General features: G+C 65.7%; 56 protein-coding genes, 1 tRNA gene and 1 riboswitch (2 of these 58 cut by a window edge). Of the genes, 25 read left to right on the plus strand and 32 right to left on the minus strand.

Annotation, left to right across the window (positions count from 1 at the left end):
• From AAE021_RS17725 to AAE021_RS17760, 8 genes are all read right to left on the minus strand, one after another.
• A protein-coding gene (locus tag AAE021_RS17725) for a carbohydrate ABC transporter permease (RefSeq protein ID WP_342023603.1) crosses the window boundary here: on the minus strand, positions 1-336 show its beginning. Its footprint begins 507 nt before the window's first position; only the first 336 of its 843 coding nucleotides appear in the window; it begins with the start codon at positions 334-336; its stop codon lies beyond the left edge, outside the window.
• A complete protein-coding gene (locus tag AAE021_RS17730) occupies positions 336-1,298 on the minus strand; it encodes a sugar ABC transporter permease (RefSeq protein ID WP_342023604.1) in 963 nt (320 codons plus the stop codon). Before AAE021_RS17730 ends, AAE021_RS17725 begins: the two co-directional genes overlap by 1 nt.
• Positions 1,295-2,614, minus strand: coding sequence for an extracellular solute-binding protein (locus tag AAE021_RS17735; protein ID WP_342023605.1), 1,320 nt, complete (start codon positions 2,612-2,614; stop codon positions 1,295-1,297). The genes AAE021_RS17730 and AAE021_RS17735 overlap by 4 nt, the downstream gene beginning before the upstream one ends.
• A 139-nt stretch (positions 2,615-2,753) precedes the next feature.
• Positions 2,754-3,680 carry an AEC family transporter gene (locus AAE021_RS17740; RefSeq protein ID WP_342023606.1) on the minus strand — a complete coding sequence of 309 codons (927 nt, stop codon included), beginning with the start codon at positions 3,678-3,680 and terminating at the stop codon, positions 2,754-2,756.
• A 183-nt stretch (positions 3,681-3,863) separates the two neighbouring features.
• Positions 3,864-3,934: transfer RNA gene (locus tag AAE021_RS17745), tRNA-Gly, on the minus strand.
• A 50-nt stretch (positions 3,935-3,984) separates the two neighbouring features.
• Positions 3,985-4,308 carry a protealysin inhibitor emfourin gene (locus AAE021_RS17750; protein WP_342023607.1) on the minus strand — a complete coding sequence of 108 codons (324 nt, stop codon included), beginning with the start codon at positions 4,306-4,308 and terminating at the stop codon, positions 3,985-3,987.
• Positions 4,305-5,348, minus strand: a complete 1,044-nt coding sequence (locus tag AAE021_RS17755) for a M4 family metallopeptidase (protein WP_342023608.1) — start codon at positions 5,346-5,348, stop codon at positions 4,305-4,307. The genes AAE021_RS17750 and AAE021_RS17755 overlap by 4 nt, the downstream gene beginning before the upstream one ends.
• A gap of 108 nt (positions 5,349-5,456) precedes the next feature.
• Positions 5,457-5,990: an SseB family protein gene (locus AAE021_RS17760; RefSeq protein ID WP_342023609.1), complete on the minus strand. Its 534-nt coding sequence runs from the start codon at positions 5,988-5,990 to the stop codon at positions 5,457-5,459.
• Between the two features lie 196 nt (positions 5,991-6,186).
• Here AAE021_RS17760 and kynA point away from each other — a divergent pair, with 196 nt between their 5' ends.
• Both kynA and dcd read left to right on the plus strand, forming a co-directional pair.
• Positions 6,187-7,041: a tryptophan 2,3-dioxygenase gene (gene kynA, locus AAE021_RS17765; RefSeq protein WP_342023610.1), complete on the plus strand. Its 855-nt coding sequence runs from the start codon at positions 6,187-6,189 to the stop codon at positions 7,039-7,041.
• 64 nt (positions 7,042-7,105) lie between these two features.
• Complete coding sequence (dcd, locus tag AAE021_RS17770) at positions 7,106-7,681, plus strand: dCTP deaminase (RefSeq protein WP_342023611.1); 576 nt, start codon at positions 7,106-7,108, stop codon at positions 7,679-7,681.
• A gap of 5 nt (positions 7,682-7,686) precedes the next feature.
• On the opposite strand, the gene AAE021_RS17775 is transcribed toward dcd, so the two are convergent.
• A complete protein-coding gene (locus tag AAE021_RS17775; protein ID WP_342023612.1) occupies positions 7,687-9,051 on the minus strand; it encodes an MFS transporter in 1,365 nt (454 codons plus the stop codon).
• Positions 9,052-9,262: 211 nt separating this feature from the next.
• On the opposite strand from AAE021_RS17775, the gene AAE021_RS17780 reads away from it, so the two are divergent.
• From AAE021_RS17780 to mnhG, 6 genes are read left to right on the plus strand one after another with little or no spacing between them, the layout of a single operon-like run.
• On the plus strand, positions 9,263-12,271 hold the full coding sequence (locus tag AAE021_RS17780) for a Na+/H+ antiporter subunit A (RefSeq protein WP_342023613.1): 3,009 nt from the start codon (positions 9,263-9,265) through the stop codon (positions 12,269-12,271).
• Complete coding sequence (locus tag AAE021_RS17785; RefSeq protein ID WP_342023614.1) at positions 12,268-12,756, plus strand: Na(+)/H(+) antiporter subunit C; 489 nt, start codon at positions 12,268-12,270, stop codon at positions 12,754-12,756. The genes AAE021_RS17780 and AAE021_RS17785 overlap by 4 nt, the downstream gene beginning before the upstream one ends.
• Entirely contained in the window at positions 12,753-14,363 is a 1,611-nt protein-coding gene (locus AAE021_RS17790; RefSeq protein WP_342023615.1) for a Na+/H+ antiporter subunit D, read from the plus strand. The genes AAE021_RS17785 and AAE021_RS17790 overlap by 4 nt, the downstream gene beginning before the upstream one ends.
• Positions 14,360-14,986, plus strand: a complete 627-nt coding sequence (locus tag AAE021_RS17795; RefSeq protein ID WP_342023616.1) for a Na+/H+ antiporter subunit E — start codon at positions 14,360-14,362, stop codon at positions 14,984-14,986. Before AAE021_RS17790 ends, AAE021_RS17795 begins: the two co-directional genes overlap by 4 nt.
• Entirely contained in the window at positions 14,986-15,243 is a 258-nt protein-coding gene (locus AAE021_RS17800; protein ID WP_425362492.1) for a monovalent cation/H+ antiporter complex subunit F, read from the plus strand. Before AAE021_RS17795 ends, AAE021_RS17800 begins: the two co-directional genes overlap by 1 nt.
• 3 nt (positions 15,244-15,246) lie before the next feature.
• A complete protein-coding gene (gene mnhG, locus AAE021_RS18155; RefSeq protein WP_425362421.1) occupies positions 15,247-15,825 on the plus strand; it encodes a monovalent cation/H(+) antiporter subunit G in 579 nt (192 codons plus the stop codon).
• Between the two features lie 43 nt (positions 15,826-15,868).
• Here mnhG and AAE021_RS17810 read toward each other — a convergent pair whose 3' ends face one another.
• The gene (locus AAE021_RS17810) at positions 15,869-16,132 is read right to left on the minus strand and encodes a DUF4235 domain-containing protein (RefSeq protein WP_342023618.1); all 264 of its coding nucleotides are present in this window, start codon (positions 16,130-16,132) and stop codon (positions 15,869-15,871) included.
• Positions 16,133-16,219: 87 nt separating this feature from the next.
• Positions 16,220-16,376: riboswitch (TPP riboswitch) on the plus strand.
• 59 nt (positions 16,377-16,435) lie between these two features.
• On the opposite strand from AAE021_RS17810, the gene AAE021_RS17815 reads away from it, so the two are divergent.
• The 3 genes from AAE021_RS17815 to AAE021_RS17825 are packed head-to-tail and all read left to right on the plus strand — an operon-like array spanning position 16,436 to position 19,420.
• On the plus strand, positions 16,436-17,062 hold the full coding sequence (locus AAE021_RS17815; protein ID WP_342023619.1) for an ECF transporter S component: 627 nt from the start codon (positions 16,436-16,438) through the stop codon (positions 17,060-17,062).
• A complete protein-coding gene (locus AAE021_RS17820) occupies positions 17,049-18,563 on the plus strand; it encodes an ABC transporter ATP-binding protein (protein ID WP_342023620.1) in 1,515 nt (504 codons plus the stop codon). The genes AAE021_RS17815 and AAE021_RS17820 overlap by 14 nt, the downstream gene beginning before the upstream one ends.
• A 50-nt stretch (positions 18,564-18,613) precedes the next feature.
• The gene (locus AAE021_RS17825) at positions 18,614-19,420 is read left to right on the plus strand and encodes an energy-coupling factor transporter transmembrane component T (protein WP_342025459.1); all 807 of its coding nucleotides are present in this window, start codon (positions 18,614-18,616) and stop codon (positions 19,418-19,420) included.
• A 138-nt stretch (positions 19,421-19,558) separates the two neighbouring features.
• Here the strand turns inward: AAE021_RS17825 and AAE021_RS17830 are convergent, their stop codons facing one another.
• On the minus strand, positions 19,559-20,392 hold the full coding sequence (locus AAE021_RS17830) for a GNAT family protein (RefSeq protein ID WP_342023621.1): 834 nt from the start codon (positions 20,390-20,392) through the stop codon (positions 19,559-19,561).
• On the opposite strand from AAE021_RS17830, the gene AAE021_RS17835 reads away from it, so the two are divergent.
• Entirely contained in the window at positions 20,385-20,708 is a 324-nt protein-coding gene (locus AAE021_RS17835) for a hypothetical protein (protein WP_342023622.1), read from the plus strand. The genes AAE021_RS17830 and AAE021_RS17835 overlap by 8 nt on opposite strands.
• Positions 20,709-21,205: 497 nt before the next feature.
• Here AAE021_RS17835 and AAE021_RS17840 read toward each other — a convergent pair whose 3' ends face one another.
• The gene (locus AAE021_RS17840; protein ID WP_342023623.1) at positions 21,206-22,114 is read right to left on the minus strand and encodes an aminodeoxychorismate lyase; all 909 of its coding nucleotides are present in this window, start codon (positions 22,112-22,114) and stop codon (positions 21,206-21,208) included.
• A 69-nt stretch (positions 22,115-22,183) separates the two neighbouring features.
• Between AAE021_RS17840 and cls the strand changes: the two genes are divergently transcribed.
• The gene (cls, locus tag AAE021_RS17845; protein WP_425362422.1) at positions 22,184-23,659 is read left to right on the plus strand and encodes a cardiolipin synthase; all 1,476 of its coding nucleotides are present in this window, start codon (positions 22,184-22,186) and stop codon (positions 23,657-23,659) included.
• A gap of 35 nt (positions 23,660-23,694) precedes the next feature.
• Here cls and AAE021_RS17850 read toward each other — a convergent pair whose 3' ends face one another.
• From AAE021_RS17850 to AAE021_RS17860, 3 genes are all read right to left on the minus strand, one after another.
• Complete coding sequence (locus AAE021_RS17850; RefSeq protein WP_342025461.1) at positions 23,695-25,791, minus strand: chorismate-binding protein; 2,097 nt, start codon at positions 25,789-25,791, stop codon at positions 23,695-23,697.
• A 69-nt stretch (positions 25,792-25,860) separates the two neighbouring features.
• A complete protein-coding gene (locus tag AAE021_RS17855) occupies positions 25,861-26,382 on the minus strand; it encodes a low molecular weight protein-tyrosine-phosphatase (protein ID WP_342023624.1) in 522 nt (173 codons plus the stop codon).
• Positions 26,383-26,437: 55 nt separating this feature from the next.
• On the minus strand, positions 26,438-27,241 hold the full coding sequence (locus AAE021_RS17860) for a methyltransferase domain-containing protein (RefSeq protein WP_342023625.1): 804 nt from the start codon (positions 27,239-27,241) through the stop codon (positions 26,438-26,440).
• Positions 27,242-27,385: 144 nt separating this feature from the next.
• Between AAE021_RS17860 and AAE021_RS17865 the strand changes: the two genes are divergently transcribed.
• The 5 genes from AAE021_RS17865 (at position 27,386) to AAE021_RS17885 (ending at position 32,276) form a co-directional block, all read left to right on the plus strand.
• Positions 27,386-27,931 carry a DUF3995 domain-containing protein gene (locus tag AAE021_RS17865; protein ID WP_342023626.1) on the plus strand — a complete coding sequence of 182 codons (546 nt, stop codon included), beginning with the start codon at positions 27,386-27,388 and terminating at the stop codon, positions 27,929-27,931.
• 129 nt (positions 27,932-28,060) lie between these two features.
• Complete coding sequence (dnaK, locus tag AAE021_RS17870; RefSeq protein ID WP_342023627.1) at positions 28,061-29,923, plus strand: molecular chaperone DnaK; 1,863 nt, start codon at positions 28,061-28,063, stop codon at positions 29,921-29,923.
• A gap of 2 nt (positions 29,924-29,925) precedes the next feature.
• The gene (locus AAE021_RS17875; RefSeq protein ID WP_342023628.1) at positions 29,926-30,558 is read left to right on the plus strand and encodes a nucleotide exchange factor GrpE; all 633 of its coding nucleotides are present in this window, start codon (positions 29,926-29,928) and stop codon (positions 30,556-30,558) included.
• Positions 30,559-30,677: 119 nt separating this feature from the next.
• Positions 30,678-31,679: a DnaJ C-terminal domain-containing protein gene (locus tag AAE021_RS17880; protein WP_342023629.1), complete on the plus strand. Its 1,002-nt coding sequence runs from the start codon at positions 30,678-30,680 to the stop codon at positions 31,677-31,679.
• Positions 31,680-31,763: 84 nt separating this feature from the next.
• A complete protein-coding gene (locus AAE021_RS17885; protein ID WP_342023630.1) occupies positions 31,764-32,276 on the plus strand; it encodes a heat shock protein transcriptional repressor HspR in 513 nt (170 codons plus the stop codon).
• Positions 32,277-32,298: 22 nt separating this feature from the next.
• Here AAE021_RS17885 and AAE021_RS17890 read toward each other — a convergent pair whose 3' ends face one another.
• The 6 genes from AAE021_RS17890 to AAE021_RS17915 form a co-directional block, all read right to left on the minus strand.
• Entirely contained in the window at positions 32,299-33,120 is an 822-nt protein-coding gene (locus tag AAE021_RS17890; protein WP_342023631.1) for an ABC transporter permease, read from the minus strand.
• Positions 33,117-34,127 carry an ABC transporter ATP-binding protein gene (locus AAE021_RS17895; RefSeq protein ID WP_342023632.1) on the minus strand — a complete coding sequence of 337 codons (1,011 nt, stop codon included), beginning with the start codon at positions 34,125-34,127 and terminating at the stop codon, positions 33,117-33,119. Before AAE021_RS17895 ends, AAE021_RS17890 begins: the two co-directional genes overlap by 4 nt.
• 42 nt (positions 34,128-34,169) lie before the next feature.
• On the minus strand, positions 34,170-34,523 hold the full coding sequence (locus tag AAE021_RS17900; RefSeq protein WP_342023633.1) for a transcriptional regulator: 354 nt from the start codon (positions 34,521-34,523) through the stop codon (positions 34,170-34,172).
• On the minus strand, positions 34,516-35,151 hold the full coding sequence (locus AAE021_RS17905; RefSeq protein ID WP_342023634.1) for a hypothetical protein: 636 nt from the start codon (positions 35,149-35,151) through the stop codon (positions 34,516-34,518). The genes AAE021_RS17900 and AAE021_RS17905 overlap by 8 nt, the downstream gene beginning before the upstream one ends.
• Before the next feature lie 122 nt (positions 35,152-35,273).
• Positions 35,274-35,897, minus strand: a complete 624-nt coding sequence (locus AAE021_RS17910) for a dihydrofolate reductase family protein (protein ID WP_342023635.1) — start codon at positions 35,895-35,897, stop codon at positions 35,274-35,276.
• A 73-nt stretch (positions 35,898-35,970) separates the two neighbouring features.
• A complete protein-coding gene (locus tag AAE021_RS17915) occupies positions 35,971-36,642 on the minus strand; it encodes a class I SAM-dependent methyltransferase (protein WP_342023636.1) in 672 nt (223 codons plus the stop codon).
• A gap of 105 nt (positions 36,643-36,747) precedes the next feature.
• Between AAE021_RS17915 and AAE021_RS17920 the strand changes: the two genes are divergently transcribed.
• On the plus strand, positions 36,748-37,470 hold the full coding sequence (locus tag AAE021_RS17920) for an MOSC domain-containing protein (protein ID WP_342023637.1): 723 nt from the start codon (positions 36,748-36,750) through the stop codon (positions 37,468-37,470).
• Here the strand turns inward: AAE021_RS17920 and AAE021_RS17925 are convergent.
• Together AAE021_RS17925 and trmB are read right to left on the minus strand one after the other, a co-directional pair.
• Entirely contained in the window at positions 37,467-38,459 is a 993-nt protein-coding gene (locus tag AAE021_RS17925) for an NYN domain-containing protein (RefSeq protein WP_342023638.1), read from the minus strand. The genes AAE021_RS17920 and AAE021_RS17925 overlap by 4 nt on opposite strands.
• 5 nt (positions 38,460-38,464) lie before the next feature.
• Positions 38,465-39,370 (minus strand): tRNA (guanosine(46)-N7)-methyltransferase TrmB, encoded by a 906-nt coding sequence (trmB, locus tag AAE021_RS17930; protein WP_342023639.1) that lies wholly within the window; start codon positions 39,368-39,370, stop codon positions 38,465-38,467.
• 300 nt (positions 39,371-39,670) lie between these two features.
• On the opposite strand from trmB, the gene AAE021_RS17935 reads away from it, so the two are divergent.
• The gene (locus AAE021_RS17935) at positions 39,671-41,296 is read left to right on the plus strand and encodes a DEAD/DEAH box helicase (RefSeq protein ID WP_342023640.1); all 1,626 of its coding nucleotides are present in this window, start codon (positions 39,671-39,673) and stop codon (positions 41,294-41,296) included.
• 74 nt (positions 41,297-41,370) lie between these two features.
• Here the strand turns inward: AAE021_RS17935 and AAE021_RS17940 are convergent, their stop codons facing one another.
• Together AAE021_RS17940 and AAE021_RS17945 are read right to left on the minus strand one after the other, a co-directional pair.
• Complete coding sequence (locus tag AAE021_RS17940; RefSeq protein WP_342023641.1) at positions 41,371-41,931, minus strand: HutD/Ves family protein; 561 nt, start codon at positions 41,929-41,931, stop codon at positions 41,371-41,373.
• Between the two features lie 7 nt (positions 41,932-41,938).
• Complete coding sequence (locus tag AAE021_RS17945; RefSeq protein ID WP_342023642.1) at positions 41,939-42,424, minus strand: pyridoxamine 5'-phosphate oxidase family protein; 486 nt, start codon at positions 42,422-42,424, stop codon at positions 41,939-41,941.
• 94 nt (positions 42,425-42,518) lie between these two features.
• Here AAE021_RS17945 and AAE021_RS17950 point away from each other — a divergent pair, with 94 nt between their 5' ends.
• A complete protein-coding gene (locus tag AAE021_RS17950) occupies positions 42,519-42,977 on the plus strand; it encodes a YccF domain-containing protein (protein ID WP_342023643.1) in 459 nt (152 codons plus the stop codon).
• A gap of 5 nt (positions 42,978-42,982) precedes the next feature.
• Complete coding sequence (locus AAE021_RS17955) at positions 42,983-43,432, plus strand: ACT domain-containing protein (RefSeq protein WP_342023644.1); 450 nt, start codon at positions 42,983-42,985, stop codon at positions 43,430-43,432.
• On the opposite strand, the gene AAE021_RS17960 is transcribed toward AAE021_RS17955, so the two are convergent.
• Entirely contained in the window at positions 43,398-45,371 is a 1,974-nt protein-coding gene (locus tag AAE021_RS17960) for a penicillin-binding transpeptidase domain-containing protein (RefSeq protein ID WP_342023645.1), read from the minus strand. The genes AAE021_RS17955 and AAE021_RS17960 overlap by 35 nt on opposite strands.
• A gap of 302 nt (positions 45,372-45,673) precedes the next feature.
• Here AAE021_RS17960 and AAE021_RS17965 point away from each other — a divergent pair, with 302 nt between their 5' ends.
• Both AAE021_RS17965 and clpB read left to right on the plus strand, forming a co-directional pair.
• Complete coding sequence (locus AAE021_RS17965; RefSeq protein ID WP_342023646.1) at positions 45,674-46,282, plus strand: SRPBCC domain-containing protein; 609 nt, start codon at positions 45,674-45,676, stop codon at positions 46,280-46,282.
• Between the two features lie 195 nt (positions 46,283-46,477).
• Positions 46,478-49,111, plus strand: a complete 2,634-nt coding sequence (gene clpB / locus AAE021_RS17970) for an ATP-dependent chaperone ClpB (protein WP_342023647.1) — start codon at positions 46,478-46,480, stop codon at positions 49,109-49,111.
• Positions 49,112-49,193: 82 nt separating this feature from the next.
• Here clpB and AAE021_RS17975 read toward each other — a convergent pair whose 3' ends face one another.
• Positions 49,194-50,705 carry a septum formation family protein gene (locus AAE021_RS17975; protein ID WP_342023648.1) on the minus strand — a complete coding sequence of 504 codons (1,512 nt, stop codon included), beginning with the start codon at positions 50,703-50,705 and terminating at the stop codon, positions 49,194-49,196.
• A gap of 276 nt (positions 50,706-50,981) precedes the next feature.
• Here AAE021_RS17975 and AAE021_RS17980 point away from each other — a divergent pair, with 276 nt between their 5' ends.
• Positions 50,982-51,218, plus strand: coding sequence for a DUF3073 domain-containing protein (locus AAE021_RS17980; RefSeq protein ID WP_104102792.1), 237 nt, complete (start codon positions 50,982-50,984; stop codon positions 51,216-51,218).
• Positions 51,219-51,387: 169 nt separating this feature from the next.
• On the opposite strand, the gene purM is transcribed toward AAE021_RS17980, so the two are convergent.
• The 5 genes from purM to AAE021_RS18005 all read right to left on the minus strand — a co-directional run.
• A complete protein-coding gene (gene purM / locus AAE021_RS17985; RefSeq protein ID WP_342023649.1) occupies positions 51,388-52,503 on the minus strand; it encodes a phosphoribosylformylglycinamidine cyclo-ligase in 1,116 nt (371 codons plus the stop codon).
• Entirely contained in the window at positions 52,500-54,068 is a 1,569-nt protein-coding gene (gene purF / locus AAE021_RS17990) for an amidophosphoribosyltransferase (RefSeq protein WP_342023650.1), read from the minus strand. Before purF ends, purM begins: the two co-directional genes overlap by 4 nt.
• An 80-nt stretch (positions 54,069-54,148) precedes the next feature.
• Positions 54,149-54,436: a hypothetical protein gene (locus tag AAE021_RS17995; protein WP_342023651.1), complete on the minus strand. Its 288-nt coding sequence runs from the start codon at positions 54,434-54,436 to the stop codon at positions 54,149-54,151.
• Positions 54,437-54,461: 25 nt separating this feature from the next.
• Entirely contained in the window at positions 54,462-54,848 is a 387-nt protein-coding gene (locus tag AAE021_RS18000; RefSeq protein ID WP_342025462.1) for a sterol carrier family protein, read from the minus strand.
• A gap of 14 nt (positions 54,849-54,862) precedes the next feature.
• On the minus strand, positions 54,863-55,511 hold the 3' portion of the coding sequence (locus AAE021_RS18005) for an asparaginase (protein ID WP_342023652.1). The gene runs 359 nt beyond the window's last position; 649 of the gene's 1,008 nt are visible here — the last part of the coding sequence; its start codon lies off the right edge, out of view — the gene reads right to left on this strand; it ends in the stop codon at positions 54,863-54,865.

The raw sequence follows: 55,511 nt of genomic DNA on the forward strand, positions 1-55,511 counted from the left end.
GGCCGTGGTCAGGATCAGCTTCTTGCCCGGGAAGTCCAGGCGGGCTATGGCGTAGGCGCAGAGTGTCGCCAGGATCACCGCGATGAACGTGGCGATGAGCGAGATGCCGATCGAGTTGCGGAGGGATGAAAGGAACAGGCCCTGCGCGTCGCCCACCAGGATCTGCTCATAGTTCGAGAACGACCAGGTGGTGGGAAGGAAGGTTCCCGAGGTCAGGTCGCTGGGGAGCTTGAACGACGTGGCGAGGATGGAGGCGACCGGAAACAGCGCGTAAAGAATGACCAGGATCGAGATGATCGTCCAGGTCAGTCTCCGCTTCGTGGCTGAGCCTTTCATTAGTTACCCCCTCGTGCACCGGTGAGGTCCACCTTGAACAGTTTGATGGCGATGAAGCAGATGATGATCACGCAGAGGAACAGCAGCACGGAAACGGCCGAGCCCATGCCGATTTCGAGCCTGGTAATCGAGGTGCGGTAGGCGAGCAGGGAGAGGACCTCCGTCCCGTACGCGCCGTTGGTCATGATGTAGACGTTGTCGAAAATGCGGAAGGCATCCAGTGCCCGGAAGAGCACTGCAACCATGATGGCCGCCTTCATGTTCGGGAGGATGACCCGGGACATCCGCTGCCACCAGGTGGCACCGTCCACTTCGGCGGCCTCGGTCAGCTCGCCCGGAACCTGCGCCAGTCCGGCAAGAAGCAGGAGGGAGATGAACGGGGTGGTTTTCCAGATTTCGGAGGCCATGATGACGAAGAGGGCAGTGGGGCCGTCGGCGAACCAGTTCAGGTCAGGGTTGATGCCCGGCACCCAGTCAAACCAGTGGTTGATATATCCCGAATCGATGTCGAAGGCATAGAACCAGGCGAAGGCCGAAACCACGGTGATGATGCCGTAGGGTACCAGGATGGCGGTGCGGAGCCAGCCCCGGACGGCTTTCAGTGCACTGTTCATCACCAGGGCGAGGATGAAGCCCAGCACGAGTTCCACGACGACGGTGATGACGGTGATCAGCAGTGTTACCCCGAGGTCCCGCCAAAACAGGGAATCCGTGAGGATCACAGCGTAGTTGCCCAAGCCAATGAATTCGCGGTCGGCTGGAGCCGTGAGCCGGTACTTGAAGAGTGATTCCCACAAGGCCAGCAGGATCGGGTAGGCGGTGACCGCCAGCATGATGATGAAGGCCGGGAAAGCCAGCCACAGGCCGAGCCGCCGCTCCGAGCGGGCCCGGTCGCTGAGCCGGGGCTTCGCTGGCGCCGGGGCGGGGGTGGTTCCCCGGGGTGCTTCTACGGAAGTACTCACAACAGCTTCTCCCCTTTCAGGACCGCAAGAATGAACTCGGCGCTTGTTGCCGGCGTGGTGGCCGGATCAACCGCGCTTGGCGGAGTCCAGGTCTGCTGGATTCCGGTCGACACCTCGTTGTAGTACGGGGTTTGCGGCCGGGGCTTGGATAACTCGAGGGACTCCCTGATGGTTTCGGCCATCGGGAAGGTGTCGCTCACTCCGGGTGCGTCGTATGCTGCCGCGCTGGCCGGCGGGTTGCCGTTGCTGGTGAAGTACTGGGCCTGGTTTTCGGGGCTGACGATGCACTCGATGGCCTGGTAGGCCAGGTCCGGATACTTGCTGTTGGAACCGACACCCAAGTCGATGCCGCCCAGCGGGGGAGCGGTGTCCTCACCCTCGTTGACCTGCGGGTACAGGGTCCAGCCGATGTCATCGATCAGTTCCGCCGGCAATGTGCCGGCGGTCACCGCTTCATTGGTGGCCGGCCAGACGAAGGGGTAGTTCACCATGAAGGAACCCTCATCCCCCTGGAACTGGATCATGGAGGTGTTTTCGGTCTGGGTGGGAAGGCCTGGACCGCCGAGCCCTTCCTTGCCGATGGTGGACACGATCTCCGCAGCCTGGGTTCCGGCCTCCGAGTCGATGCCAAGCTTGATGTCAGCCGCCGATGCGTCGGGGTTTTCCACGATCGTGCCGCCGGCCGATTCAATCAGGGCGTTCACCCACACGGTCATGGACTCGGCGCGGGCACCCTGGACGCCAATGAACTTGTCCTGGCTGGCAGCCGCTTCAATGATCTGGTCCCATGTCACGGGCTGGCTCATGTCCATCCCGGCCGCTTCAGCCACTGACTTCCGGTACCAGAGGATCTGCGTGTTGGCCCAGAAGGGAACGGCCACCAGCTTGTCCTTCCAGCGTGCTCCCGCGAGTGCGCCTTCGACCACATCCTGGGTGGTGCGTTCCGCAACATCCTCGGGCACGGGGGCCAAATAACCCGGTTCCGCGAACTCCGGCACGAACGGCGGGTCCAGGCTCATGATGTCCATGGTGTCGTCCCCGGCCGCCAACCGGCGGGCGAGCTGCTCGCGCTGGGCAGCCGCGTCATTGGGGAGGAGCGACGTCTGAATCGTGTAGGCACCGTCCGACTGCTCGCTGCAGGTCTCGGCGATGTTGGCCTGTCCGCCGGCGTCGGGGTTGATGTACCAGGTGAGTGTGGGAGGTCCTTCGGCAGAGCTGCAGCCGCTGAGCAGCGTGGCCCCGACGGCGAGGGCGAACCCCGCGGCAGCATAGCTCCTTACCCGGGATCGGCCGTACTTTCTTGCGTCCGTTGGCATCGGTGTTGTGCCTCCACCTCGTCGTAGGCGCGGAATAAGGAGTCCGCGGCGGCTGCCACCCTCAGCAGCCTTTCGAATGACATTAGGCCCTGACAGTGTTTTGCGCCACTGCCGAACAAGCCCGGGGGAAGTAGTTTCCTCAGGTCAGGAGCGCAGCGATGACCACCAGCACCGGAAGGGAGATCAAAGTGGTCAGCAGGACGGTGTCCTTGGCCACGAGCACCCCTTCCTCGTACCGGTTGGCGGCAACAAACACGTTTTGTGCGGTTGGCAGGGCCGCGGTAACGACGACGGCGAACAACAGATGCCCTTCCATCCCCAGGACAAACCGGGCAAGCAGGTACGCCAGGACCGGCTGCAGCAGCAGCTTGAAGGCCGAGGCGAGCACTACGTCGGCGCGTCTCCCGCCGTCGGCCTGCAGGAGCCGGGAGCCCACCAGCGAAATCCCGAAGGCCAGCAGCATGGCCGGCACGGCCGCGCCGCCGATCAGGGTGACCGGTTCGAGGATGATGACCGGAAGCTTCAGCCCGGTGGCGGCCAGGAACAGCCCGATCAGGGTGCCGATGATGATGGGATTGCGCAGGACCTGGCCCGCGAAAGTCCGCAGCGAGGTGCGCTGCCCGCTGGTGGCGGAATCCAGGAGCATCAGGTACATCGGAGTGAAGATGGCCATCTGGAAAATCAGGACCGGCGCAATGAAGGCCGCGTCTCCGAGGACGTACACCGCAATCGGCAGCCCAAGGTTGGCTCCGTTGACCAGGGAGGATGACATGGCCGAAATGAGCAGTTCGGGCAGCGGGCGGCGCAGCCACCATCGCGTGCACAGCACAAAGGCGCCTGCCGTCACGAAGGCGCTGGCACCGGCCACCAGCAGCGGCAGCGAAAACACGGTGTGCAGGTCAGCGTCGCTCATGGTGACCAGCAGCAGGGCGGGCGAGGCAACGAAGAAGGCAAGCCTGCTCAGGACCGTCTGGGCGTTTGCCCCCAGCACTCCCAACCTGCCGATCAGATAACCGACAAGGATGATGATCCAGACAACCGTAAATCCGGTCAGTACCCCCAGCACAGCGAACTACAAAAGGGAGCCGGCGGCGGAGATCCGGCGGATCTCGGACGGCGGCATGGCAGGCAGGGGAAGTGTGTGGCTCATCGCCGCCAGTCTACGGGCAGCTCGGGACCCGGCGAAAAGCAGCGCCGTAACATGCAAAAAGCCCCGGAATCCAGCGGATTCTCGGGGCTTTTCTACCTGAGCGGGCGACGGGAATCGAACCCGCGTATCAAGCTTGGGAAGCTAGCGCTCTACCATTGAGCTACGCCCGCAGAGCCGGGGTTCCCCGGCACAGAGAACCACTTTACATGTAACTCCGGCCTCACTCGAATTCGCCTTGCAGGCCTTTGCCGGCGCTGTCTCCGCCGCCGTCACTGCCGGCCTGGCCCGGGCCATTTTCGCCGGCCTGCCGGGCACGGTCCACCAAATCCCGCCACCTGCCCTGCACGCAGTGCTCAGGCAGCGTGACCGCCGCTTGGCCCACCTGGATTTCATACACAAACCGGTCAGGACCGCCCGGCTGCTGCGGCGGCGGATTCTGCAGCAGCGGCAGCCATTCCTGCTCCGCTTCCTCGGAACTCACCTGGGTGCTCCAGACCCTGGTGAGGCCGGCAAATCCGCCGGTGCGGACCACCACGATCCTCACGGCAGCACACCTGTCGCTTTCCAGGCAGCAGCAACCGCGGCGTATTCATCTCCCGTGGTGCCGTAGCGCTTTCCGGCAGCTGCCAGGGTTCCAGCGGCAAACCGGGTGAAGGTGCAGTCCACCGGGAGGTCCTGCTCGGTGATGGTGTCGTACCACATCTGCCCGGCGCGCTCCCAGGCGAAATTGCCCAGCGTTGTGGCCGCGAGGTAGAAGGCATGGTTGGGGATGCCGGAGTTGATGTGGACCCCGCCGTTGTCCGCCGCGGTGGAAACGTAGCCGTCCATCGTGGCGGGCTGCGGATCCTTGCCCAGCACGTCGTCGTCGTACGCCGTCCCGGGAGCCTTCAGGGAGCGGATGGCGGTGCCGGACACCTGGTCCGTGAACAGCCCGGCGCCCACCAGCCACGAGGCTTTCGCTGCTTCCTGGCGCAGCAGCTTCTGTTCGGTGAGGACACCGAAGACGTCCGACACCGACTCATTCAGGGCCCCGGCCTGGCCCTGGTACTCGAAGCGCGACGTGTACTGGATGACGCCGTGCGTCAGCTCGTGGGCGATGACCGTCAGCGACTTCGTGAACCGCTGGAACACCTCGCCGTCGCCGTCTCCGCAGACCATGCGCTCGCCGTTCCAGAAGGCGTTGTCATACTCGCGCCCATAGTGGACGGTGGCCGCGAGTACACCGCCGGCGCCGTCCACGGAGGCCCTGCCATAGATGTCCCGGAAGAGGGCGTGGGTTGCTCCCAGCCCCTCGTAGGCTTCATCCACCGCGTCGTCCCGGGTTGGTTCATCGCCCTCCGCCCGGGCCAGGGTGCCGGGCAGGGTTTCAGTTCCGCCGGCGTCGGACACCTCGCGCCGCAGGGAAGGGGCCACGGCGTTGCCCTGGGGCGGGGCGGGGAACTCCCTGGCCTGGGAACGTGCCTGCTCCAGTGGAGGCAGCTCAACCAAGGCCCGCCGGGCTGCCTCCGCCGCCTTGCTGAAGCTGGTTCCCTGCTGTTCGGCGATGCGGGCCAGCAGGTAAGGGGGAACTATCGAACAGATCATGCGTGACCTCCGAAAGCCGGGCTCAGGCAGGAGCGGAAAGCGCACCTGTGGCCTCAGCCTAAAGCCCCCTCCCGACAGTGCAAGGGGAGGAGGCCAAAGCGCCCCGGACTAGGGTGCCTGCGGGTCCGTGGCTTCGCCGGAAGCATCCGCTGACTGGGCGGCTGCCGCCTGGTTGGCTGCCGCCTGGTCATAGGCGGCCACGATGGCTGCCACACCCTCGGGGCCCAGCTCCAGGCCCATGTCGCTGCCCGGGTTGATGGCCAGCCCGTACCCCTGCGCAATGCTGCGCAGCGTGGCTTCGCCACCGGCCTTAACCATGACGGGCGCCTGCTCCCTGATCTGGGCGGGCACGCGGGCGGCGGTGGTAAAGGTGGCGGCGACGGCGGAGTCCCCCTCCGGTGCCTTCAGAACGAGGGCCTGGAAGGAGGAGGGATCCTGCTCGTCCTGGAGGCGTCCGACGCTCAGCAGCTCCGATTCGCAGATCCGTGCCACCAGTTCCTGGCTGCTGATCCGTCCCTCTTTGCCGGCCACAATTGCTTCCTCGAGGGCTGCTGCCCCCTCCGGGTCCCGGTACTGGGTCTGTCCCGGCGCGGAGTTGTCCTGCGGGCCGCCGGTGACGTCTGTGCTGTCGGTGTTCTCCATGGGTCTCTCCTTAGGAATGCTGCAGCGAAAGTCCGGCTGCGTGGGAATTTGTGTAAACGCGTTAAGTCCAGCGGCAAGTTTGGCACAGTGGCAGGGGGGTGTTTCAAGCGCAGGCGAACACAGGGATGCCGGGGGAGGGTTACCGTAGGAGCGTCCGGACCGCCAGTAAACAACGGAAACTGAACACGGAGCACCGATGAGCGTCAGCAGGAACACCCGCAGCCTTGAAGCGGGTATTGAGCGGGACTTCACCGACAAAATGAGCTACGGCTCCTACCTTGCACTGGATGACCTGCTGGGGGCACAGCATCCCGTCAGCAGCCCGGAGCACCACGATGAAATGCTGTTCATCATCCAGCACCAAACGTCGGAGCTGTGGTTGAAGCTGGTCCTGCACGAACTGCGGGCGGTGCGCGCCAAGCTGGCCGGCGATGACCTGCGCGCGGCGATGAAGGGCATTGCCCGGATCAAGCACATCCAGCGCTCGCTGACGGAGCAATGGTCCGTGCTGGCCACCCTGACGCCGTCGGAGTACGCGGAGTTCCGCGCGGACCTGGGCGCATCCAGCGGCTTCCAGTCCTATCAGTACCGCGCCGTGGAGTTCCTGCTGGGAAACAAGAACGCGGCCATGGTGAAGGTGTTCGCCGCGGATCCGGCGGCCGAGGCACTGCTCACCGAGCTGCTGGAGCAAACCAGCATTTACGACGAATTCATCCGCTTCCTGCACCGGCGCGGATACGCGGTTCCCGAGGAGCTGCTGACCCGGGATGTCACCCAGGCCCACGTTGCGAGTGAGGCACTGATGCGTGTTTACCAACACGTTTACGAGAACGCGTCCGAGCACTGGGACATTTATGAGGCATGCGAGGAGCTCGTGGATCTCGAGGACAACTTCCAGCTGTGGCGCTTCCGGCACCTGAAAACCGTGGAGCGCACCATTGGTTTCAAGCGGGGAACCGGCGGATCTTCAGGCGCTTCCTTCCTCCAGCGCGCACTGGAACTGACGTTTTTCCCCGAGCTGTACGCGGTCCGGACGGAAATCGGCCGGTAGCCCGGGCGTTGGGACGCCGGCCCCAGCGGGCGGGCGTCCCGCGGCGATGCGCTATTTTTAGAAGGTGCTGATTTCTGACCGCGACATCCGAACCGAAATTGCCGACAAGCGGATCGTTCTTGATCCCTACGACCCCGGAATGGTCCAGCCATCCAGCGTGGACGTGCGCATTGACCGGTTTTTCCGGCTTTTCGACAACCACAAGTACGCGCACATCGACCCGTCCCTGGACCAGCCGGACCTGACGCGGCTGGTGGAGGTTGACCCCGATGAGCCGTTCATCCTGCATCCGGGCGAATTTGTGCTCGGCTCCACCTACGAGACCGTGACCCTGCCGGACGACATCGCCGCGAGGCTGGAGGGTAAATCGTCTCTGGGCCGCCTCGGACTGCTGACGCACTCCACGGCCGGATTTATTGATCCCGGGTTCTCCGGTCACGTCACTTTGGAACTGTCCAACATGGCGACGCTGCCGATCAAGCTGTGGCCCGGTTCCAAGATTGGCCAGCTGTGCTTCTTCCGGCTGACTTCTCCGGCGGAGTTCGCCTATGGCTCCGGCCAGTACGGCAACCGCTACCAGGGACAGCGCGGCCCGACGGCGTCGCGCAGCCACCTGAACTTCCACCGCACCACGGTCTAGGCCCGTTAGACCTCCGGGACCACGGCGCGCGGCGTCTTGTCCGGTGACCGGACGGGCAGCAGGGCCAGCAGGCCCAGCAGCAGGACCAGCAGGATGCCCAGGATGCCGTAACGCTGGGCGCCGAAGATGCTGATGAACACCGCAAACAGGGCCGGTGCCAGGAAGCTCACGGCGCGTCCGGTGGTGGCGTAGAGCCCAAACAGCTCAGCTTCCTCGCCTTCCGGCGCGAGCCGGGAGAGGAAGGCCCTCGACGCGGACTGCGCCGGCCCCACAAACAGGCACAGCAGCAGGCCGAAAACCCAGAAGGTGGTGTCGCCGGACCACTGGATTCCCAGGAAGTCCACGTTGTCAGGCCCGCACACGGCAATGACGCTGCCGGAGATGAGCAGCCCGATCAGCGAGAAGACAATGACCTTCTTCGGCCCGGCCAGGTCATCAAGGAATCCGCCGGCGATCGCGCCGGCCGCGGCCACCACGTTGCCGAAGATCGCAAACACGATGATCTGGCTCATTGGCCAGTCGAAGGTTCCGCCGGCAATCACGCCGCCAAAGGTGAAGACCGCGGCCAGGCCGTCACGGAAAATTGCACTGGCCAACAGGAACCACACCGTGTGCGGGCTGGTCTTGAAAATGGCCTTGACGCGGCGGAAGAGCAGTCCGTAGGACGCAAGGAAGCCAATTCCGGCCGCCCGCTGCTGCCGGGGAACCTCGGGAACGGCGAACAGCACCGGCAGCGCAAACACTGCCAGCCAGACCGCTGAAAAGACGGCGACCGCACGGATGTTCAGGCCGTCCTCCGACGTCACGCCAAACCACCCGACGTCGGGGTTGATGAAACCGACAAGCACCGCCGCCAGCGCGGCGATTCCGCCCACGTACCCCATGCCCCAGCCGAAACCGCTGACCCTCCCGACGTTGGCCGGCGTGGAAATCTGCGACAGCATGGCGTTGTAGTTCACGCCCGCGAATTCGCTGAAGACGTTGCCCAGCGCGATCAGGCCCACCCCCAGGAGCAGGAATTCCGGCCGGGGGAAAACAAAGAAGCACAGGGCGGTCGCCAGGCATATCAGTCCCGTATTGATCCCCAGCCACATCTTCCGCCGCCCGCCGGCGTCCGAACGCTGACCGACAACGGGTGCCAGCACTGCCACGACGACGCCGGCCAGCGCAACACCGTAACCCAGGACGGAGGATGCATGGGCCTCTCCGCCAAAACTCTCCGATGTCAGGTACACGGTGAAGACGAAAGTGGTCATGACCGCGTTGAACGCAGCGGATCCCCAGTCCCAGGACGCCCAGGCCAGGACTTGCCGTTTCCGGATGGGCGGCGCCTCGGCGGAGGAGCTGGAAGTTCGTGTGTTGGAGACCATAGGCCAGATGCTATCCCGCGTGCGGGTATAGCAGGGCACCAACAGGACAACGGCAGGTCCGGCGCGCCGGTGCCGTCGGGCTGTGAGGGCCGCCCGATGCGACTTCGCTGTATGCCATGGGTAGAATGGATTGACGCCCTCTGACCACCATCTTGATAACTACAGCTGTACCTGCAGCTGGAAGAATGTCAAAAAAAGCTCGGGAGATCTAGTGCTAGTTGTGCTCACCGTTTTGTTTACGGTGGCATTGGTGGCGCCCTTATTGTTCCGCAGGATCGGCCGGTCGGCGTTCTACGTCCTTGCCGCCGTCCCCGCTGCAGCCTTTGTTTGGCTGCTGGTCACGTTCCCCCGGTACACAGGTGCCGACCAGACGCTGGCCTCGGGCGCTCCCAACGCCCCGCCGTCCGTGATTATCCCCTGGGTTCCTGATCTCCGCGTGGAGCTGGCTTTCCGGATGGATACGTTGGCCGCGGTCCTTTCCATCCTTATCCTCGGCGTCGGTTCGCTGGTTCTCTTTTACTGCGCCCGGTATTTCCGGCCCGGCGACACCCAGATGGGCGCCTTCGGTTCCCAGCTGCTGGCCTTTGCCGCAGCCATGTTCGGCCTGGTGACCGCGGATGACCTGATCCTGCTGTTCATCTTCTGGGAACTGACCACAGTCCTCTCCTACCTGCTGATCGGTTATTCGGCGCACCGCCTCTCCGCCCGCCGTGCCGCACTGCAGGCATTAATCGTCACCACTTTCGGCGGCCTGACGATGCTCGTGGGCATGGTCCTGATCGGAGACACCGCAGGGACCCTGCGGATCTCAGAGATCCTGGCCATGGCTCCGCAGCTGCTGGAACGCGGCGCCGTCGTGGACGTGGCCATTGTGCTGATGCTGATCGGCGCGGTGTCCAAATCGGCACTGCTCCCGTTCCACTTCTGGCTGCCCGCCGCCATGGCTGCCCCCACCCCCGTGAGCGCCTATCTGCACGCCGCGGCCATGGTCAAGGCCGGCATCTACCTGGTGGCCCGCCTCGCCCCCGGCTTCTCCGAGTCCGCGTACTGGCACGCCGTCGTGCTGATCCTGGGCCTGTCCACCATGCTGCTGGGCGGCTGGCGCGCACTGCGCCAGTATGACCTGAAACTGATCCTGGCGTACGGGACCGTCAGCCAGCTCGGTTTCCTGACCCTGGTGGTGGGACTGGGCAACCGGGAAGCCGCCGTTGCCGGTCTCGGGCTGCTGCTGGCGCACGGTTTCTTCAAGGCGACGCTGTTCCTGGTGGTGGGCATCGTTGACCACCAGTCGGGAACCCGCGACATCCGGAAACTGTCGGGGATCCACCGGTCCTCGCCGCAGCTGTTTATCGTGGGTCTCATTGGCGCCGCTTCCATGGCCGGTGTTCCGCCGCTGCTCGGATTCGTGGCCAAGGAATCCGTGTACGAGACCTTTGTCCACTACGCCGAGAAGCAGGGAACCGCAGGAGCTGCGGTTCTGCTGGCCGGCGTCGTTATCGGTTCCATCCTGACCTTTGCCTACAGTGCCCGCTTTGTCTGGGGCGGCTTTGCCACCAAGGCCAACTGCCAGCCCACCCCCTTCAAGCGCGTGCCGTGGTCATTCCTCGCGGCGCCGGGCATCCTCGCGGTCGTCAGCGTGATCTTCGGCCTGTGGCCGGCTCCGCTGGACGCTGCCATTGTTTCCTATGCGGATTTGTACCCCGCCGACGGCGATCCCACGCACCTGGCTTTGTGGCACGGCTTCACCACCGCGCTGCTGCTGACGGTCATCACCATTGGGATGGGGCTGCTGCTCTTCTGGCAGCGCCTCGGCGTGGAGCGCGTGCAGGCGCGGTTCACCGCCCCGCTGGATGCCGAGCGCTCCTACCGCGGGATCATCGGTGTGCTCGACGACGTCGCGGTCTGGGTTACCGGCCGCACGCAGCGCGGTTCGCTGATGTTCTACCTGTTCGTCATTCTCTCCGTGGCTGTCGTGACACCGCTGTTTGCGCTCATCGTGCGGGACGCACCTCTGCCTGATCAGTTCCACTGGTTCGACTCGCCGCTGCAGGTGGTGATCGCCGTCGGGATCATCCTGGGTGCACTGGCCGCAGCCCGCGCCAACAAGCGCTTCCTCGCAGTGCTCATGGTCAGCGTCACCGGTTACGGAATCGCCCTGATCTTCGCCCTGCAGGGCGCCCCGGACCTGGCCCTGACCCAGATGCTGGTCGAAACCATCGTCCTCGTGGCCTTTGTCCTGGCGCTGCGTTCCCTGCCGGCACGGCTGTGGAAGCGTGAACCGGCCGGACACCGGATGCTGCGGGCCATACTGGGCATCGCCTTCGGTGCCACCATGGTCATGATTGCCATGACCGCCATGGCGTCGCGTGTCGCCGAGCCGATATCGCTGGCCTTCCCCGACCTTGCCTACGAGGTGGGCGGCGGCGCCAACATCGTCAACGTGACCCTCGTCGACATCCGCGCGTGGGACACCTTCGGTGAAATCTCCGTGCTGGCAATGGCCGCCACCGGTGTCGCGTCGCTGATCTTCGTGCGCGGACGCGGCGACAAACGCCGACGCGCGGAAGGTGTTGCCACCGGCTCCGTGGACCGCGGACGCGAGCACTTTGCGTCCTCCGGCCGCCAGGAAGCCACCCTGGCCCTGGCCCGCAAGTTCTCCAGCGTCAGCCGCGATGCCTGGCTGGTGGCCGGGCGCACCCTCGCACCGGAACGGCGGTCGATCATCTTTGAGGTGATCACGCGCCTGCTGTTCCACTCGGTCATTCTGTTCTCGATCTACCTGCTGCTGGCCGGCCACAACATGCCCGGCGGCGGTTTCGCCGGCGGACTCATGGCCGGGCTCGCCCTCACCATCCGCTACCTCGCCGGAGGCCGGTTTGAACTGGCCGAGGCAAGCCCCGTCAGCGCGGGCCTGCTGCTCGGCGGCGGACTGGGACTGGCCGGGCTGTCGGCCGCTGCGCCGCTGTTCTTCGGCGGGCAGGTCCTGCAGAGCGCCATTATCAAGTTCACCTGGCCCATCTTCGGTGAGATCAAGTTCGTCACGTCCACCATTTTCGACATTGGCGTGTACCTCGTGGTGGTGGGACTGGTGCTGGATGTCCTGCGCAGCCTGGGCTCCGAAATTGATGAACGCAGCGAAGGCGGGTCCTCCAGCGAGGAGGAAACGCTGGAACCTGAACCCGAGATAACCGCCCGAGAAGAGGAGGAGGTAGCCCGATGAGCATAAACATCACCTTCATGGTCATTATGGGAGCGCTGTACGCGTGCGGCATCTACCTTCTCCTGGAGCGCAGCCTGACCCGCGTGGTGCTGGGACTGACCATGCTCACCAACGCCACCAACATCCTGCTGCTGTCCACCGGCGGCTTCCAGGGCCTGGCCCCGCTGTTCAACGCCGAGATCGCGGCGGAGGATTACAACGATCCGCTGCCCCAGGCCTTCATCCTGACCTCCATCGTCATTTCCTTCTCCGTGACAGCGTTCATGCTGGGGATCATTTACCGGTCCTGGGTGCTGAGCCGCCAGGATGAGGTCCAGGACGACATTGAAGACCGCCGCGTGGCGAGCCAGAGCAGCTTCGACGCCGAAGATGACGCGGACGTCCCCGAGGACACCACAGAATTCACCCCGCCCGAAGAGGCTGAAGAGGCGCCCGGTTCGCTGCGCGCCACCGGTCAGAGCACCAGCCCGGAGGCCAAGGAATGAACACCGTAAGTTTGGCCCCGCTGGCCGTGGTCCTGCCGTTCTTCGGCGCAGCCCTGGCCTTCATCCTGATTCGGCACACCCGTGCCCAGCGCGTCATCAGCATCAGCATCCTGACGGTGACGCTGATCCTGGAAGTCATCCTGCTGTTCTCGGTCTGGGAGACCGGAGCCCAGGCGGTAAACCTGGGCGGCTGGCTGCCGCCGGTGGGCATCACCATGGTGGTGGACCAGTTCTCCGCGCTGATGCTGGTGGTCTCCTCGGCCGTCAGCCTGGCAGTGCTGATCTACGCCGCGGGGCAGGGCATGACGGACGGTGACGAGGACGGACCAATTTCGATCTTCCACCCGACCTACCTGATCCTGGTGGCGGGTGTGTCCAATGCCTTCCTCGCCGGTGACCTCTTCAACCTCTACGTCGGGTTCGAAATCCTGCTCACGGCCAGCTATGTGCTGATGACCCTGGGCGGAACCACGCCGCGCATCCGCGCCGGCGTCACCTATGTGGTGGTCAGCGTGGTCTCCTCGCTGCTGTTCCTGATCACGATTGCCATGATCTACGCCGCCACCGGCACCGTGAACATGGCGGACCTGGCCGTGAAACTGGGCGACCTGGATCCGGGCACCCAGCTCATGCTGCACCTGATGCTGCTAGTGGCCTTCGGCATCAAGGCCGCCGTCTTCCCCCTGTCCTTCTGGCTGCCTGACTCCTACCCGACGGCTCCGGCCCCGGTGACCGCAGTGTTTGCCGGGCTGCTGACCAAGGTGGGCGTTTACGCCATGGTCCGCACCGAGACGCTGCTCTTCCCGGGAGACCGGATCAACACGCTGCTGATGGTGGTGGCGGGCCTGACCATGGTGGTGGGCATCCTCGGTGCCCTGGCACAGACCGACATCAAACGAATGCTCTCCTTCACCCTGGTCAGCCACATTGGCTACATGGTGTTTGGCCTGGCCGTCGGATCGGTGATCGGCATTGGTTCGGCCGTGTTCTACGTGGTCCACCACATTACGATCCAGACCTCACTGTTCCTGGTCACGGGACTGATCGAGCGCCGCGGAGGCACGGCCAACATGGACCGGCTGGGCGGACTGGCGAAGCTGTCACCGCTGCTGGCCGTGCTGTACTTCATTCCGGCCATCAACCTTGGCGGGATTCCGCCGTTCTCCGGGTTCCTTGGCAAGCTGGGGCTCCTGGAAGCCGGCGTCGACCTGGGCACTCCGCTGGCCTACGTACTGGTGGGTGCCAGCGTGCTGACCAGCCTGCTGACCCTGCTGGTGATGGCCCGGGTCTGGAACCGTGCGTTCTGGCGGACGCCGGAAGACGCGGTGCACCCGGATCCCATCCTGCTGGCCACGGGTGCCGGCGGTTCCTCGCTGCGGAACTCCGGCGACGTCACGGAAAAGCCATCGGGCCGGTTCGCCGGCCGCGACGCCGTCGACCTGCTGCCGCGGACCATGGTGTACCCGACGGTGGGACTCGTGGCCCTGGGTGTTTCGCTGAGCGTCCTGGCCGGACCGCTGTTCTCGCTCAGCGACAACGCGGCCCAGGACCTGCTGGACCGCACGCCGTACATTGAAGCCGTTCTGGGAGAGGGGGCAAACCGATGACCCGCAGAGCCCAAATGCGCAACCGCCCCCGCGTGCCGCTGCTGAAGGAAATCCCGCTGCTGATCTGGCTGGTGTTCCTGTGGGGAGCACTGTGGCAGGACTTCAGTGCCGGAAACCTGATTTTCGGTGCCGTCATTGCCTTCGTCGTGGCGAACATTTTCTACCTGCCGCCGGTGGAGCTCAGCGGCCGGTTTAACCCGATCTATGCGCTGGGCTTCCTGTTCCGGTTCTTCTACAAGCTGGTGCACGCCAGCTTCGAGGTGCTGTGGCTGTCCATTGCCAAGGGCCCGCACATCAAGAACGCCGTGGTGGGCGTGAAGCTGCGCAGCCACTCGGACCTTTTGGTCACGGCCACCGGCCACGCGCTGTCGCTGATCCCCGGTTCGCTGGTGGTGGAGGTGGACCGTTCCACCTCCACGCTGTACCTGCACTGCCTGAACGTTTCCACCCCGGAGAACGCGGACAAGGTCCGCAAGGATGTCCGGGACACCGAATCATGGCTGATCCGCAGCATCGGCACCCGCGAGGACCTTGAGGTCCTGAAGGCCGAAGACGCCCTCGCCCGGGAAGAAGCCGCCGTGCTGGACGGAACCGCCGCAACAGGCAAGGGAGTCCCGTCATGATGACAGTTTTTGTGGTCCTGGTGTCGGTCATGCTGTCGGCCGCTGCCGCCGGTGCGATTTTCCGCATTGCCCGCGGACCGTCCATCCTGGACCGGGTGCTGGCAGCTGACGTTCTGCTCACGATTGTCGGAGCCGCCCTGGCGACGGACATGATCGTGAACAGGAACCTCAACTTCCTGGCGCTCCTGGTATCCATATCGCTGATCGGCTTCATCGGCTCAGTGACCGTTGCCCGCTTTGTTACGGACAGGAGATAACCGGTGAGCTCCGAAATAAAGGATCTGATAATCGGAATCCTCATGGTCGGCGGCGCTTTGATGTCGCTGGCCGCAGCCATCGGGCTGACGCGTTTTCCTGACCTCATGAGCCGGATGCACGCCGCGTCCAAACCCCAGGTGCTCGGCCTGCTGCTGTTCCTGCTGGCCATGGCCGTGCAGTTTGAAAGCTGGGTCCTGCTGCCGGTCCTTGCCGTGTGCTGGCTGTTCATGCTCCTCACCGCTCCGGTGTCCGCGCACATGATCGGCCGCGCCGGCTACCGCACCAAGCACCTGCGTCCCGAGCTGCTCACCATTGACGAGCTGGACGACGTCGTCGGGCGGGCCCAGGAGCTGCTGGCTCAGGCAAATGCCGGAACCACCGTCGATGACAGCGGCGATGATGACCCGCGCGTGGACGACGACCCCGGCGAGCACCCGCCTGCCGGGTCGCTCGACGACGACGCGGTGCCCGTTACGCCTGCCTCGGCACCCGAGGCGCAGCAGCCCGGCGTTGTGCACGGAACGGACGCGGACACAACGACGCAGGGCACCCGGCGCCCGGGACACAGTCCCGAGGGCTGAGCGCCCTGCGGTAAAACCTGCAGAATGCTGTAAAGCAGCGTCCCTAGACGATTTCGGGCGTCTTCTGGTACCGCTGGATGGCGCGCTGGGTTCCGCGGTTCGTCAGCACCCGGATGCCCTGGCTCACGGCACCGGAAACGACGGCGAAAATCACTGCGGTGCGCAGGCTGACATCCAGGACGCCATCCTTGTCACGGGGCGGTTCGTTGCCGGTAACCTTCGTCCAGACAAAGTCCAGGATTTTGGCGGACAGGAGTCCGGCGCCGATGCTGGCACCGGTGGCGAGCAGTTTGAGGATCAGGTTCATGGTTGCTCCTGGGGTTGAAGGCCTTTTTCCTAACCCTACCCGCGTTCCCCCCAAAGATGCCGGTCCATGTGTACAGTGGGAGGCGCAAACATACGACAGGGGAGCGCCGCTTCCCGCGTCCGCCGTCCGGTCCGTCCGGAAGGCAGGGACGTGGAAGGCCACCGGCGCTGAGAGTGCGGACATCCGCAGACCCTCGAACCTGATCCGGTTAGTACCGGCGCTAGGGAGTCGAGATCTCACGGGACCTCATGGCAATCCGCCGTGACCAGTCCCTCCCCTCCTGTACCTCAGGAGGATTTTTTTATGCAGCAGAACCGTTTCCAGCAGCAACTGTCATCCGTGCGGCGCCCGTGGCGGGTGGTGGACATTGTGGTTGCCTCAGTGCTGGGCGTGGCAGTGGGCATCATTTTTTGGGCCTGGTCCCTGGGCTACGCCGGCGTTGAAGCCCTCATCCTGGCTTTCCCGCCGCTGGGCGGGCTCTATACCGGTGGATGGCTGATTGCCGGCGTTCTCGGCGCGCTTATTATCCGCAAACCCGGAGCTGCAATTTACTGTGAAGTCCTCGCAGCTGCCGTTTCCGGCGTGCTGGGCACCCAGTTCGGCCTGTCGGTGCTGCTGTCAGGCTTCATCCAGGGCCTCGGCGCGGAACTGGTGTTCCTTGCGTTCCTCTACCTCCGGTACACGCTGCCGGTGGCGGTGCTGGCCGGCCTTGTATCGGGTGTCTTCCTCGGAGTCAGCGAAAGCATCCTCTACAAGCCGGAATGGGCCTTCCAGTGGCAGGCGCTGTACACGGTGTTCGCCGCCGTCTCCGGAGCTGTCATTGCCGGCTTTGTCTCCTGGCTGATCGCCCGGGCGTTGGCCCGCACCGGCGTGCTGTCACCGTTTGCGTCCGGACGGGCAGCGGACGCTTCATCCCATGCACGCTCGTAGCTCATCCCGGGCCGGCGCCGCAGCGGTCCATGCCCGCGACTACAGTTGGCGGCACTCCGGGCGCAGCACCCCGGCCATCTCCTCCCTGTCCCTGGACATCGAGGCGGGGGAGAAGGTCCTGCTCCTGGGCGCCTCCGGAGCGGGGAAGTCCACGCTGCTGCATGCCCTCGCCGGTGTGCTGGGTGAAGGGTCCGGCCCGGACGCCGCCGGAGAGGAATCCGGCGTCCTGACCATCGACGGTGTTCCTCCCCTCCAGGCCCGGGGCCGGGCGGGACTGGTGCTGCAGGACCCGGACTCCCAGCTGGTCCTGTCCCGGGTGGGCGACGAGGTGGCGTTTGGCGCCGAGAACCTCAGGGTGCCGCCGCGGGATATCTGGGAACGCGTCCGGACTGCCCTGGACGACGTCGGGCTGAGGGTGCCGTTGCATCAGTCCACCGCCGCCCTGTCCGGGGGGCAAAAGCAGAGGCTGGCGCTGGCTTCGGTGCTGGCCATGGAACCGGGGCTGCTGCTGCTCGATGAACCCACGGCCAATCTGGACCCGGCCGGAGTGCTGGAGGTGCGGGACGCCGTCGAACGCGTCTTGGACCGCACCGGCGCCACGCTGATTGTCGTGGAGCACCGTGTTTCAGTCTGGGCCGGCCTGGTGGACCGTGTGGTGGTCCTGGCCTCCGACGGCGGTATCCTCGCCGACGGACCGCCCTCACGGGTCCTCACCGATCCGTCAAACCGGGACCGGCTTTCCGCAGCTGGGGTGTGGCTGCCCGGGGTCCGCCCCGTGCCGGGCGGCCCGGCGGCCGGGGCTCCGGGCGGCGAGCTGCTCGAAGCCCGCGGGCTCGGGGTTGGGCGGGGCAAAGGCACTCCGGCAATCGTGGACGGAGTGGACCTGACGCTGCAGGCCGGAACCGCCCTGGGGATTACCGGTCCCAACGGGGCCGGAAAGTCGACGCTGGCGCTGACCCTGGGCGGGCTGCTGCCGCCCGTTGCCGGCACCCTGCGGGCAACTCCGGCGCTGGCCGGTGCCGCCGGACCGGATCCCCGGCGGTGGAAATCGGCGGACCTGGTGACCCGGATCGGCACCGTGTTCCAGGAACCCGAGCATCAGTTCGTGGCCTCGACGGTGCGCGATGAGCTGGCCTTCGGCCCCAGACGCACCCGCCGGCAGTCCGAGGCGCAGGTCTCGGAACTGGTGGTGTCATTGGCTGAACGGCTGCGGCTGACGCCGCTGCTGCAGGCAAATCCGTTCACTCTGTCCGGCGGTGAGAAGCGCCGCCTGTCAGTGGCGACGATGATCGCCACCGACCCGCAGATCCTGCTCCTGGACGAACCCACGTTCGGGCAGGATGCGAACACCTGGGCTGAACTTGTGGCGCTGCTTCGAACGCTGGTTGCGGACGGCACTGCGGTGGTCTCCGTGACCCACGACGCCGAGTTCCTGTCCGCCCTCGGGGGAAACCTCCTGCGGGTTGAGTTCGGGACCGCTAAGGCGGGGATGCTGCTGTGAAACGCTCCGAAGAACACAGCGCCCGGGCGGCATCCTACCTGTCCGTGGACATGGCGCCCACGGATCTGGCTAATCCCTCCCGGCGTCCGGCCGGAACCCTGCTGGAGCGGGCCAACCCGCTGTCCAAACTGGCCGCCGCCGCAGCCCTCACACTGGCGGTGCTGGTGAGCGTGGACTGGATCAGCGCCGGAATAGTCCTCGTTGCGGAGCTGGTTCTGCTGCCGCTGCTGCGGATCCGGCCAATGACGCTGCTCAAGCGCATCTGGCCGCTGGTTGTTGCCGCCCTGATCGGCGCCTACGGCACGGCCCTGCTGGCCGAAAAAACCGGAACGGTGCTGCTGGACGCGGGGCCGCTGCTGTTCACCTCCGATTCAGTGGCAGCCGGCATCGCCATTGGCCTCCGCGGGCTGGCGATCGCCCTGCCCGGAATCTATCTGCTCGTCTCGACGGACCCGACGGACCTCGCTGACGCCCTGGCCCAGAAACTGCGGTTGCCCCACCGGTTTGTGCTCGGTGCACTGGCCGCCATGCGCCTGGTCGGCCTGCTGGTTTCGGAATGGCAGAGCCTGGGCATGGCCCGGCACGCCCGCGGCATCGGTTCGGATGCGGGGCCGATGGCCCGGGCCCGGTCCTTCCTGGGGCAGTCGGTCGCCCTGCTGGTCCAGGCGGTGCGCCGTGCCACCCGGCTGGCCGCGGCAATGGAAGCGCGCGGATTCGGCAGCGGAGAGCGCACCTGGGCTCGGACGTCAGTGTTCACGGTCCTGGACATCTGGGTCACGCTGTACGGCGTGATGTTTGCGTTCGCCGCGCTGGCGGCTGCCGTGATGGCCGGGACCTTCAACTTCATCCTGACGTAGGCCTCCGCCCCCGGCTCCCGATCACCGCAATGACACGCTGCGGGTCCAAGCCGCCCAGGCAGGGAAGACGCCACAGAGCCCCCTTACAGGCACTTGGGTCGGCCGGTGGGCAGTTTCGCAAAAAACCAGCGGCCGAGCCTAGCCGTCGCTAGGGGGAATCCCAAGATAGTCTGCGGAACGTACGTGTCCTCTCACCTCAAGGTTCCAAACAGGCCGTATAAACCTTTCCGGACTAAGGCGCAGGTACTGAACCTCTGTTACTTCCGCAGGTTTCCACGATTCCCTGAAAATACCATTGGGTTCGTAACCCAAAGATTTTGACACACCTAGAGAAGCCGAGTTCCAGACTGCTGCCTCGGACACAGCGTTGTTCGCCTTCAACCAATCAAATGCGTAGAGGAGGACTGCTGTTCGCATCTCCTTGCCGAGGCCTTGGCCCTGAGCATCTTGGCGGAGCCAGGAGCCCGTTGACACCGTCTTGAGAGTGCCAAACCCTTCGGCGCTCAAGTCCTGACACCCGACAAAGTCGTTTGCTCTCCAGACTCCGAAGTAAAGTGCCCACTTCTCCGGTGTCGATTCTGCACGTGCCCGCCAAATTCGCCGCGCAGTGTTTGCGGGAAGATCTTCAGGGCGTGCCTCCGTCCACGGATGGGAAAAAGGCATCTGCCCTGGGGGATGAATGCCAGCTGCCGCGGCTTCCACGGCAGCGGGCAAGTCCGCATCTTGGATCGGTCGCAGAACCAAACGTGGAGTGGAGAGAACTAATCCGAAGGGTGGCCACAGGGTGGCTAGGCTGGTCACCCCTAATCCTAACCAGGCGTTGTGACGTTGATCCGGTTCGAAATCCGTAATCCTAAGAGCACGGCCCGGTGAGGATCCTCTTAGGGATTTGCTCTGTTGCGACTGAATCACGTTCTCCGACCATCGGTCACGTGCCGCCACCTGGATGTCTACCGTGTAGAGCATGCGCATATCTGAGACTGTCCATGCCGAAAACCGATACACCGTCGATTCACCGTTCTATCGCGTCAACTTCTGGGAACAAGCATCACCGCCGCGCGGCTGGATGCTCGATGCCTACATCCTGAGTGAAGTCGAGGATCTGACGGAGGTGTACCAGTGGATAGAAGAAAACGCTCGTGGACGTCGATTTGAGCTCTTCATTGAGATACAGGAGGAGCCCCTGGGTCCTTTCAACAGTCCGCGTACGAGTGACCTTATCCGGCTGCTCGGAAGGAATCCCAACGTCGGAGAATCTGTCCATATCGCCACCTTCGTCCCGATCTGAGGAGGCATTGCGGTCAACCACTCGCACCGGTCATCGCGCACGCAGACGGATCCTCTTTTAGGACAGGACCAGCAGGTCAGCCTTAGCGAGGGGTTGAGCGCATCTGAGGACGTTCCCCAGTCGAAGACCTTTCGTGGTCTTGGGTTAATCCTGTCTGCTATCTCGTTGAGGTCCTGCCGGCTGGACTGACGAGAGCGACAGTTCTCGGCAGACATTGGCAGAGGAGCCTGTTGGCGTGTTTTCGTTCGTTCCGCACTGTCAGGCGCTGGGTCGCTGAAGTAGGCAGGCAGTCCCTGCCCGGCTGTGAGCTCCTGATGCTCAGCCAATTCGCGTCCGCGGTCCCGCTTCAGGGACAGTCGGTGCGCTGCCGGTGGTCCGCGGAAGTTCGAGGTCAGGGCAGTCCGGACGACGTCGGCTTTTGATTCCGTTACGGAGCTGCACCAGCCGGAGCGGGTCCAGGGTCAGACACGGTGCCAACCGGGAGGCCAGCGACGGCGTTAGCCCTCCGCGAGTGCTCCGCGGAGCAGCGCGGTCAGCTCTTCGGTGAGGGCCGGTGAAGAACTGATCGGGGTTCCGTCGATGGAGGTCACCGGAGCCAGCAGCCGAATGCTGGATACCAGCCACACGCCGTCGGCCTCCATCAGGTGCGCCGGTTCCAGCGGCCCGTAACCGCGGGCCCAGCCCGCCGCCTCGGCGGCGTCGAACAGGGCCCGCTGAGTGGTGCCCGGCAGGATACCGCTCTCCAGCTCGGGGGTCAGCAGCATTTTGACGCCGTCTTCCTCCACCGCAAGGATGACGCTTGATGTGGGGCCCTCCAGGACCTTGCCGTCCGAGGACGTGAAGATGACGTCGTCGGCGCCGTTGGCCTTTGCATAGCGCAGCGCAGCCATGTTGACGGCGTAGGAGAGGGTCTTGGCTCCCAGGAGCAGCCACGGTGCCCGCTCCGCCAGGGTGCTGTCGTAGCCGCGGTCCAGCAGCAGGACTGACACGCCGTCGGCCGCGCGTTCCCGCATTCCGGCGGGCACAGCGGAGGCGGCAACCCAGGCCGTGGGGGAGTGCGCCCCTTCGATTCCGCGGGTCAGGAGCAGCTTCACTATCGCTTCCCCTGTGCCGTCCCCCGCGCCTTCCCCCGTGCCTTCCCGGCGCGTCAGCTCGGCGAGGGCCGTAGTGACAGCCCGCTCCCAGTCACCGCGGGCCGGCGGATCCAGCTCCAGGGCCTGGGCCGACGACGCCAGCCGGTCCAGATGGGCATCCATTTTGCGGGGGCTGCCGTCCACTGCCAGCATCGATTCAAAGATGCCATCACCTCGGGTCGCACCGAGATCAGTGGCCATCAGCTGCGGCTCGGAAGCGTCAGCGAGGCGGCCATTGGGGAATTCGGGGTCCAAAAATACCAGAACAGTCATGTGCCCAGCCTAGTTTGCCATCGGGGCAGACTAGGCTGGTGGGTAAGGATCAGATGATGGGAGCGTCGTGTGTGGGTGGCATTAACCGGTTCGTCGCTGCCCGTTTGGATTGTCACTGCCCTGACCGTCCTCGACTATGCCATCCGGATCATCGCGCTTGGCGTGGTTCCGGGCAACCGGCGGCCCACCACCGCCATGGCCTGGCTGTTGTGCATCTTTTTCCTCCCGGTGCCGGGCATCATCCTCTTCCTGCTCTTCGGTAACTTCCGGCTGTCCGAACACCGGGTCAAACGGCAGGCCGAAGTTAACCGGGCCGTGCGTGAGAACACCCGCGAGCTGGAGGCCGAAGGCAGCCGCTATTCCGGTCCTGAATGGGTGGTGTCCGCGACCGAACTCAACCGCAGGCTTGGTTCGTTCCCGAGCCTGGACGGCAACAAGGTGGAGCTGCAGCGCGACTACGCCGAATCCATCAAGGAGATGACCGAGGTGGTCCGCGGCGCGCAGAAGTACGTGCACGTGGAGTTCTACATCATGAGTTACGACGCCGTAACCCGCGATTTTTTTGCCGCCCTCAAAGACGCCGCGGCCCGCGGCGTGCGGGTCCGGCTGCTGTTTGACCACATCGGAACGCTGCGGGTGAAGGGATACCGCAAGCTGCTGGCGGAACTGCGCAGCACCGACATCCAATGGCGGCGGATGCTGCCCATCCTGCCGGCCCGCGGCCAGTGGCGGCGTCCGGACCTGCGCAACCACCGGAAGATCCTCGTCGTCGACGGGCAGGTGGCGTACACCGGTTCGCAAAACCTGGTGGAACCGTCCTACCGCAAGCCCCGCAACCATCGGATGGGGCGTAAATGGGTGGAGCTGATGGCCCGCCTGGAGGGGCCGGTCGTTGATGAAATCAACGTGGTGTTCGCGACCGACTGGAACGCGGAAACCGACGAGAACCTCGAACGTGAACTCAGCCTCTACGAGTGGACCACCCATCCCGGCGACGTTACGTGCCAGGTGGTCCCCAGCGGCCCCGGATTCACCACCGAAAACAATCTGCGGCTCTTCACGTCCCTGATCTATTCGGCGTCGGACCGGATTTCCATTACCAGCCCGTACTTTGTCCCGGATGATTCGCTGCTGTACGCCATTACGACGGCGGCCCAGCGCGGCGTGCAGGTGGAGCTTTTCGTCTCCGAAAAGGGCGACCAGTTCCTGGTGGACCACGCCCAGCGCTCCTACTATGAGGCGCTGCTGCGCGCCGGGATCCGGATTTATCTCTACCCGAAGCCGCTGGTCCTTCACGCCAAGCACTTCACCATCGACAACGAGGTGGCAGTGCTCGGGTCCTCGAACATGGACATGCGCTCCTTCTCGCTGAACCTGGAAGTGTCCATCATGATGTTCGACGGCGACATTGTGGCGAAAACCCGGCGGATCGAAGACACCTACCGTTCCATGTCCCGGGAGCTGCTGCTGTCGGACTGGGTGGACCGGCCGGTGTGGCAGCGGTACGTGGACAATGTGTGCCGGCTGACCGCCACGCTGCAGTAACCGGGAGAGCCAACCAGAGGAAAGCCAGGGGGACGTTAGGGGAAACGGGAGCCCAGGGCACTGAGGACACCGAAGGCCTTGGCCCGGACCTCATCCCATTCCTCCGCGGGATCGGAATCCGCGGTGACCGCTCCACCCACCCCGAGGGTCACTGCTGTTTCCTGAATCTCCAGCGTGCGGATCACCACAGAGAGGTCGGCCGCGCCGGTGAGGGAAAACCAGCCGACGACGCCGGAATAGGGTCCCCGCGGAGCTCCCTCCAGCCGGTCGAGGATGGCCATGGTGCTGATCTTCGGTGCGCCTGTCATTGAGCCAGGCGGGAAAGCGGCGGCGATTGCCTCCGCCCGCGATGCCCCGGGGAGCAGGTGCGCGTCCACGGTGCTGACCAGCTGGTGGACCGTGGCGTACGTTTCCACCGCGCACAGGCGGGGAACCGTCACGGATCCCGGAACGGCGTGATGGGATAAGTCGTTGCGCAGCAGGTCCACGATCATGACGTTCTCGGCCCGGTCCTTCAGCGAGGACACCAGGTCCGCCTCCAGCAGCCGGTCCTCCTCTTCGGTGGCACCGCGCGGCCGGGTCCCCTTGATGGGTTCGGCGCGGACCCCTCCGGCGGCGTCGATGGACAGGAACCGTTCCGGCGAGGTCCCGGCCAGGCCGAAACTGCCGAAGCGCAGCAGCGACGCGAACGGTGCCGGGCTTCGCCGCCGGAGGGCCCGGTACAGGTCCAGCAGCTGCGCGGCATCCAGGGCTTTCGTCAACCGGGCACTGAGCGCCGTGGTCAGACAGACTTCATAGGAGTTGCCGTCGGTGATTTCCTGCTGCGCCGCCCGGACCTTCTCCAGATAGGAGCTGCGGCTGTCCCGGACGGTGAACTGCGGGGCGGGCACGTCTGCCCGGGCCGCCCCCGTCCCCGCTGCCGTTCCCACTGCCGGGCTTGCGCCGGCCGCGGCATCCAGTGCATCCTGCACGCGGGCCGCCCAGTTCCCGCCGTCGTCGTCCAGCGTCAGCGCGTACACGCACTGCAGCTGGTGATCCAGCACCACGGCGCGGCCGGCAAAGAGCAGGGCCGCGTCCGGAGCGGATCCCGGGGCCGGTGCAATATCGGCACCGCCGGTCTCACGCTTGAGCTCGTACCCCAAAAAACCGACCCAGCCCAGGGAGAACCCGCCGGGATAGTTGTCGGGAACAGTGACCGTGTTCCGGCCCCACACCGAGTCCAGCCACTGGAAAAACGGTCCGGTCCGGGACAGGGTCACCGGCCCGGACACCACGGTGGTCACCCCGCTGCGGTGCTCGGCGTACCTGCCGTGCGCCCCGCCGTCGTCGGCCATGATGCTGAACCGGCTGCGCGCGGCGATGTGGGCGGCTCCGGACGCCCCGGACGCCCCGGACGCAGCCGGGCCGGCCGCGCTGGAGGCGCTGGAACTATCCAGCCAGACGGCATGCGGGGAGTCCGCATACAAGGCGGCGAACAGGTCCGCAGGGTCAGCCCCCAGGTCCAGCCGGTCAACGCGGACGGAAGCCGCCGCGGACTCGACCGGAGACGGCTGCAGCCGTGGCAGCTGCAGCTCGCCCAGCGCGCGCAGCACATATTCGGCGGCTTCCCCCGGAGCCCCGTAACGGTGCTGCCGGTCCACCGTGATGTCCGCCCGTGCCGCCGCCGGATCTCCGGCGGCCCAGGTCCGTTCCTGTGCCGCCCACCGCTCCCAGTGCGGTGCATACGTTTCGCCGTCGCGTTCCAGTGCCTTCTCCCGGCGCAGCTCGGCCGGCGCCTGCACCCATACGGCGGCGTCGAGCAGGGGTCCCGCCGCGGCGGCTGAGGCTCCCACTCCCTCCAAGATGATGATCTCCGCGGGCGCGGTGCTGCGGGTCTCCCCGTACCGGCTGGCTTCCCAGTCCCACGCCTGCCAGAGTGCCGGCTGACCTGCAGCCAGGGGTTCGGCGACCTGCCGGGCGTAGTAGGCGATGCCGTCCGCCAGCCCGTCCCACCCCGGATAGATGTCCTCGAGATGGAACAGGGCCACGCGGTGGTGCGCGCGCAGGGCTGCTGCCAGTTCAATGGCAAGGGTGGTTTTGCCTGCCCCGGAAAACCCGTCGACGGCGATCATTACGGGCCGGACTGCTGCCATGGGGGACGACGCGGGGGATGATGCGGGGGATGACGCAGCGGGGGAGGACGCGGGGGCAGGGGTCGGCATTTAGCTGCCGGCGCCGGAGGCGGTGTCCAGGGCAGCAGCGACGTACTGCACAATGCCCGGCACTGCTGCCGAAATCAGGGCGTAGGAAGAATCAAAATCGCTCATGTCGCCGTACCAGGGGTCCTCAATGCCCAGCTGCTCCGGGGCAAGGTCTGCGGCGGCGGGATCGAAGCTGCGCAGCAGCCGGATTTTTTCTCGGTCCGCCGCGGAGGGAGCACGTTCCTGAAGCTCCAGCAGATGCCCGTAATCGAGGGCCAGGATCAGGTCGAGGGTGGCGAACTCTTCCAGCTCGAAGGCGTGGGCGCGGAAGGGTGCAATGTCGGCTGCCGGGAACCCGTGCTTGAGCAGTTCGGTTTTAGTGCGGTCATCCATGGGGCGGCCGGCCTCCCATCCGGTAACGCCGGCGGAGCTTACCGTGACCCGGGCGCCGAGCCCGGCGTCGTCAAAAGCGCGGGTCAGGCAGAACTGGGCCATGGGCGAGCGGCAGATATTGCCGGTGCAGACCGCACTGATTCGGTACATCCTCCCAGCCTACCCAGTCCCCGGCACGGCCCGGCCCCGTAACCGCCGCGGCTGCTCAGGCCCAGGCAATCACCTCTCCCGAGGGCAGCAGGAACCAGCCGTCCGAGGCCTGGGCCCAGCGCCGCCAGCCCGCGGCCATCCGTTCCAATCCGGCCTGGTCAGTCAGCTCACGGTCCAGAGCCTGCTCGGCAAAAGCCGAATGCAGCACCCGGTCCGCCCAGCCCCCGCCGAACCAGCTCCGGCGCTCCTCGGTGGCGTAGAGCCAGTTCGATGACGACGGCTCAAACTCGGTGAAGCCGGCCTCCAGGGTCCAGGCCACCAGCCGCCGGCCCGCGTCAGGCTCCGCTGCATTGCCGCGGGCAATCCGCTGGTACGTGTCCATCCATTCCGTGAGCTCGGGAAGCTCGGGATACCAGCTCATCCCGTGGTAATCGGCGTCGCGCACTGCAACCAGGCCGCCGGGGCGGGTGACCCGGCGCATCTCGCGCAGTGCCGCCACCGGGTCGGCCAGATGCTGGAGGACCTGATGGGCGTGGACGACGTCGAAGGTTCCGTCGGGATAATCCAGGTCATACACATTGCCCGCAACGAAGTCGATGTTAGTCAGCCCGCGCGACGCAGCGAGTTTCCGCGCCGAGGCAACCACATCCTCGGACGGATCCACGCCGGTAACCGGTCCCGGCTCCACGAGGTTCGCCAGGTCGGCCGTGATGCTGCCCGGTCCGCAGCCCACGTCCAGGACTGCCATGCCGGGTTCCAGGAAGGGAAGCAGATACGCGGCGGAATCCGCGGCGGTCCGGGCGGCGTGGGCGCCAACCACACTGCTGTGGTGGCCGTGCGAATACTGTTCGGGAGCCATAGGAGGAGGATACGCGGACCGCGGAGGCTATCGGCCGGAGTTTGCGGTGTGTGTCGTGCCGGCTCCGCGGAGCCTTGTCCCGGGCCCGGCTCCCCGGGGACGATGTTTTCCGGCAACAGCATCAGCCGGCCGTCCGGAAGGTTCATGATGGGATCGCTTCGCCACGAGGGGGCAACCCGCGTGTGTGTCTGGACGGCGTGTGCCGCCGGCGTGGTGCATGCCCTGTTCAGCCTTTACTGGGCGATCGGTGGTTCCTGGCTGCTGGACACCGTGGGCCCGGATGCCGTCCGGATGTCCGCCGACGCCCGGCTGCTGACCGGACTGGGGCTTGGGCTGGTGGCTGCAGCGAAGACCGCAGCAGCGGTTGTCCCCGTCAACATGGCGTACGGGCGGCTCCGCAGGGAAAAGCTATGGCGGGGCTTGAGCTGGGCCGGCGCTCTTCTGCTGGTCTTGTACGGCGGCGCCAACACCGTTGTTGGAAACGCGGTGCTGGCGGGGCTGGTTTCCCCGGATGGAGGCTATGACCGGGCGGCGATGGCCGGCCACTCTTGGCTGTGGGATCCGCTGTTCCTGCTCTGGGGGCTGGCGCTGCTGGGCTATCTCCTGCTGTCCGGGCCGGCCCAGACAGGGTCCGGGTTGGCCCCGTCCACCGGCCCGTCAAGACCGCGCGGGCCAAAACTCCAGAGTTGAGTCCTTTAGGCTCAACTTTGTTGACAAAGGAAAAGCCGTGAGTAAAGTTGAGTGCAGAAGGCTCAAGACGGCCTGCGGATGGCTGGACCATCCCGCCGGCGTCGTTTTCCACGGAAAGAGGAAGCAAACATGTCACGTGCAGTAGGTATTGACCTTGGAACCACCAACTCGGTTGTCTCCGTCCTTGAAGGCGGCGAGCCCACCGTAATCGCCAACGCGGAAGGCGGCCGCACCACGCCGTCGGTTGTTGCTTTCGCCAAGTCCGGCGAGGTCCTCGTCGGCGAGATCGCCAAGCGCCAGGCCGTCAACAACATTGACCGCACCATCTCCTCCGTCAAGCGCCACATGGGCACTGACTGGAAGGTGGATATTGACGGCAAGAATTACACCGCGCAGGAAATCTCCGCCCGCATCCTCCAGAAGCTGAAGAACGACGCCGAGTCGTACCTGGGCGAGAAGGTCACCGACGCCGTGATCACCGTTCCCGCGTACTTCAACGACGCCGAGCGCCAGGCCACCAAGGAAGCCGGCGAGATTGCCGGCCTGAACGTCCTGCGCATCGTCAACGAGCCCACCGCGGCCGCTCTGGCCTACGGCCTGGACAAGGGCAAGGAAGACGAGCTCATCCTGGTCTTCGACCTCGGCGGCGGAACGTTCGACGTTTCCCTGCTCGAAGTTGGCAAGGATGAAGACGACTTCTCCACCATTCAGGTCCGCGCCACCGCCGGTGACAACCGCCTCGGCGGCGACGACTGGGACCAGCGCGTTGTGGATTACCTGCTGCAGCAGGCCAAGGCCAAGGGTGCGGACCTGTCCAAGGACAAGATCGCCCTGCAGCGCCTGAAGGAAGCTGCCGAGCAGGCCAAGAAGGAGCTGTCCTCCGCGACCTCCACCAACATCTCCCTGCAGTACCTCTCGGTCACCCCCGAGGGTCCGGTCCACCTGGACGAGCACCTGTCCCGCGCCAAGTTCCAGGACCTGACCAAGGACCTGCTGGACCGCACCAAGAAGCCGTTCAAGGACGTCATCTCTGAGGCCGGCATCAAGGTCTCCGACATTGACCACATCATCCTCGTTGGCGGATCCACCCGTATGCCGGCCGTCACCGAACTGGTGAAGGAACTGGCCGGCGGCCAGGAGCCGAACAAGGGTGTGAACCCGGATGAGGTTGTCGCCGTCGGCGCCGCACTGCAGGCCGGTGTCCTGAAGGGCGAGCGCAAGGACGTCCTGCTGATCGACGTCACCCCGCTGTCCCTGGGCATTGAGACCAAGGGTGGTGTGATGACCAAGCTGATCGAGCGCAACACGGCCATCCCGACCAAGCGCAGCGAAACCTTCACCACCGCTGACGACAACCAGCCGTCCGTGGCCATCCAGGTGTTCCAGGGCGAGCGCGAGTTCACCCGCGACAACAAGCCGCTGGGCACGTTCGAGCTGACCGGTATTGCTCCGGCTCCGCGCGGCGTCCCGCAGGTTGAGGTCACCTTCGACATCGACGCCAACGGCATTGTGCACGTGTCCGCCAAGGACAAGGGCACCGGCGCCGAGCAGTCCATGACGATCACCGGTGGATCCTCCCTCTCCAAGGAAGACATCGACCGCATGGTCCGCGAAGCCGAAGAGCACGCAGCGGAGGACAAGAAGCGCCGCGAGGCCGCCGACGTCCGCAACTCCGCCGAGCAGCTGGCCTACTCCGTGGACAAGCTCCTCACGGATAACGACGACAAGCTGCCTGAAGACGTCAAGACCGAGGTCAAGGGCGACGTTGATGCACTGAAGAAGGCGCTGGAAGGCACCGAGAACGACGACGAAGTGAAGTCGGCGTTCGAGAAGCTGCAGACGTCGCAGACCAAGCTGGGCGAGGCCATCTACGCCCAGGCCCAGTCTGAGGGTGCAGGCGCCGCAGGCGGTGCCGGTGCTTCCGACTCCTCCTCCGCGGGCGACGAAGACATCGTTGACGCCGAGGTTGTTGACGACGAAGACAAGAAGTAATCATGACGGCAGCGAACGAGAACCCCAGCGAGAAGCCCAACCCCGAGGAGCAGGACGCCGACGGGCAGCCGGCGGAGTCCGGCAACCCGGCGGCTGCAGAGCCGGCGGAAGCGGCGTCGGAAGCTCCGGCTTCCGGAACAGAGGGTGATGCCCTGGCCCAGGCCGAGCAGATCCTGAACAGCGCCGATATGCCGGAGCAGCCGCAGGAAGCGGCTTCGCCCGAAGCTGCGGAGCTGCGCAATGACCTGCTGCGGCTGCAGGCGGAATACGTCAACTACCGCAGGCGGGTGGAGCGTGACCGCGATGTTGCACGGGAAATGGCTGTCATCGGAGTGCTGAACTCTGTGATGCCGGTCCTGGACGACATCGACGCCGCGCGCCAGCACGGTGACCTGGTGGACGGACCGTTTGCCTCAATCGCCAACAAGCTGGAAAACACGCTGAAGACGTACGGCCTGACGCGGATCGACGAGGTGGGGGTCGAATTTGATCCCAACATCCACGAAGCGCTGATCCAGCAGCAGAGCGCAGACGTAACGTTTGACACCGTGACGCAGGTCCTCCGCGTTGGCTATAAGGCCAACGACCGGGTGCTGCGGGCGGCACAGGTTATCGTCTCCGTTCCGGAGCAGTAACAGCGGGTGCCCGGGGCCGTCGCGAGGCGGCCCCGGGCACCTCTTTTTCAGCAAGGCACGTCCGGTCCGTAGTCCGCGGGATTGCGGGCAGGAGCAGTAATTATGGAAGGGGACACCAATTGGCTAGTCAGGATTGGGTCGATAAGGATTTTTACAAGATTCTGGGTGTCCCTAAGGACGCGTCGGAAGCCGATATCAAGAAGGCCTATCGGAAGCTGGCGCGCAAATACCATCCGGACCAGAACCAGGACGACGCCAACGCCGAGCGGATGTTCAAGGATCTCTCCGAGGCGTACTCGGTGCTTTCCGACGCCGAAGAGCGCCAGCAGTATGACGCCATCCGCGCCATGGGCAGCGGCGCCAGGTTCTCTGCCGGAGGCCCCGGCGGTGCCGGAGGCCCCGGCGGCGGTGCCGGATTTGAGGACCTCTTCGGGGGTCTCTTCGGCCAGGGCGCCCGTCCCGGCGGCCGCCGCACCACCTACAGCACCACCGGCGGCAGCAACATCCCGCCCGAGTTCGCCGACCTGTTTGGCGGGGGCGGTTTCGGCGGCGGCGGATTCGGCTCGGCTCCGCCGCAAAAGGGTGCGGACCGGACGGCCAGCACCACCATCTCCTTCGCCGGTTCCATCAACGGAACGGTTATTGGCCTGCGCGAACCCAGCGGCGAAGTTGTTGAGGTTCGGGTGCCGGCAGGGGTCAAGGACGGGCAGAAGATCCGGGTCCGCGGCAAGGGACAGCCCGGCGCTGCAGGCAACGGAGACCTGATGGTGACCGTTAACGTCACCCCGCACGACTTCTTTGTCCGCGACGGAAACAACATCCGCATCCACGTCCCGGTGAGCTTCCCGGAGGCCGCGCTCGGAGCCACCATCGAGGTTCCCACCCTGACTGCGGACAAAGTCAAGCTTAAAGTGCCGGCGGGAACCCCGTCCGGCCGCACGCTGCGGGTCAAGGGGCGGGGCGTGCACACGTCAAAGGGCGACGGCGATCTGCTGGTGACCATCGACGTCGCCGTTCCCTCGCACCTGAACAAGGAAGCCAAGGCGGCGGTCGAGGCCTTCGCCGAGGCCACCAAGGGCGAGGACCCGCGGGCCGGACTGGCGTCCAAGGCCCGGCTCTAGCAGCGTTAATGCGGTTCGGTTTCCCGTGCCCCGGGAGCCGAACCGGGTTATCGTTACTACTTCAATTGCTGTCAAGGAGGAACAATGGGCATCGATGTCAATGCGCCTATTTTTGTGATCTCCGTTGCCGCGGAACTGGCGGACATGCATCCGCAGACACTGCGGCAGTATGACCGGCTCGGCATCGTTTCTCCCAGCCGCGCTCCCGGCAGGTCACGGCGCTATTCGCAGCATGACATCGAAATGCTTCGTGAGGTCCAGCGGCTGTCCCAGGAAGGCGTGTCCCTTGAGGGGATCAAGCGCATCATGCAGCTGGAGAACCAGGTGTCCGGGCTGCGCGCACGGATCTCCGAACTCTCGGCGGAACTGGAATCGATGCAGCAGCGCAGCCCGGACCGCAGCCGGGTGTTTGCCGCTGGCCTGGCCGGCGACGTCGTCACCCTGACCCGCGGCCAGCGGCCCCCGGCATCCCGTCCCTTCGCGACCCAGCTCAGCCTCGCATCGCTGGTGCAGCGCCGCGGCAAGCTGCGCGCACTGCCGGCCGGAAAACAGGAACCAGTGGACTACGCCGACGGCGGTTACGTCCCGTCCCTTTAGCGGAACGGCTAAACGGAACCGGCTAACGGAACCGGCGGCCCTGATCCCGGCGGTTGGCCCATACGGCCAGCGCACCCAGAAGCAGCGTCCAGGCCAGCAGGCAGGGCAGCGCAGCCGCGCCGAGGGGCTGGCCGGAGAACACCGCCACTGACACGTCACGCGCCGCCCGGGTGGGCAGGAACAGCGAGAACGTGTTCAGCCCCGCACTGAAGAGGTCCGGCGGCAGCATCAGCCCGCCCGCGAAGGCCAGCGGAAAAAACACCACCTGCGTGACGGCGATGGCCACCTTTGACGTGCACAGGTAGCCGATCAGCAGCCCCAGGAACAGGAACGGCAGTCCGCACACAAGCCATGCCAGCACTGCGGCGGGTACCCGCCACCAGGAAACCAGGCCACTGGTGAACGCCTCCAGGGCCGCCGTGGTGAACAACCCCACGAGCACCACCGGAATCAGCGCGAAAAAAGCGAACATCATCGCCGTCAGGGCCCGGGCAACGGTGGGCGGCACGGCTCCGGCTGGCAGGGTCCGCACGTAGCTGCTCCAAGGGTTGGCGCGGTCCTCGGCAACCCCGATCCCGTAATTGAAGAGGAACGAGCTCATCACGCCAAAGAGCGCCAGCTGGGCTATGGCCATCAGGGACGCCACCGGATTGGCGGTGACCGCCTGCTGCGGCAGCACAAAAAACACCAGGGCCAAGGTGGGGAACACCGTCGAGGAAATCACCGAGATGGGGATGCGCAGCTGTTCCAGTATCTGGGCTTTGGTGTGGGCCCGGATCAGCTGAGCCCGGGTCCGTTCCCGCTGCTGTTGCCCGTGTGCTGCCGGGGCCGGTGCTGCACTCATGACTGCTCCTTTTCCGTGAGCCGCCCGGGACCGCCTGCGGGCTGGTGGGTGAGGGCGAGGAACGCCTCTTCGAGGCTTGCGGCGTGGACTTCCAGACGGGAAAAGGGGACATTGTCCCGGACCAGCCGCCGCACCGTTTCGTCGGCGTCCCGGCTCATGATGGTCACGGCGTTGTTGGGTCCGGCGGAAACGCCTGCGCTTTCGGGCAGGGACGCGAACGACGACGGCGGCAGGCCGGTCCGGAAGGAAACCTTGCTGACCGACACATGGCTGCGGATATCATCCACTGTCCCGTCGGCGGCAACGGAACCCGCGTTGAGGACCAGCACCCGCCCGGAAAGGGCCTGGATTTCCTCGAGGTAGTGGCTGGTGACCAGCAGGGTGCCGCCGTTGCGCCGGTATTCACCGAGGCGTTCCCAGAGGTTTTCCCGGGCTTCCACATCCAGGCCCGTGGTGGGCTCATCCAGGATCACAAGCCGCGGCCGGCCCACCAGGGCCAGGGCCACCATCAGCCGGCGCTGCTGTCCGCCGGACAGCCCGCCGCACTGCTTGTCCGCTATCGGGCTGAGCCCAAAGTCAGCCAGCAGTTCCGGTGTGGGCACCGGATCGCCGTAGTGGGCGGCCACAAAATCCACGGTCTCGCGGACCCGCAGCGTGGGTGGAACCGATGTGGCCTGCGGTGTGGTCCCGAGTTCACGCCGGGCCTCCGGATTACGGGGGTTGCGGCCGAAAAGCTCCACCGTCCCGGCGTCGGGGGTGCGGATGCCGCACAGGAGGTTCAGCAGCGTGGACTTCCCGGCCCCGTTGGGTCCGAGCAGGCCAAGGGCCTCGCCGGCTCGGATCGACAGACTCACCTCTGTGAGCGCCGGCTTTCCGGCGTAACTCTTGGTTACTGAATGTGCCGCTGCCAGCACGCTGCCGGGAAGTCCCGGGCCGGCTTTCCCGGTGCCGGAAGTCTGCTCGGGGCCGGAGGTCTTCTCGCTGATGGAACTGGGGTTCAGGCTCATGCTGTCTCCAGGATCATGTTCGGGTGCTGCGGGGCGGGCTGGTTAAGGGGCTGGTGAGAACGGCTGCGGCTCCTCGGTTTGCCGGGGTACCGATTCCGCGGGTTCCGGCCCGTTCAACAGGTCCCGAAGCGCTCTGCGGTACTGTGCGTAAGCCAGTTTTCCTTCCGGGCTGATACCCAGATAGGTGGCGGGGGAGCGGCCTTCAATGGTCTTGGTGACCTCGATATATCCGGCATCCTCGAGCTTGCGCAGATGGGTGGAGAGATTGCCGGCCGTCATATCCAGCATGGCGCGGAGCTTCGTGAAGGCTATGCGGTTCCGTTCGCCCACCTCGTTCAGCGTGGTGAGGGCCCTCAGCCGCGCTTCGGCATGAATGACCGGATCCAGCTCAGGCATGGGAGGCCGCCGGATTCCGCCGTCCGAGTGCAAGAAACTCGGCCAGGGATCCGGCCAGCATGCCCCCGGCGCCCAGGTAGAGATAAACGGCCAGGAAATGATCCGGCCCGGAAAGCAGCGCGGCGGCGGTGACCCCCAGCAGCCACAGCCCGAGGTAACACTGGCGGCGGTCGTTGAAGGTGGTGCCGCCGGCCACGTAGAGCAGGCCGACAATCAGCACCGCCGTCGAATTGATCAGCATGCCCCGCAGCCAGAAGTCGTCCACCGCGCGGCCGATGCTCATGCTGAGAATGCCCATGATGAGAAATCCCATCGCCCAGGACGCACCGTGCATGCCGCCCTGGAAGGCGCTGTGCCCCCGGATGCCCAGAGCGCTCCTCATGGACAGGACCACCGTTGTGACCGTGGCGACCAGGAGGGCCGCAGCCAGCACGATGAGGGCTGAATCCGGGTCCAGCGGAAGCCACCCGCGCCTGCTGCCCTCCAACGCACCGTAACCGGCGATCCACGCCAGCCCCCACAGCAGATAGATCAGGGCGGTGTTCCCGTTCAGCTGCCTGCGGGTGGATTGTTCCGCGTCCTCCACGATGGCCAGGGCCGCTTGCAGGCCAAGGGGCTGTTGTTCCATGCCGTCCTCCGTCCGGGTGCCTCCGGAGCCGAAAGCGCCGGATGCAAAGTAGTTTGCATCACAAACCGGTTTGGAACAAGAGGTTGCAACAAAGAGTTTTGGTGGAGAATGTGGGCCGGGGATCAGGCGCTCATGTCACCGGTTGCCGGGACTGAACCCGTTGGCCGGTACCGCAGGAGGACCACGCCCCGTTCGGTCGCCGGTTCGGCCGCGATCAGCTCCAGGGCAGCGGGAGGCCCGTCGTCGGTAAACAGCCGCTTGCCGGGGCCAACAACGATGGGGTGCACCCAAAGGTTCAGCTGGTCGTACAGGCCCTCGGCGAAGAGGGTCCGGGCAAAGTCGATGCTGCCGATGACATGGATACTGTGATGCCGCTCCCGCAGCGAGGCCATTTCCGCGGCGAGGTCCGCGCCGAGCAGGGAGGATCCGCGCCAGTTCAGGTCTGGGGTGCCCCTCGACGCCACGTACTTGGGGATCCGCTCGAACGTCCGCGCGATGGATGCATCCGGACCATCGAGGTGGTGCGGCCAGTACGCGGCGAAGATGTCGTAGGTGCGCCGCCCCAGCAGCAGGGCATCCATCTCCTGGATGCCCTCGTCCACCTGTGAGCCGGCGGCTTCGTCCAGCAGGGGTGCCTGCCAGCCGCCGAACGCGAAACCGCCGTCGTTGTCTTCATCAGGTCCGCCCGGGGCCTGGGCAACCCCGTCGAGGGTGGTGAACAGATCAATGGAAATCCGGCCGGCCATGGAGAACCCCTTCGCTGAAACTGGGACCATGCTGGCCGCGGCTGTGCCGGGCTGTCAAGGCCGGCAGCAGATCTCAGCGCAGGCGGCGGGCCTTCAGGACGACGTCTTCGGTGTGGTGCGCCCCGGCCCCGGCGGCAACGTGGCGGGGCCGGATCTCATCAACCTCAATCCGCCAGTTCCCGTCCAGGAGCGCGCGGATATCCGCCAAACCCACATATTCGTCGAGGTTCAAACCTCTGGCCTCGGCCTCTGCAGCCGTAGGCAACGGGTGGTGCACGGCCAGGAGCAGGCCGCCGGGAGCCACCGCGTCCAGGAGTGCGTGTTCCGCGAGGTCCTCCGGGGTGCGAAGCAGGGCCGGATACTGGGCGGAAACCAGGTCGAAGGACCCGGCCGGCAGGGCCGCTTCCAGCAGGCCTGAGTGCAGCCACTGCACGCGAAGACCCCGGGCCCCGGCCTCGCGGGCGGCCCGGTCAAGCGCAACCCGGGAAACATCCAGCGCCGTGACGTCCCAGCCCCGTTCCGCCAGCCACAGGGCGTCGGCACCCTCGCCGCAGCCAACGTCCAGGACCCGCCCGGGCTCCAGGCCCTCAACTTCGTGTATCAATGTGCCGTTGGGCTGTCCGCTCCACAGGCTTTCCATCTCCGCATAACGCTGGTCCCAAAAGTTCTCGACTTCGCCCGTTGCCTGCTGGGCGGGGGCGGAGGACTGATCCGCACCGCGCATGCCGCCGTCATTTCTCTCCATGGAAAAAGCATGCCGCTGCGGGCGCGCTCCGGCCAAGTTGTTTTGCCGAACCGGCAACCCGGAGTGCCCCCGTTCGGATGAAAGTTCGTGTGAAACAATGCCGGAATGCCGCATGATGGAACGCCGATAGGCACGGTCCAGTCGCTCTACCGCTACCCGGTCAAGTCCACCGCGGGGCAGGCCGTGGTCTACAGCGCCGTGACCGCCAGGGGACTGCGGCATGACCGCGGGTGGGCGGTTTACACCGACGACGGCGGCATCGCCAGCGGAAAGCGCACCCAGCGCTTCCGCCCCGTCCCGGGCCTGATGCAGTGGACCTCCAGGATTGATGACGGGGCAGCCGGGCCCACGCTCGAAAGTCCGCAGGGGCAGCGCTTCCGGGTGGGTGATCCGGCCGCGTCCAGGGCCCTCAGCGAAGCGTTTGGCCGGTTACTGGAACTGCGGCCCGAAACCACGGTGCAGCATCACGACGAGACGCCCCTGCACGTTCTCACGACGTCCTCGCTGGCTGCGCTCGGGAACCTTTCCGGATCCGTGGTGGATGAGCGCCGGTTCCGGGCCAACATTGTGATTGATACCCAGGCGCTGCCGGCGTTCGCCGAGGATGGCTGGACCGGGGCCGAGCTGGCCCTGGGGGACGAGGTTGTCCTGCGCCTGGGGCCGGGCATGCCGCGCTGCGTGATGATCGATCAGCCCCAGGCCCCGGTCCCTGCCGCCGGTAGAACCCTGAAACTGCTCGGCCTTCACCACGGCACGGAGTTTGGCCTGCAGGCGTACGTGCAGCAGGGCGGAATGCTGCGGGTTGGAGATGCGGTCTTCCTGCGCTAGAGCGGCAAGTCCGCATCCGGACGCAGCCGGATGAGGCGCTGCGGGCCGTCCTCGTCCAGCTCGACCAGATCCCCGTGCGAGGACAGGAAATCGGTGAAGGAACGGAAACCGAGCGGCTTCTCGTTAAAGGACGGGTCCATGCGCCGCATCTGGTTCTTCACCGTGCCGGTGTTGAGCCACTCGTCAGCATCTCCCTTGGCATGGCCGATTTTCAGCGCCCGCACCAGGAGCTCCGTGGCGAGGGTGCGGGGATCAATGTCTTCGGCACTCTCCGGTTCATCGAAGGTGGCATTTTCGGTGTGGGAAAACATGGGAACCACGGTCAGCGTCCGTGCCTTGTCCGGAGCCTGGTCCTGCGCGGCGGCCGTCCCGCTCCTGCCCTCGGCGGCGGCCGGAGCCGGCTCACCGGCCTTCACGACGCCGGGCAGCGAGTCATAGTCTTCGAACTCGTCGCAGGCTGCGGCCAGGGAGGTGCTGGTGGACCCGGCGACGCCGATGCCGACGACGAAGCGGCCGAGGCGCTTCGACTTCTGTGCGAGGGCAATGTAGTCACTGTCGCCGGCCACAATGATGACGTGCGTCAGGTCAGGGAGCCGGAAGAGGTCTTCGACGACGTCGACGGCAAGGCGGATGTCGGCCCCGTTCTTGGTTCCCCGGGTGGTGGTGGTGAAGAGCTGGGTGAGGTCAACAGCCCGGGACATCAACTGGCGCTGGTAGCTGGCGTTCACCGGCACTGACCAGTCGGCGTAGGCCCGGTTGACCACCAGCGTGCCAAACGAGGCGGCGAAGTCAATGATGGCGTTGAAGTCCACCGTCGCCGCGGTCAGCTTGGCTGCCACGTCCGGGTCGGCGTCGCGGCTCAGCCGGTCAAAATTCCGGATGCCGTCGCGCTGGAAGGCGTTGCGGCCGTGCAGCTGCTGGTAACGGGAAATGACAATGTTGTCGAAGTCGATATAGAGGCCGACGCGTGCGTCGTTCGGTTCATTCATGGAACTTAGGCCTTGCGGTAGGTGAGATCGAAAATCAGGCGGCCTGCCTGGTGGGCTTTGTTCTCGAAGCTGGTCAGGATGCGGCCGTCAAAGCGCGGAGCCCAGCCGCCGCGGGTGTCGACGTCGTTCACCGGCGCCTTCTTCTCCAGGCCCTCCCGGTTCACCCGGGTCAGCGGGCTGTCCTCGCCGGCGCGCTCGCCGTCGTGCAGGTTTCGGAAGCTGGATGATGCATCAAGGACTTCGCGCATCTGTACGGCGTAGTCCGACCAGTCCGTCGCCAGGCGCCAGATCCCGCCCGGGACCAGCACCCGTGCCACGAGTTCGGCGAACTCGTCCTTGACCATGCGCCGCTTGTGGTGCCGGGTCTTGTGCCAGGGATCGGGGAAAAAGACCCAGACCTCATCCACGGTGCCGGCCGGAAGCATGGTGGTCAGGACCTCGGGAGCGTTGGCCTGGACCACGCGGACGTTGCTCAGTTCCTTCTGCCCAATGCGCTGCAGGGTCTGGGCCAGGCCGGGAAGGTAGACCTCCACGGCCAGATAATCCTTGTCCGGGTTCTGCTCGGCGGCGTGCGTCACTGCTTCGCCCAGCCCTGAACCGATTTCCACGATCAGGGGAGCGGTCCGGCCAAACTCGGCGGCGGCGTCGAACACATACTCCGGATCCACTGAAGTGTCAGCTTCCGCGCGGGGAACGTCGATGACGAACCGGTCGGACAGCTCGTCCCACGCCTGCTGCCGGCGTCCCTGGAGGCGGGACCCGCGGCGGACGAACGAGACCGGCGAGCGGAAGTGCCGGGGGTCGCCGGTTTCGTCGGAAACGCTTGCGTTCTCCGGGGCAGCGGTATCGGGGTCAGCCGGATCCGAAGCATTCAGGGAGCCGGCGTCGGGCAGGGCTGGTTCAGTAGTCATCACTGTTAATGCTATCGGCTGGCGTGAGGGCCTGTTTGCAGGCTCCACGCGGGCTCATCGGAGGGGCCGCGGGCCGCTCGATTAGGAAACTGGTGGCAAACCGGTAAACTGGATGAAGTTGTTGTGTCTGCCGCGCCTCAAAGCCGCGTGTGTAAGCAGCACAACCTGCGTCGATGAACGCTTTCTTTTGTCCCGCTGGCCCTTATCCGGCCAAGCCCTGGACACTGTCTGACTTTTCTTCGGCGAACCCCCGGCGCCATACGGTTTTGGGGGCCACTTACCGAAAGTTGCCTGTCTTTAATGACTACTTTTGCTGCCCTTGGTGTGCCCAAGGCACTGGTTTCCTCCCTCTCCGCTTCCGGAATTGACGAAGCATTCCCGATTCAGGTGGAAACCCTTCCCGATACCCTCAAGGGCCGTGACGTGCTCGGCCGCGGCCGCACCGGCTCCGGCAAGACCCTCGCATTTTCCCTTCCGCTGGTTGCGCGGCTTGCAGAAGCCGAAGCCGCATACCGCCGCAAGCCCAACCGCCCGCTGGGCCTGGTCCTGGCACCCACCCGCGAACTGGCCACGCAGATCAACAACGTGATTGAGCCGCTCGCGAAGGAACTGGGCCTGACCACCACCGTTATTTACGGCGGCGTTTCCCAGCAGCGCCAGGAAAAGGCGCTGAAGGCAGGCGTGGACATTGTTATTGCTTGCCCCGGCCGGCTTGAAGACCTCATGAAGCAGAAGGTCATCAGCCTGGAATCCATTGAAATCACTGTGCTCGATGAAGCCGACCACATGGCTGATCTCGGATTCCTGCCGGTAGTCCAGCGACTGCTGGACCGCACTCCCGAAAAGGGACAGCGCATGCTGTTCTCCGCGACGCTGGACAACGGCGTGGACAAGCTTGTCCGCCGCTACCTGTCCAACCCGCTGACGCATTCGGTGGACGAGCCGCAGGCGGCCGTGTCCACCATGGAACACCACGTCCTGCTCGTCCAGGACCAGACAGCCAAGAAGCTGCTGGTCAAGGAACTGGCCTCGGGCCAGGGCCGCCGCATCATGTTCATGCGCACCAAGCACCACGCACGGAAGATGGCCAAGTTCCTCACTGACAGCGGAATTCCCACCGTTGACCTGCACGGGAACTTGTCCCAGAACGCCCGCGACCGGAACCTGGCGGAGTTCTCCTCCGGTGACGTCCGCGTCCTCGTTGCCACCGACGTCGCCGCCCGCGGCGTGCACGTGGACGACGTTGAGCTGGTTGTCCACATCGACCCGCCCACGGAGCACAAGGCTTACCTGCACCGCTCAGGCCGTACGGCCCGTGCCGGTTCCAGCGGAACCGTTGTCACGCTGACCCTTCCGGAGCAGAAGAGCGAAGTCTCCAAGCTCATGAAGGCCGCCGGCGTGGACGTGTCGATCGAGAAGGTCTCGCACAATTCTCCGTCCATCGCGAAGCTGATCGGCGACCGCGCCGCTGCTGTGGAGCCGCATGTGCGCGCCGCCCAGCTCGCGTCCAAGTCTCCTCAGCAGGGCGGCGGCCGGTCCACCGGTGCCAATGCCCAGCGCAAGCGCGCCGCCCGCTCCACCACCGCACCCCGTGCCGGCGGCCGGGGCGGATCCGGCGGACGCGGACGTGTCTCTGTCGAGCGCACGGAACGCAGCGACCGCAGCGACCGCAACGACTTCACGCCCGATGCCCCCCGCGCCGGCCGGTCCCAGGACGGACGCCGCGGTGCAGCTGCGGCTTCCACCGCCTCCGGCCGCAACCGCCGCCCGGCCACGGGCCAGCGCGCCGGTGACGTGGCTCCCGCAGGCGGCGGCCGTCCGGCTGCTTCCCGCAACCAGGCACCGTCCGGTGCCGGCCGTCCCGCACGCGGTGCCGGCCCCCGCCGCGCAACGGCTCCGGCTTCGAACGAGCGCCGTTCACGCTAAACAGCAGCACCAACGCTAAAGGCGCCTGCTTCCTTTCGGGAAGCAGGCGCCTTTTCGTTTGCCCGGGCCCGGGATTAATCCAGAGCGTAGAACGAGACGAGCGCGGCGAATCCGCGTCCCAGCACGGCGGGCCGCCCGGCGTTTCCGGCCACCGCGTCCAGGGGTTCCAGCGCCGTCGTCGAACCGTCGGCGGCCGTGACCGAAGCCGAGCCGTGCAGCAGCACCACAAACTGTCCTTCGCCGACGGTCTGCGGGTTCTTCTTGGAGAGTTCAGCCACCAGCACCGAAGCGCCCGTGGTGCCCCGGTCCACCAGCGTGTTCAGCACCGTCACCGGCCCCGTGGGCAGCGCGGCTTCCGCGGGGGAGTCCCCGGAGTACCGGAAGGGACGGAACCTTTCCATCCCATGCTCGACGCCGTCGACGGTCAGGACGAGCAATTCGCCTTCAACCGGCACCGTGATGCGGTCCTGGCCGGGAAAACCCGTGAAGGCTCCGGGCTTGTCGATGGACGCAATACTCAGGCGCCAGCCGGCGCCGGAGGACAGTTCCTTGACCCTGCCGTTGTTTTTTCCCCAGGCAGTTGAGGGCAAATCGGGAAAGCGGATGAGGGTGCCGGTGTTCTCGGGACTGCTCACGGTGTCCTTACTCGATGGATGGCAGCGGGTTGGCGCCGCGCAGGTAGTGGCGGCGGGCTGCACTGTTGATCAAAAAACTGCGGCCGCTGGTCTGCGCCGGTTCGATCCGGAGGAAATGGTTCTTTTCCCCGGACTGCCAGGGGAACAGCGGAAGCTCCTCGGAAGCCAGGATTTCCTCGATGCCGTCCAGCTGCACCGCGGCCCCTTTCAGGACGACGCTCCAGGCCTGGCCAAGGCGCTCGTCATAGCCGTCCACTTCGAAGGCGACGGCGCCGCCCTCGAGGGCGCCCGCGAGCTTTGTTCCCGCAGCGGTGCGGAAAACCACGGATCCGCGGTCAACAACAAAGTTAATGGGGAAAATCTCGGGGTGCTGATCCACCACCACTGCCAGCCGGCCGATGGCGGCTTGGCGAATGTAGTCCCAGCACTGGTTGGCGCTTAGTTCGGCGGGCTTCTCGGCAGGTGTTCCGGCATCATCATTGATAGGCGACATGCCCTCAGTCTAGTTGCAGCGGTGAGCTTCGCCGGAAACCCGCGCAGGGCCCGCGGTTATGGTGCCGCCGGCGCCCGTGCCCCACAATAAGACGATGAACCTCATCCTGAACCTCATCTGGCTCCTGTTCGGCGGCATCTGGCTGGCACTGGGCTATGTGCTGGCCGGAATCGTCTGCTGCGTGCTGATTGTGACCATCCCGTTTGGCATTGCGTCGTTCCGGATCGCGGCCTATGCGTTCTGGCCGTTCGGGCGGACCGTGGTGGACCGCGGGGGATCCCCGGGGCTGCTGTCCACGGTGGGCAACGTCATCTGGCTGGTGGTGGCGGGCGTGTGGATCGCGGTGGGACATATCCTCACCGCCATCCCCATGTTCATCAGCATCATTGGCATTCCGCTCGGCATCGCCAATCTGAAGATGGTCCCGATCTCGCTGATGCCGCTGGGTAAGGTCATTGTGCCGACGGGCCGTCCCGGGCTCACTCCGTACGGGACCGCCGCGCCTTACGGAGCCGCGGATCCCTACGGGTCGGCCGGACCCTACGGACGCTGACGTACGTGGCTGATTCAACGCCCGCAGTCAGGCTTACCCTTCTTCCGGAAAAGCTGAGCATCTTCCGGTTCCAGCCGTCCGCCCCGGTGCCGGATCTGGCCGCCTTCACGGGAGTGTGGTCCGTAACCCGCACCCGGCGCGAGATATCCGTAGTGGCAGAGGAAGGCGCGTGCTCCGCTGCCGACGAGGAAGACCCGGGATGGCGGTGCCTCTACGTTGACGGTCCCATTCCCTTCAACCTCACCGGAATTGTCGCTGGCATCACCTCGGCCATTGCAGCTGCGGGTTTGCCGGTGTTTGTCCTGTCAACTTTCGACAGCGACCTGATTCTCCTGCGGGGCGAATCCGTGGACCGTGCTTTGCGGGCGCTGCGGGACAAGGGGTACGCCATCGGGGTTCCTCCGCTTCCGGAGCTGTCGGCTACCCGGCAACCCCATCCAGGAAGGCCTTCATAAGCGGACCTCCGGATGTGGAACCAAGCTCACCCTCGGCCACGAACACGGCTACGGCCAGGTCCCCCTGCAGCGCCACCACCCAGGCATGGGTCCGCGGCGGGGTTTCGCTGCCAAACTCCGCTGTTCCCGTTTTCGCCAGCACCGGCTCTCCCGGAACATCCAGCAGCACGTTGGCACCGCCGTCGGTCACAACGCCCCGCATCAGCTCACGCAGCGATGTTGCCTCGGCAGCCGTGAGGGCGCCGGCCTCGACGGGCTTTGCGGTTTCCGAGGCAGCCGGTGCCGATGCCGTGGAGGAAGCACCGGAGGACGCAGCGGGATCCGATGCCGCCGGCGCCTCGGGATCAGCAGTGACCAGGACGGGCGTAACCCGTTCACCCTTGCCAACGGATGCGGCGGCAATGGCCATGGCCAGCGGGGACGCCAGCACCTCGCCCTGCCCGATCATGGAAGCGGCATGGTTGGTTCCTTCCGCGGTCTCCGGAACAGACCCGAAAAACGCCCCGGTGCCGATGGACTGCTCCACCCCAAGACCAAGGTCTGCGGCTGCGGCGGCCAGTGCCCCCTGGGAAACCGTGTCCCGCGTGCCGATAAACGCGGTGTTGCAGGACTGGGCAAAGGCATCGCGCAACGGAATGTCGCCCACAAAGGCTGCCGGATAGGTGCTGGCGTTGTTGAATTTGCGCCCGTCAACAAGCAGCTCGGCCGGGCACGACAGCACGCTGTCCGCAGTGGTTCCCTGCCGAAGCAGTGCCAGCGAAGTGGCAATCTTGAAGGTGGACCCCGGCGGGTACTGGCCCAGGAGGGCGGTTTGCTGACCTTCGCTGCCGGGCCCGTTGGCCACGGTGAGGACGTCGCCGGTGGATGGCTGGATGGCCACGATGGCCGAGGCCGACGGCTCCTCTTCGAGGACTGACTCGGCCAGGGCCTGCAGCCGGGGATCGAGACTGGTCTGCAGGGCGGTGCCGTCTTCGGAATTGACGCTGAACACAACTTCGCTGCCGGAGGCGTTCTCCACGCTGACAGCCACACCGGGAGTGCCCTGCAGCTGCAGGTCATACTGCTGCTGCAGGCCGGCGAGCCCGGTCTGGTCCCCGGGCGAAAGCCGCCCCTCGGATTCCTCGATGATTTCCGCGGTGGCCTCACCCACCGAGCCGAGCAGCGCGCGGGCAAAGGTGCGGGTGGGGGCCAGCACTCGGGAGTCAGGAAGCGACAGGCCGCCCGGGATGCCCGCCAGCGCTTCGGGCGTGACGGGACCGTCAGCTTCCTGGCGCTGCACGATTGCCTCCACAAACGCTTCAGGACCGGACGCGGCAACCTGTGCCGTGTACGCGGCCGGATCAAGACCAGCGAGCTCGGCCAATGCGGCAGCCGACGCGGGCTGCAGGCCCTCTGGCACATCGGGCTTGTTGATCCCGATCCGCAGCACGGGGCGGGAGGCCATCAGCGGCTCGCCGAAACGGTCCAGGATTTCGCCGCGAAGCCCCTGGGACGTGGTGCGGGCCAGCCGGCCACCCTCGAGAAGGGTTTCAAAGAGCACGGAGGGAGCCCACTCCACCTGCCACGTGTCATCGTCGCCGCGGCGCAGCTGAGCGGTGCTTTCATAGGACCAGTCCGGCGTCGAATCCATGTTGACATCCCAGGCATAGGCCAGGCGGACGGCAGCGGCGTCGTCGTTCTCCGGATCTTCCTCGATGCCCGCCACAGTGACAGCGGGATCGATGTCGCCCATGCCCTCCAGCATGTCCGCCAGCTCGGCATTGACGCTGGCCGGATCAGTGTTGTTGAAGGCCGACGCCGACACGTCCCTGCCGGCGAGCCCGCGGGCCAGCTCGGCGGCCGCGTCCTGCGGCGAAGGTTTGTCCTCCGAGCAGGACACCAGGGTCAGTGCGAGGGCCGAGGCAGCGAGTACGGACGTGAAAGTGCGGATTTTCCCCATCCGCACAGAGTACCCGCGCGGGGCGGCGAAGCGCAGAAGACGACGCGGCGGATCCGGCGGAGGCGCGGGGACAGGTGGCAGGCACGGTCCGATTCCGTTCCGGTGTGCCACAAATGAGCAGCCGGGGGCGGCTTCCCGAACCCTGTGCACCACTGATATTCCCTGCTACGGTTTCAGAAAGAGGCTGCCTGCGGCCCCGACCACAACTCGCTTCCACTGATCCTGCTGACGGCCACTCGGCGTCGACGGCCGCTGGAGGACCCGGAACTGGTAGCCGGTTGTTCTACAGAGGAGTGGAAACCATGTCCGAAGCGAACTTCGCGTTTGAGCAAACTGAGCGCACCTTCGGCCGCCGCCAGATCCAGGCTGGTCACGCGCTCATGATGATGATTTCGCGGACCATTCCCCACCCCATCGGTGAAGTTTGGGTGGCGCTCACGGATCCGGAGCGTTTGGAGCAGTACGTTGGCCGTCCCGAGGGGGACCTGCGCCGCGGGGGAACCTATGAACTGCCCGACGGCACCCGTGGCGGCATTCTCCGCTGCGATCCGCCCCGGCTGCTGACCCTCTCGGTACAGCGCCCCGGCGGGCATTCGGCCGAATTGGAGGTGCACCTCACCGCCGAGGATTCACGTACCCACATCGATCTGAAGTACGCCTCGGTCCGTAAGGGCTTTGTGCTGATCGACGCGGTTTCCGGCGAATGGGCGGCGGGGCCCGGATGGGAATTTTTCCTCGACAGCCTCACCGACTTCCTGGACGGAAAGACTCCCGAAGAGCCGCTGGGAATCATCGGCTGGAGGTCCTTTGAGGGACAGCAGCTGGACCTGTACCAGGCGCGGAACGCGGAATGGGAAAAGGCCAAAGCCGACTGGGACCACGAGCACGAGGCAGCTCCCGGCCCGTCCTGATCCGGTGCCTCCAGCTTCCTGTCCTGACCCTTCTTTTTTAACGGTGCAACGAGGCCCGTAAGCCTGTGGATAACTTTACATCCCAAGTTGAGCGGAATAGACTCAAGTTTGTTGCGTCCGGATGGATGATAGCTGTTGTGTTTGCCGTTCTCCGGAGGCTGGGTAGCAGTCTTTTCAGGTATAAGGAGCCCCGTAGTGGACACGAAATTCACCAACAAGAGCCAAGAGGCCCTGCAGGCTGCAGCGATGAACGCCACCACCGCAGGCAACCCCCAGATTGAACCCGCCCACCTGCTCAAGGCATTGATGGACCAGCGCCAGGGGGTTGCGGTCGCGTTGCTGAAAGCCGCCGGCGGAAACCCGGACACCGTCAGCGCCGCGGCGAGCAACGCCATCCATGCGCTGCCGTCCTCATCGGGGTCATCCGTGGCGCAGCCGCAGTTTTCGCGGCCCATGCTCCAGGTGATCACTGCAGCCCAGCAGGAAGCCGAGCAGCTCGGTGATGCCTACGTTTCAACCGAGCATCTGCTGCTGGGGCTGTCCCTGGACAGCGGCGCCGCCGGAAAGGCGCTGCGGGACAACGGGACTGGCCATGACGCCCTGCGGACAGCCCTTCCATCCGTTAGAGGAGACCGAAAAGTGACAAACGCCGACCCTGAAAACACCTTCCAGGCCTTGGAAAAGTTCAGCACCGACCTGACGGAGATGGCACGCAGCGGCAAGCTGGATCCCGTTATCGGGCGCGACTCGGAGATCCGCCGCGTGATCCAGGTCCTGAGCCGCCGCACCAAGAATAATCCGGTCCTGATTGGCGAGCCCGGCGTGGGGAAGACCGCCGTCGTCGAGGGCCTGGCCCAGCGCATCGTGGCCGGGGACGTTCCGGAGAGCCTGAGCGGCAAGACGCTCCTGTCCCTGGACCTGGGGTCAATGGTTGCCGGAGCCAAGTACCGCGGAGAGTTCGAGGAACGGTTCAAGGCGGTCCTGGAGGAAATCAAGAACGCCGAGGGGCAGATTGTCACCTTTATCGACGAGCTGCACACCGTGGTCGGTGCCGGAGCGGCCGAAGGGTCCATGGATGCGGGAAACATGCTCAAGCCGATGCTGGCCCGCGGCGAACTGCGCCTGATTGGCGCCACCACGCTCGACGAATACCGCGAGAACGTGGAGAAGGACGCCGCGCTGGAACGGCGCTTCCAGCAGGTGTACGTCGGCGAGCCCAGTGTTCCGGACACCATTGGCATCCTGCGCGGGCTCAAGGAGCGGTACGAAGCACACCATAAGGTGGCCATTGCCGACTCCGCACTGGTGGCCGCGGCCACCCTGTCCAACCGGTACATCAGCGGCCGCCAGCTGCCGGACAAGGCCATTGACCTGGTGGATGAAGCGGCATCGCGTCTGCGCATGGAGATCGATTCCGCTCCGGAAGAGATTGACGAACTCCGCCGTGCCGTGGACCGCCTGACCATGGAGGAGCTGGCGCTGGCCAATGAAACGGACTCGGCCTCCGTGGAGCGGTTGGAAGTCCTGCGCGAAGACATGGCCAACAAGAAGGAACAGCTGGCGGCACTGAACGCGCGCTGGGAAGCGGAAAAGGCCGGACTGAACCGGGTCGGTGACTTGAAGGCACAGATTGACGAGCTGCGCTCGGAGGCGGAGAAATTCCAGCGCGACGGCGACCTCACCGAGGCATCCCGGATCCTGTACGGGGAGATCCCTGCGCTGCAGAAGGAGCTGGACGCTGCGCAGCAGGCGGAGGAAAGCAACTTTGGCGAGGAAACCCGTGAGCTGATGGTGTCGGAGGAAGTCACCGCCGATGACATCGCCGAGGTGGTTTCCGCCTGGACCGGTGTTCCAGCCGGACGGATGCTGCAGGGCGAGTCGCAGAAGCTGCTCACTATGGAGGAGAATCTGGGCTCCCGCCTGATCGGGCAGACCAAGGCGGTCAACGCCGTCTCGGATGCGGTCCGCCGTTCCCGCGCCGGTGTCAGCGATCCGGACCGGCCCACCGGTTCCTTCCTCTTCCTGGGTCCCACCGGCGTCGGCAAGACCGAGCTGGCCAAGGCCCTGGCCGAGTTCCTCTTCGATGACGAACGGGCAATGGTCCGTATCGACATGAGTGAGTATTCCGAGAAGCATTCGGTGTCCCGGCTCGTCGGTGCCCCTCCGGGATATGTGGGGTACGAGGAAGGCGGCCAGCTGACCGAAGCCGTCCGCCGCCGGCCCTACTCCGTCATTCTGCTGGACGAGGTGGAAAAGGCCCACCCGGAAATCTTCGACATCCTGCTCCAGGTGCTCGACGACGGACGCCTCACCGACGGACAGGGACGCACCGTCGACTTCCGCAACGTCATCCTCATCCTGACCTCTAACCTCGGGTCGCAGTTCCTCGTGGACCCGGGGCTGACGGAGGAGCAGAAACGGGAGTCGGTTATGGGCATGGTCAACGCCAATTTCAAGCCGGAGTTCCTGAACCGGCTTGACGACGTCATCCTGTTTGATCCGCTGAGCCTGGACGACCTGTCCAAGATTGTGGACATCCAGGTCCGTGCCCTCGCCGACCGCCTGCATGAGCGCCGCCTGGTGCTGAATGTCACCGACGCCGCCCGCGAATGGCTGGCCCTGACCGGGTACGACCCGGCGTACGGCGCCCGTCCGCTGCGCCGGCTTGTGCAGCGCGAGATCGGCGACAAGCTGGCCCGTGGAATCCTGGCCGGCAAGATCTCCGACGGCGACACCGTGGTGGTGGACCGGCCGGAGGGCAGCGTCAGCATGGACGGCGAGGAGCTGGTGGCCGAGCCGGTGGGACTGTCAGTCGAAGCGGCAGCCTGACGCGCGCCGCCGCCTGACGCGCGCCGTGGCTGGCCGGTGAGCCGGGGACTGCTGTTGCCCCGGTCCGCTGATGAGCTCCGGGCTACGGCTCAATCAGCGATTCGGTGAGTTCCCGGCCCTCACCGGCCACCACGAAGCAGTCCACCCTGCGGTCGCCGTCCTCCCAGGACGCGGGCGTCGGGACTGCCTTGTTGACCTGGAGATCCAGGTCGCTGTCCGCGGCGGCGGACTCGGTGTAGCGGACCCCGGCGCACACCTCGTCGGCGCGCTCCGTGAGCGCATCCGAGCCCGGGAACTCGTCGCCCTCGTCATAGGTGGCGGTCGCAACGAGTTGGGCGTTGTGCGGGGTCTCGCAGGTGACCACGTTGGTTGGGTCGTTGACGCCGGTGAAACCGCTCAGGCATGCCCCGCTTTCGAGCTCGATGGGGGCCACATCCTCTTCCAGCACGCCCGGGTCCTTCTCGGATCCCAGGATGACCGTGAAGAACAGCACCAGCAGCACGGCCAGGACGCCCAGAATCCCCACGATCAGCAGCAGCTGCTTGTTTTTCCCGTTCCCCTCGCCCGTGCCCGACGACGGTTCAGACTCCCGCCGGGAGCGGCGAGACTCTGAGGGTCCGGCAGCCGCGGTGGACCCGGCAGCAGCAGTTTCTGCAGCGGAATCCGGAGCTGGTTTCGCCGCATCGGCGTCGGCGTCCTTGGACCCTTCGGTGTCCTTGGCGTCTGCCGTGGCTCCGGGTGCCGTGTCTCCGGCGCCAGGGGTCCCGGTCTCGGAGGACTCGCCCGTCATCGGCGCAGCCGCAGCAATTCCCTCGGTTCGGTTTACGGCCGCCGGATGGTTGGCCGCCGGATCAGTCAGGACGGCGGCGTCCGCTGCCTGGGCTTCCACTTCCTTGACTTCGGCGGTCGCATCATTGAGCGACGCGGCTTCGGCGGCCTCGGAGCTGATGTCAGGATCTGCCAGCGACGGCGTTTCCAGGGTGACCTCGTCCGGGTTGGTCACCTCGGGCTCGGCGGCAGGTTCGGAAAGGGGTTCGGACAGGGCGGGGTCCGACGCTGCCGCTTGGCCGGACTCCGCTTCGAAAGCACCGTCCCACAAGTGGCCGTCATGGTCCTCGCCGCCCGACAGCCACTCGGGGGCTTCGGCGTGCGCTTCAAGATCGGGAAGGGCCGCCGGCCCGGCCTTTGCCTCGGTGGCCTCGGCGTCTGCCGTGGGTACAGGAGCCGGCTCGGCCGGAGCAGCAGGGGCCGCGGCGTCTGCAGGCTTCGCAGCCTTTGACTCGGTACCGGCGGCTTTCGCGCCTGCCGGGGTCGGCTTTGCCTTGGTACCGGCGGCTTTCGCGCCTGCCGGGGCCGGCTTTGCCTCGGCCTTGGCCGCAGCGTCTGCCTTGCGAGCCTCGGCATCCGCCTTGGGGGCCTCTGCGTCTGTCTTGGGGGCCCCGGGGCCGGCCGGCTTTTCCGGCTTTGCCTGCGCCTTGGAGCCGGCACCCGCCGGCGCCGGCTTTTTCTCGGATCCCGTGGTGTTCGGGGTTGCCTTGAACGCTCCCTCAGGGGGAGGAGAATCGGCCCCCTGCGTGCTGTCTTTATCGCTCATGGTGAACGTCGGTCCTCCCTGTAGGCGGCCTGAACCAGGCCCCAAAACTGTCTCTACCCCTGACTTTACCCAGTGTCGGTGCGGTAGTGCAGGAAGAGGGCCGGCAGGCGCCGCGGACATTCCGGGGTCTTGGAGTGCCACAAAGGGCGAGGCGGGGCACAAGGCGGCCCGAAAACATGTAACCTGTACTTACGACAAATTGACCAAATATTCCGGGGCCTCGCTCACTTGCTCAGAGCGACCACCTCCGGATCGACGCAAAAAGGGGGTCACGCCATGGGGCGCGGCCGTCAAAAGGCAAAAGCAACCAAGCAGGCCCGGGAAATGAAGTACTTCACCCCGGCCACGGACTACTCGGCACTGCAGCGTGAGCTTGCGGGACCAACGAGCCGTCCATCGAGTCGATATCCCGAGGAACCGGCCGAGCCGGACTACTCGGCGTACGAAGATAAGTACGCGGATCAATTTGGCGACGATGACGACGATGAAGGTACTTCCCGCCGCACCGGCTAGAGCGGTACTTCATAGCGTCGGCCAATTGCTATCCTTCAGCGGATCACCCTCGGGTGCATCCGCTGAAGGCCGTTAACAGCCCGCCCGCCCATACCGGCGGCAGGAAAAAAGGGTGCGCATCCTGAGGATGCACACCCTTTCGTGTTTCGCTGAGTAAGCAGGGTACGCGTTAGACCGCGTAGTTGCCGACCAGACGGACCGCTCCGCCGTCGACGCCCTTGGCGCCCTGCACGTAATCGGGACCGGACTGCGCCTCACCGGCGGCACCCACGGTGCCCATCACCCACGCGGGAACGCCGCGCGAAGCCAGCCGGTTCACGGCTGCGTCAGCGCCGGCGGCGTCAACGATGGCCACCATGCCCACTCCCAGGTTCAGGGTACGCTCCAGATCAGGCAGCGGAACGTTGCCCAGTTCGCCGACCAGCTTGAAAATGGGCGGCAGCTCCCAGGTGGACCGGTCCACGGTGGCCTCGAGGCCCTTGGGCAGGACACGGGCCAGGTTCGCTGCCAGGCCGCCGCCGGTGACATGGCTGAAACCATGGACGCCGGCAGCTTCAAAGCGCGCCAGGTCCAGGCAATCTGCGGCGTAAACCCGGGTGGGTTCCAGCAGCTCCTCGCCCAGGGTCCGCCCAAACTCGCTGACCTGCCGTTCCAGCAGCCAGCCGGCGTGGTTGATCACGCGGCGCACCAGCGAATAGCCGTTGGAATGCAGCCCCGAGGACGCCATGCCAATGACCACGTCACCGCTGCGGACACGTTCCGGGCCCAGCAGGTCCGCGGCCTCGACGACGCCGGTGGCAGCGCCCGCGACGTCGTACTCGTGTTCTCCCAGCAGGCCCGGGTGTTCGGCGGTCTCGCCGCCCACCAGTGCGGTTCCGGCCACCTCGCAGGCGGCGGCAATGCCGCGCACAATGTCGGCAATGCGTTCAGGAACCACTTTGCCGCAGGCAATGTAATCGGTCATGAACAGCGGCTCGGCGCCGACCACCACGATGTCATCCACCACCATGCCCACCAGATCGAAGCCGATGGTGTCGTGGATGTCCATGGCCTGCGCAATGGCCACCTTGGTGCCCACACCGTCGGTGGACGTTGCGAGCAGCGGCTTTTTGTAGGTAAGCAGCCGCGATACATCGTAGAGTCCGGCAAATCCGCCCACCCCGCCCAGCACCGAGGAATTGTGGGTGGCCTTCACGGCGGCCTTCATCAGTTCAACGGCCCTGTCGCCGGCTTCAACGTCCACGCCCGCTGAGGCATAGGTAATGGCGGTCTCGGACGAGCTCATACGGCTTCCTTCTTGTCTGCATTGGTCAGGAGATTCTCAAACTCGGCGTCGGGGCCGGGGTCGCAGCCGTTGGCTCCGTTGTCCTCCGCCGGATTGGCCGGTGCCGCGGGTTCGAGCAGGTTCTTGCCGAGCCGGTCAGCGGACGGCAGCTCGATGGGGTAAACGCCGGTGAAGCATGCGGTGCACAGACGCTCACGCGGCTGCTGGGTGGCGCCGATCATGCCGTCCTCGGAGATGTAGGCCAGCGTGTCGGCTCCCACCGATGCGCAGATCTCCTCAACGGCGGCACCGTTGGCAATCAGCTCCGCGCGGGAGGCAAAGTCGATGCCGTAAAAGCACGGCCACTGCACCGGCGGGGAGGAAATCTTGACGTGCACTTCCTTCGCGCCGACCTCGCGCAGCATCCGCACAATGGCCCGCTGCGTGTTGCCGCGGACAATGGAGTCATCCACGACAATGACGCGCTTGCCCCGGATCACGGATTCCAGGGCGTTGAGCTTAAGTTTGATGCCCAGCTGCCGAAGCGTTTGGCTGGGCTGGATGAAGGTGCGCCCCACATAGGAGTTCTTGACGAAGCCGTGGGCGAAGGGGATGCCCGACTCTTCGGCGTATCCCACCGCTGCGGGAGTGCCCGATTCGGGCACCGGGATGACGATGTCCGCCTCGACCGGGAACTCGCGGGCCAGCTGGCGGCCCATGTCCACCCGGCTCTCGTAGACGGAACGGCCGTTGATGACAGCGTCCGGGCGGGCCAGGTAGACGTACTCAAAGACACAGCCGGCCGGTGTTGCTTCGCCGAAGCTGGTGCTGCGGATGCCGGTTTCGTCAATGGCGATGAATTCGCCGGGTTTGATTTCGCGGATGAAGCTGGCGCCAACGGTGGCGAGGGCGGAGCCTTCGGAGGCCACCACCCAGCCGCGGTTCAGCCGGCCCAGGACCAGCGGGCGCACGCCGTAGGTGTCGCGTGCCGCGTAGAGGGTGCCCTCATCCATAAAAACGAAGGAGAAGGCCCCGCGAAGCTTGGGCAGCAGCTCAAGGGCGGTGTCTTCCAGTGACCGTCCGTCCGAGCCGTTGAGCAGCGCGGTGACCAGGGCGGTGTCCGAGGTGTTGCCCTGGGCAATCTCGCCGAACCGCGGCCGCCCCTCGCGTTCGATGATCATTTCGTAGAGTTCGGCGGAATTGGTCAGGTTGCCGTTGTGCGCCAGGGCCACGGTTCCGCTGGCCGTTGCCCCCAGCGTGGGCTGGGCGTTGGACCACTGCGATGATCCCGTGGTGGAATACCGGCAGTGCCCCACCGCTATGTGCCCGGTCAGGGTATTCAGTGTGGTTTCGTCGAAGACCTGGGATACCAGTCCCATGTCCTTGTAGACGCTGATCCTGTTGCCATCGCTCGTGGCTATGCCGGCGGACTCCTGTCCGCGGTGCTGCAGGGCGTACAGCCCGTAATAAGTGAGTTTTGCTACTTCTTCGCCGGGAGCCCAGACACCGAAAACTCCGCAGGCATCCTGCGGACCCTTCTCGCCGGGCATGAGATCGTGGGAAAGTTTTCCGTCACCGCGTGCCATGGGATTAGTCTCTCACGCCGACGCCCTAGCCGGACTTCGCCGCGGAACCATTACGGCCCGCGGAGGGAGCGGCGGGGGAGTTACTCCTCGTCGCGCTCGACGACGGCGCGGCGTGCCTTGCGGACGCTGATCCAGTCCAGGAGCAGGGCAACAAGGGCTCCGACGCAAACGCCGGGAATGGCGAACATGATGGTGAAGAACCCGAGGGTTGCACCGCGGGTGTAGGTCGGATCGGCCGGTCCGGCATAAGCGACCACCAGAGCGGCAATGAACCCGGCGATCACGCCCAGAGCCAGGAACGGGATAAAGCGGGGAGCGCGGCGGACGGTAATCTCGCGGCGCTCAGGGCTGTGCTGCTCAGAACTCATACGGAAATTCTACCGGCAGTAGAGATTATTGCCCTGCACGGAACAAGGGGAGCCATTCCGACAGATCCGCGCGCAGCCCGGAAGCCGCCACCTTCCCGGCCCCGACGGCTTCGGCCCAGGACCTTTGGCCAGAGACAAGGGCCAGCCAGGTGGCGGCGTCGGTTTCGATGACGTTTGGCGGGGTGCCGCGGGTGTGCCGCGGCCCGGCGACGCACTGGGTGACGCCAAACGGTGGAACGCGGACCTCCACGCTGTTGCCCGGGGCCCGCTCGGCCAGTTCTTCCAGCGCATAGCGGACTGCGGTTGCCGTCGTCGCGCGATCGGCCTTGGACCCGGTCTCGGCCGCCGCCAAGGCAGCCCTCAGTGCCATCTCGCCCTCGGGTGCCGGGACGCGTCGTCGTGCCATGGGTATTCCCTGCGCCGCGGCTAGGAATCCAGCAGGGCCGTGACGGGTGCCCCCAGCCGGATGCTGCCCACGGGCTCACCGCCGCCCAGGATTGGGCGCATGATCTTGTCCAGCACCGCGCCGATCTTGCCGGCGTCCACGGCGCCGCTGGCGGCCAGCAGCGTCAGGCCCACCAGCGACGCGGCCCGGGTGTCACCGTCCAGCATTTTCAGGGCCACCGAAACGCCGGTGTCGGTGCCCAGGACCAGGACGCCCTCGGCGCCGTTTTTGGAAATGATGCCCAGGTCCTCCATCACCACGGTGTTTTCCCGGCCGCGGCCGTGCACCGCCCACGGGTAATCAAGCATGGCGGTGGCCACGGTGGCGGCCCGGGCGTCGCCGTGCTTGCTGGACGGCGCCTTGGACAGGCGGCCGATGCCGCGGGCCAAGCCGGTGAGGGAGACGGCGGCCAGCGGGGCGCCGCAGCCGTCGGTGCCCCAGTGGCTGACGGTTTCGCCGGTGAATTCCTCGATGACCTCGGCGATGCGCAGCTGCAGCGGATGCTGTGGGTCCAGGTACGTTGCGTGGTCCCAGTTGTTTTCGGTGCAGGCCCAGAGAAACGCGGCGTGCTTGCCGGAGCAGTTGAAGGCGAGCTTGTTCTTGCCCTTGCCGGCGCGGATCAGCTCATGC

It is taken from the genome of Arthrobacter citreus, assembly GCF_038405225.1.
Lineage (GTDB): Bacteria > Actinomycetota > Actinomycetes > Actinomycetales > Micrococcaceae > Arthrobacter_B > Arthrobacter_B citreus_A.

Excerpts from the sequence above, each read along its gene's own strand:
- AAE021_RS17760 (WP_342023609.1), bottom strand. The coding sequence starts at position 5,990 with ATGGAGAACACCGACAGCACAGACGTCACCGGCGGCCCGCAGGACAAC.
- kynA (WP_342023610.1), top strand. The coding sequence starts at position 6,187 with ATGAGCGTCAGCAGGAACACCCGCAGCCTTGAAGCGGGTATTGAGCGG.
- AAE021_RS17965 (WP_342023646.1), top strand. The coding sequence starts at position 45,674 with ATGTCCGAAGCGAACTTCGCGTTTGAGCAAACTGAGCGCACCTTCGGC.
- AAE021_RS17975 (WP_342023648.1), bottom strand. The coding sequence starts at position 50,705 with ATGAGCGATAAAGACAGCACGCAGGGGGCCGATTCTCCTCCCCCTGAG.
- AAE021_RS17785 (WP_342023614.1), top strand. The coding sequence starts at position 12,268 with ATGAGCATAAACATCACCTTCATGGTCATTATGGGAGCGCTGTACGCG.
- AAE021_RS17995 (WP_342023651.1), bottom strand. The coding sequence starts at position 54,436 with ATGAGTTCTGAGCAGCACAGCCCTGAGCGCCGCGAGATTACCGTCCGC.
- AAE021_RS17885 (WP_342023630.1), top strand. The coding sequence starts at position 31,764 with ATGGGCATCGATGTCAATGCGCCTATTTTTGTGATCTCCGTTGCCGCG.
- AAE021_RS17920 (WP_342023637.1), top strand. The coding sequence starts at position 36,748 with ATGCCGCATGATGGAACGCCGATAGGCACGGTCCAGTCGCTCTACCGC.
- AAE021_RS17865 (WP_342023626.1), top strand. The coding sequence starts at position 27,386 with ATGATGGGATCGCTTCGCCACGAGGGGGCAACCCGCGTGTGTGTCTGG.
- AAE021_RS17945 (WP_342023642.1), bottom strand. The coding sequence starts at position 42,424 with ATGTCGCCTATCAATGATGATGCCGGAACACCTGCCGAGAAGCCCGCC.
- AAE021_RS17900 (WP_342023633.1), bottom strand. The coding sequence starts at position 34,523 with ATGCCTGAGCTGGATCCGGTCATTCATGCCGAAGCGCGGCTGAGGGCC.
- AAE021_RS17840 (WP_342023623.1), bottom strand. The coding sequence starts at position 22,114 with ATGACTGTTCTGGTATTTTTGGACCCCGAATTCCCCAATGGCCGCCTC.
- AAE021_RS17860 (WP_342023625.1), bottom strand. The coding sequence starts at position 27,241 with ATGGCTCCCGAACAGTATTCGCACGGCCACCACAGCAGTGTGGTTGGC.
- AAE021_RS17890 (WP_342023631.1), bottom strand. The coding sequence starts at position 33,120 with ATGAGTGCAGCACCGGCCCCGGCAGCACACGGGCAACAGCAGCGGGAA.
- AAE021_RS17925 (WP_342023638.1), bottom strand. The coding sequence starts at position 38,459 with ATGAATGAACCGAACGACGCACGCGTCGGCCTCTATATCGACTTCGAC.
- AAE021_RS17800 (WP_425362492.1), top strand. The coding sequence starts at position 14,986 with ATGACAGTTTTTGTGGTCCTGGTGTCGGTCATGCTGTCGGCCGCTGCC.
- AAE021_RS17895 (WP_342023632.1), bottom strand. The coding sequence starts at position 34,127 with ATGAGCCTGAACCCCAGTTCCATCAGCGAGAAGACCTCCGGCCCCGAG.
- AAE021_RS17910 (WP_342023635.1), bottom strand. The coding sequence starts at position 35,897 with ATGGCCGGCCGGATTTCCATTGATCTGTTCACCACCCTCGACGGGGTT.
- AAE021_RS17980 (WP_104102792.1), top strand. The coding sequence starts at position 50,982 with ATGGGGCGCGGCCGTCAAAAGGCAAAAGCAACCAAGCAGGCCCGGGAA.
- AAE021_RS17795 (WP_342023616.1), top strand. The coding sequence starts at position 14,360 with ATGACCCGCAGAGCCCAAATGCGCAACCGCCCCCGCGTGCCGCTGCTG.
- AAE021_RS17830 (WP_342023621.1), bottom strand. The coding sequence starts at position 20,392 with ATGCGCATGCTCTACACGGTAGACATCCAGGTGGCGGCACGTGACCGA.
- AAE021_RS17855 (WP_342023624.1), bottom strand. The coding sequence starts at position 26,382 with ATGTACCGAATCAGTGCGGTCTGCACCGGCAATATCTGCCGCTCGCCC.
- AAE021_RS17950 (WP_342023643.1), top strand. The coding sequence starts at position 42,519 with ATGAACCTCATCCTGAACCTCATCTGGCTCCTGTTCGGCGGCATCTGG.
- AAE021_RS17850 (WP_342025461.1), bottom strand. The coding sequence starts at position 25,791 with ATGGCAGCAGTCCGGCCCGTAATGATCGCCGTCGACGGGTTTTCCGGG.
- AAE021_RS17905 (WP_342023634.1), bottom strand. The coding sequence starts at position 35,151 with ATGGAACAACAGCCCCTTGGCCTGCAAGCGGCCCTGGCCATCGTGGAG.
- AAE021_RS17815 (WP_342023619.1), top strand. The coding sequence starts at position 16,436 with ATGCAGCAGAACCGTTTCCAGCAGCAACTGTCATCCGTGCGGCGCCCG.
- AAE021_RS17960 (WP_342023645.1), bottom strand. The coding sequence starts at position 45,371 with ATGGGGAAAATCCGCACTTTCACGTCCGTACTCGCTGCCTCGGCCCTC.
- AAE021_RS17935 (WP_342023640.1), top strand. The coding sequence starts at position 39,671 with ATGACTACTTTTGCTGCCCTTGGTGTGCCCAAGGCACTGGTTTCCTCC.
- AAE021_RS17915 (WP_342023636.1), bottom strand. The coding sequence starts at position 36,642 with ATGGAGAGAAATGACGGCGGCATGCGCGGTGCGGATCAGTCCTCCGCC.
- AAE021_RS17810 (WP_342023618.1), bottom strand. The coding sequence starts at position 16,132 with ATGAACCTGATCCTCAAACTGCTCGCCACCGGTGCCAGCATCGGCGCC.
- AAE021_RS17775 (WP_342023612.1), bottom strand. The coding sequence starts at position 9,051 with ATGGTCTCCAACACACGAACTTCCAGCTCCTCCGCCGAGGCGCCGCCC.
- purM (WP_342023649.1), bottom strand. The coding sequence starts at position 52,503 with ATGAGCTCGTCCGAGACCGCCATTACCTATGCCTCAGCGGGCGTGGAC.
- AAE021_RS17820 (WP_342023620.1), top strand. The coding sequence starts at position 17,049 with ATGCACGCTCGTAGCTCATCCCGGGCCGGCGCCGCAGCGGTCCATGCC.
- dnaK (WP_342023627.1), top strand. The coding sequence starts at position 28,061 with ATGTCACGTGCAGTAGGTATTGACCTTGGAACCACCAACTCGGTTGTC.
- AAE021_RS17835 (WP_342023622.1), top strand. The coding sequence starts at position 20,385 with ATGCGCATATCTGAGACTGTCCATGCCGAAAACCGATACACCGTCGAT.
- AAE021_RS17790 (WP_342023615.1), top strand. The coding sequence starts at position 12,753 with ATGAACACCGTAAGTTTGGCCCCGCTGGCCGTGGTCCTGCCGTTCTTC.
- AAE021_RS17735 (WP_342023605.1), bottom strand. The coding sequence starts at position 2,614 with ATGCCAACGGACGCAAGAAAGTACGGCCGATCCCGGGTAAGGAGCTAT.
- trmB (WP_342023639.1), bottom strand. The coding sequence starts at position 39,370 with ATGACTACTGAACCAGCCCTGCCCGACGCCGGCTCCCTGAATGCTTCG.
- AAE021_RS17825 (WP_342025459.1), top strand. The coding sequence starts at position 18,614 with ATGGCGCCCACGGATCTGGCTAATCCCTCCCGGCGTCCGGCCGGAACC.
- AAE021_RS17755 (WP_342023608.1), bottom strand. The coding sequence starts at position 5,348 with ATGATCTGTTCGATAGTTCCCCCTTACCTGCTGGCCCGCATCGCCGAA.
- purF (WP_342023650.1), bottom strand. The coding sequence starts at position 54,068 with ATGGCACGCGGTGACGGAAAACTTTCCCACGATCTCATGCCCGGCGAG.
- AAE021_RS17875 (WP_342023628.1), top strand. The coding sequence starts at position 29,926 with ATGACGGCAGCGAACGAGAACCCCAGCGAGAAGCCCAACCCCGAGGAG.